Genomic DNA, 57,671 nt, shown 5'->3' with positions numbered 1-57,671 from the left:
CGAGACACAGGTCACGTTTGCGGAGACGTTCCGGAATTTGATCCAGAACCCGGCGTTTCTGGCTGTGACTTTCCTGCCGGGCATCCTGATGTATGCGTTGATCGGAATTTACGGTAACGCTTATCTGAAATACATCGTGGAACGGCTGGTCATGACGGTGCTGGTCATTTTCGGCGTCGCCTTCCTGGTCTTCACCATCCTGTACATATCGCCGATGGAACCGGCCGCCAATATTCTCGGGGAAACCGCGACCGCCGAGCAGATCGCCGCCTTCAAAAAGCTGTACGGATTGGATCAGCCTTATCTGGTTCAGCTCTGGGATACACTAAGAGGCATCCTGACTTTCGATCTCGGCAAGTCGTTTGCGGGCAACGAGGAAGTTACGACGGCCATCGCCACAAAATTTCCCGTGACGCTGACACTGACGGTTATATCCACGATCGTCGCGGTGCTGATCGCCCTGCCGATCGGCATTATATCGGCGACGCGGCCGAATTCGTTTTTCGATTATACGTTTATGTTCATCGCGCTGCTCGGCTTGTCGATCCCGAATTTTTGGCAAGGCTTGATCTTCATCCTGAACTTTTCGATCAAGCTGCAATGGCTTCCCGCTACCTATAATCCGGAGAACGGGCTATCGATGATCATGCCGGTTATCGTTCTGGGCACGGGGTTAACGGCGGCGGTCGCGCGGATGACCCGGTCTTCCACGCTTGAGGTCATTCACGAGGATTACATTACGACCGCCAAAGCCAAGGGGCTATCCCGCAAGCGCGTCCTGTGGAGGCACGCGGTAGGCAACGCGCTGATCCCGATCATTACGGTCATCGGACTTCAGTTCGGCGGAATGCTCGGCGGATCGGCCGTTACCGAGAAGGTGTTCAACATTAACGGCATCGGGAGCTACATCGTGGACAAGCAGTTCATCCCGGACATTCCCGCGATTATGGGAGGCGTCGTCTACACCGCCATCGCAATCTCTATCGTCAATGTCGTGATTGATATTTTGTACGCCTTTTTCGATCCAAGAATCCGTTCAAAAATGAAACAATACTAGCAGGTGGCAGCCGTGAATACCATTCAACCAAACAAACATGAAGTCCACTTCCGGCTGGCCTCTTGCCCGGAATACAGTCAAGCCGGCTTCTCCGGCATCGTTTCTCTCGGAATCGCCTTGGTACTGCTGCTGAACAGCTACGACGGGTCCGGCGCGGTCTGGAGGCCGGCCGTCTTGGCTGCATGCGCCGCCTATCTGGTTTTTGGGCTGCTGCAGTTAGCGGTCAGGTTCCTGATCAAAAGAGACCTGCTTCGCAGCGGCGAGCTGCGGCGGGGCACGCGCCGTTTAGGCTACGTGCTGCTGTTAAGCTTGCTGACAGCCAATATCTTCGTCGGGACCGCGGCTTTCCAACTGATCAAACGCAAGAAAAGCGCCGCCTATACGTTGGCCTTTTATACGCTGCTAACGACCTTGTTCGTCTTTGCCGTCTCGGCCTTGAACGTATTCAAGCCTTACGTCGCCAATACGTTCCTGCAAGGCATGGCGCTGCTCATCGTGGCAGCCGTGCTCCAACTGGTCGCCTTGCTGCTGGTGGCGCACTATGCAGATGACAAGATTTTACCTAAGTGGATGTGGATCGTCTCCATCGTGCTGTTGGCGACCGCCGCAACAGGCAATCTGTTCGCCCTGTTCCTGGGCCTTCTGTTGATCGCCAAGCTGCGCGACAAGGAACAGCTGTCGGACTCGAAACTTCATCATGCCGTCGAGCGCCTTTCCAGAAGCTCCACCTCGATGCTCGGCCTGTTTTTTATTTGTTTCCTGCTTACCATCGCCGTGTGCAGCTATCTGACGTTCGATTACAGCATGGCGATCGAAAACAACTATGGGGCGATTTTGCAAGCTCCGAGTTTGGCTTACCCGCTCGGCACCGACAATTTCGGACGCGACCTGTTCTCCCGAATCGTATTCGGCGCGCGGATCTCGCTGTTCGTTGGCTTCTTGTCCACGCTGATCCCCGTCGTAGTCGGGGGGATTCTGGGTGCGATCTCCGGTTATTTCGGCCGGCAGACGGATAACGTGATCATGCGGGCGCTCGACATCCTGTACGCCATTCCGGGCATCCTGCTCGCGATTGCGATCATCGCGGCATTTGGCGCCAACACCATGAACCTCATTCTCGCGCTGAGCGTCGGAGCGATCCCCGCTTATGCCCGGACGATGAGGGCGAACGTCATGCTCGTTTCGACGCTCGAATACGTGCAGGCGGCGCGGGCTTTCGGCTCTGGCGATCTGCTGATTCTGTTCAAGCATATCATTCCCAACTCCATCTCCCCGATGATCGTCAAATCGACGTTAACCATCGGGAGCGCCGTCATCTCGACCAGCAGCTTAAGCTTTCTCGGTCTTGGCGTCGAGCCGCATATCCCGGAGTGGGGCAACATTCTCAAGGTCGGCAGCGCGTATCTGGAGTCGCATTCGTTTACGGCCATCTACCCGGGTCTGGCGATCATCGCGCTGGTCCTCTCCTTCAACTTCCTGGGAGACGGTCTCCGCGACGCTCTCGATCCGAAGCTGGAGTAAGGCTGACAGTCCTGGCAGACAACACATTCGGAATCCTCATCCATACTCCATCTCCTTTTCAGGTGCTTAAATCCTGAGGGCGATGAATAAATGTATGTGAGTTCATATTTTAAAACTATTTTTTCACCAGGAGGGACTTCCATTGAAGAAAAAGGGGAAATTGCTCATTCCGGCGATTCTCGGCGTATCGCTTATGCTGAGCGGGTGCACTTTAACAACCAAGGACGAACAGGCGCAATCCAAACCATCGTCCGAGCAGCCAGCGGGCGACAGCAGCCGCGCCGATATCGAGCTGCTCGCTATGAGCTCTGGCGAAGCGGACGTCAACATCATCCGCGATCAACTGACCAAGAATGGCTTCAACGTTAAGCTGAACCTTCAACCGGACTACGGCTCGTACAAGGCGCAGCAGGACGCAGGCAATTACGACATCTCCCTGTCGAGCTGGACCACCGTAACCGGCAACCCGGATTACGCCGTGCGCTCGCTGTTCAAAACGGGCGGCGACTACAGCATTGTGGCCGACAAGGAAATCGACGAGCTGATCGAGAAAGCTTCGACACAGACGCAAGGGGAGTACAAAGATACGTACAAACAGCTTGAGCAGAAGCTGGTGTTCGACAAGGCGTATATCGCTCCTCTGTACATCTCCGTCAAATCGCAAGCTTTTAATCAGGAAGTTCTGAAAAAGGATTCTGTACGGCTGTCGAAATCCCGCTCCCTTCCGTGGGAAGAGCTGGATTTCAAGGATGAGGGGAAACGCACGAAAGACCCGATCATCCTGCAATCGACGCTGCCGACCTTGACGTCGCTCGACCCGATCAAAGGAAACGACGGTTCGATCAACATCATCAACACTAACATGTACGTGCGTTTGCTCAACCTGACGGATGACGACAAGCTGACCGCCGAAGGCTCCCTGTCGTATAACTTCGCCATCGCCGAAGGCAATACCGACTATTACTTCATCCTGCGGGACGACATCAATTTCGCTCAAATCAAGGATAAGCTGGCTGTCAATACAGGCGAGCGCGTAGGCGCGGACGATGTCATCTTCTCCCTGCTGCGCGCGAAGGACAAAAATTCGGTGCCGAACCATCGAACGTACACGCTGCATGAACACATCAAGAACGTGGAGCTCGTGACCGACCCGGCTGTTCTGGAATCGATCAAGCAATCCGGCAGCTCCGAAACGGTAAAAAGCGGTCTGGAGAAAGGCCTGGGCGCCAAAATCTCCGCGCTGGTCTCGGACAAGAAACAAGCCAACAGCAAAGAAGGCAAATATCAAGTCGTGAAACTGACGACGACCAATCCGTTCCCGCAAGTGCTGAACTACCTGGCTCACCAATCGGCGGGCATCGTGTCCAAGAAGCAAGTCGAGAGTATCAACACGTATGATGTAGCCAAATTCGACGTCAACAAAGACACCCCGTACGGCGATCAAAACACGGTAACCGAAGGCGCAAAATATAACAACACCCTGTTCACGAGCGGTCCCTACATCTTGTCGTACAAGAACGATTACGAAGCGATTTTCCTCAAAAACCCGGCTTACATGGCGGGCACGAAGCACGAACCGAAGGTGAACAATATCAAGATCCGCTTTATCAAGGACGCCGACAGCTCGCTGTCCGCGCTGCGCAGCGGCGAAATTCACCTGTTCTACGGCGTGCTGGAGACAAAGTTCGACATCGTCAAAAGCGACAGCAAGCTTTCGCTGCAAACTATGCCGAGCAACGCCGTCTCGTACCTGCTGTTTAACACGAAGAACCGTGAAGTGGCGAAAAGCGCCGACCTGAGGAAAGCGGTGCTCTACTCCATCAATCAAGACGAGTTCCTTGCTTACTACAAAAACAATAAATTCAAAGCCGTATCGACGGTCAGCCCGATCGTCCAAACCGGCCTTGAGCTCAAAGCCGATGCCGGCAAAGCCAAAGAGTTCTTGAACGCTTACAAAGCTGGCAAAAAATAAGGATTTCAACGATAATGAAAAGAGACTGCCTCAACCGGGCGGTCTCTTTCTTCACAAACTTTCAAACGCCTATAACTAAGGAGCGATCATCGATGTCTTCTTCCGATAAAAATAAAACCAAGCTGTCGCAATGGGACGCCCTCATGCTGGAATCGTTAAACGCCTACGGTTGGTCCAAGGAGGAGCGGCTTCGCCGCATCCATGCAGGCGAGCTGCCTCAGGACGAGAGCAAATTCAAGTTCGACTACAAGCTGCTGACCGCGTCGGCCGCGAGCGATCCGGCCACCTTCCAAGAGGCCGTCTACAACGGCTACCAGATCAAGTTCAGCACGCTGCGGGGCATCTCCAGTTGGCTTCTGCTCGCCTTAGGCGAGGAAGCTGAGCTCAGCTTGGAGCCCGGACAAGAGTCGGTCTCCGCCGAGCTAACCGTGGAAGAGCATGAGCGCCTGGCTTCGACGCTGTCGTTCGGCTGGGTGATTCACGGCGAGCATACAGGAGCGACCGACGAGAAGTCAGCCTACCGTATCGAGCCACTGAACCGGATGTAACGAAATGTGCACGACGATTTGTTAGAGCAACGAGGCCGCCGATATCGTTTTCTCGGCAGCCTCGTTTTTTCGTGGATTTCGAACTCTCGCGTGGCAGGTTTGATGTAACGGACTTGTTTCAATTCTTAATAGATAGTCCAAAACTCGCTTTTAGGGTTCTGGTTTCACTGGCTCCCAATCAAGTTTCAATTCCTCATAGGTACGTTCAAAACCCGTAAAAGTATCGGCGCTACGCCATTGTCACTTATCCATAATGATGCGTCCCTGTTCCCATGCAGCTGGCGTTGTCGTCGACTCCCGGGCTTTTTTGCAGCATTGGAGATCGACGACAAACTGCATGCTTACATTATAAGTCTTTTCCAAGCTTTTACCAATCTCTGAGAGAGACTGGGAATAAGCTCTTCAGATGTTTACCCTATTTCGAAGTCTTTGGTTCCTCTCCATAACAGTATACCGTTTATCCGTAAACTCCTAAATCATGAAAAATGAAAATGACAGTAACCACTTTAGCCAAAAATCATAAGCAGCTTAACCAATTGATTTCAAAGCCGTAACCAACCGTTTCACCTCGCCCGAGGCGGTCTCGATCACCTCGTATATTTTCACCGTCAGATTGGTTTCCATTTGATCCGCTCCCGGGAGTCCGTCGACCGTCAGCTTTTGCCGGCCGGAAACCAGGCGGTTTGGTCCGACGAACGAATAGTACTGATACCCGATCGTTCTCCCCAGTCCGTCTTCAAGCTCGACTTTCATTTTGGAGAAGCTGGAGTCCGCGATCATTTGCGCGTCCTTCGAGACGTCCAGATTGAGGACAAGCTTGTACGTATACGCCATCGCGTTCGTAGGCGTCTGCGACACGTACGGGAACAACGTCCAGTCTTTGAGATGGACCGTATACGGGTAAAAAGACAGCTTGGACGAGTCCGACTTGTTCGATGGCTTGACGACCATCGACGCAATCGACGTTTGGTAAGGGGCGGCAGATTTGTCGTCCAACAGCCTCAGGCTAAAAATTTCCGCCGTTTCGGAAGTCGGGAACACGAAAACATAACTTACGGCGGAACCGGTTCCCGGCATCAGCTCTTTGAGCGTATAATTTTGTCTGCTGCCGGAGTATCTGCTGCCTTCTTTGCCGGATAGCTCCGCTCCAAAAGCCGGAATCGGAATCGGGCGCTCTCCTTTATTCGTTAATTTAAACTTGGCGATGGCCGTTTTATACCCGTCCCCGCTGTTCTCACCCACATACAGATCCGTGACGGACACCTCCAAGTTCGGGTCGATGTAGTTGTTCCACTTGTCAAAAGCAATCGGCGTATTCATCCGGTACTCCTGCGGAGTCGACTCGACTTCTCCCGCTCCCTGATTCGGGAACCGGATCGCTAATTTGCCTACGGGAAAATGAACAGCTCCGGCTGCCCCCTGCTCGCCCGGCGCAACGAATTGCTCGGAGGCTAACACGTTGAGGCTGTTGATCTCCCCGTTAAAATCCATATCCGTCAGAATCGCATAATAAATGAATCGCTTCTTGCCGGGCTCCAGAGCAATCGCTTCCTTCTCCACCCGGTTGCCGTGGTAAATCTGCTGCGCGGTTTTGGCATCCATCGAAAAGGCAGGGATCATTTCCCGCTGCTCCGAAGGATTCTCGACCAGCAGCTTGATCAACATTTCGATTCCTTGCGGTGTGTGATTCTTGGTATAGCCTACGGGAGTATACAGCAATTGCGAATCCAGAGTAGGAATCCGGAACGATTCCCCCCAGTTCTTGACCCCCGATGGATTCATCTCGGAATAGCTTCCGTTCCAGAGCATCGAAGCGACGGGAATCGAAGCAAGCACTTTTTCTTTCCTGGGATATACGTTGAGATCCACATCGACCAGCAGCAATTCTGTCGGTTGAACGGCGGTTTTGCGCTCAACGACTTTCATATAACTGAGCTCTTCTTTGGATTTGGGCTCGATGCTGCGCGGATTCGAACGGCTGGATTGCAGAATGTATTCAAGGCCGCCGGCGGTCTTCAACCGCAGTTCATGATCCGGAACGCGGACAATCGTATCGCTATCGTTATGGAGCCGGATGACCGCGCCCAATTGAACGCCGCTTGACGTTTTCTCGTTTAATACGCTTTTTACCTCGACCCGCAGCGATTTGGCGATAGCATAAGACTCTGCTTGGGCCGGTATCTGCTGTGCTTCAAGAGCCGAGACAAAACCGGGCTGATAGACGAGTGCAGCCGAGACGACGAATGCCACCATGAGTTTTTTCCAGTTCCTATTCATTGGCTTCCTCCCAATTCATATGTCGTTTCGAGTTCGGCGCGCCGCTTCTGACGACGATCCCGCCACTCGGCAAGCTTTAAGTACATCGTCGGAACAACGATTAACGTCAGCAGCGTGGAGAAGATGAGACCGGATATGATACATACGGCCATCGACCGCCACATGCTGCCTCCCATAATGGCCATAGGCAGCATTCCCCCGATCGCCACTGCGGACGTGAGCAGAATCGGCCGCAGCCTTGCCCGGCCTGACTCGGCGATGGCATCGTACAGGGCTACCCCTTCCTTACGGGCGTCTTCGATAAATTCAATCAGCACGATGCCGTTACGAACGACGATGCCGGATAAGCTGATTAGCCCCATCAGCGCCATGAATCCGATCGGCGCGCCGGTTACGAACAGACCGATCAAAGCGCCGCCCAGAGCCAAATAGACCGTCGACAAAATCAAAACCGGCGTGGACAGCGAATAGAACTGCATGGCAATGACAGTATAGATCAGCAGCATAACGATAATGGATAATTTGCCAATTGAGATAAAGGCCGCATTGCGCTCTTGATCTTCGCCCCCGTATTCGATCTTATAGCCGTCCGGCAAGTGAATATCCTTGATCGCTTTGGTCAGATCATTCTGAATGTCCGAAGCCAGACGCCCGTCGGCATAGGATTTGACCGTGATTGTTTTGGTCAAATTGCGGTGCTGAATCGCATTAACCATCTGGTTGCGTTCAAAGTTGACGAACTCCTTCACCGGATACAGCATCCCGGTTTGCGAAGGCACCAAAACGTCCTCAAGTGCCTCATAACGGGAGACATTCTCATCTTCGCTATACAAGGTAACATCGATCAGCTTATTGCCGATCTGGATATCCGTCGCTTTCACGCCTTCGGTAGCCAGACGCATCGAGGCGGACAAATCTTTTTCGGTCACGCCGTAAAACTGCGCCTTGTCTTTATCCAACTGTAGATCGGACGTTGGCATCGGCGCGCCTACATCATCCTTCACATTGACAGCACCCGGAATGCTTCTCAGCTTATCCTGAACTTGTTGGGATAGGGAAGTCAGCTCCAGTAAATCCGAACCACTGATCCGGACGGCTATGGGAGCTCCGACCGGAACCCCTTGCTCCAGTTCTCTTATGATGATCCCGGCATTCGGAAACATCTGGCCGAGCTGTTTGCGCCATTTAGGAACAAGCTCTTTCGTATGTGCTTTGGATTCGTCCAGACTGACGAATAATTGTCCGAGTCTTGTGCCGTACGATACGTTCTCCGAATAATAGAACCGGGGTGCCGTACGCCCCGTATAAGCAGAGACGGCGCGAACCCCTTCCTGCTGTTCGGCCCAGGCCGACAAGTTTTTCATCGTATCGACCGTCTGCTCGTAATAGCTGTCGACCGGCATTTCCACATCGACCAAAAACTCGGACCGCTCGGCGCTAGGAAAATATTCTACCCCAAGAAACGGCAGCAGCCCGTAGCTGGATGTGCCGATGATCAAGGCCGTCATCCCCGTTAGCACCGGTTTCTTCAGCAGACGGCGAATCTGCTTCTCATAAAAAACGCTTAAGCGCTCAAGAGCTCCTCCCAAAAGTCCGGGCGGCTTCCCGTAATCCGTAGACTTGTTCCGGCGCAGCTGGCGTTCGGTGGACCACTGGCGGTAAATCGGGACAATGGTCAGAGACATGATCATCGACGCCGCCAGAGTGAGACTGATTACCACCGGAATCGGCCGTACAAAATCACCGATGTTGCCTTCAAGGAAGAACAGCGGGAAGAATGCCGCCGCCGTAGCCAAGGTAGCGGTGAGAATGGAAATGCCCACTTCCCGGCTGCCTTTCAGCGCCGCATCGTAGGGCCGGTCGCCTAACTGAAGCCTGCGCTCGATGTTGTCATTGACCACGATGGCGTCGTCAACAAGAATCCCGAGCACGATCACAAGCGCTGCAATGGTGATTTGGTTCAAGTCAATCAAGGTCATCATCACAGGCAGAAACCCGATGGCAATGGAAATGGGAATCGCCAAAGAGACAACGACGGCCGTGTTCAGCCTCAGCCCCAGAGAACAAACCAGGATGACCACTACCATCCCGATGATCAGTTCTTTGCTCAATTGCGAAAACAGCTTATCGACGCTTTCCTTTTGCGTGAACAAGGATACCATGGCGACGTCGGACGGAAGCTGCGCTTTGAGGCCGGCCGTTTCCTCATCGATCCTCTGCTGCAGAGACGGAACGTCGACTCCCTTCTCGGCATTGATCACGATATCTACCGAAGGCTTGCCGTTATAGAACACCTGTTCATTGACCTTCTTCGTACCCATTTTCACTTCGGCCACATCTTTCAACTTCACCGAAGGTCCTTGCTCGGGCGACCGGAAGATGACCGTATCCGCAAGATCGCTTGCCGATTTCCACTCCCCCGTCAATTGAACGTAAATGCGCTGGTTGTCCTTTTTGACGTCGCCAATAGGAATCCGGTCGTGCGTATTGGTCAGCGACTGCAGCACAACACCCCAAGGAAGCCCAAAGCCCTCAAGCTTCTTCTTATCGAGGATCACTTTCATTTCCTTATCGGGCAAACCGGCAATCTGCACGTCGCTGACACCGGAGATCGTGCGGAGCTGTTCTTTCCAGTTATCCGCGACCGGCCGCAGCTTCTCCATATCTTCCGGACGATCGATGACCAGATGTACGATTTGAGCTGCCGTCTTGACCAGATCATCATCCACTTCCGATTGGTAGGCGTCGGCCGGCAGTTTGCTTCTTGCAGCTTGCACCTTTTGCCGTAAGGTGTCCCACGCTTTCTTGTAATCGACGTCAGGGACCAGCTCTACGGTAATGAGCGAGACATTGACCTCGGAGGTCGATTCGATCTTTTCGATATGCTGCATTTCTTTGATCGCTTCTTCTAGCGGCTTCGTCACGAGCTGCTCCACTTTTTCCGGGGATGCCCCGGGATAGATCGTTTTGACCAGTGCGACGGAGGTCGTGATTTCGGGATTTTCCCGCTTTTTCAAGGTCGCAAGGCTAAAAAAGCCCACGAACACAAGCATGATGAAAAACAGCAGCGTAATTTTTTTGTATTTCAGCGCTTTGGCAATCAAGCCATGTCATCCCCCTTCAACAGCCCAGCTATGTAACGTATGACTATTCGACTACTTTGACTTTCTCGTTGTGCTTTAACTGATGCTGTCCGGTAATGACCAGCGCTTCGTCCACATGCAGTCCGTTCAATATTTCCTGCTGATCCTTTTTGGTGCGGCCTGCCTTTACTTTACGTTTCTCCACCTGATCTCCGTTCGCGACAAAAACATACGCTTCCCCTTCTTCACGAACGATGCTGCTGACAGGAACGGCAATCGTTTCCTGCTGCCCGTCTTCGGCAAGAACCAGCTGCACGCGCATGCCGGATTTCAAACGTCCGTCCTCATTCGGAACTTCCAGCTCCAGCGTGTAGGTTTTCGTCTGGGTATTCGCCACATTGGCCAAGTAGCTGATTTTTCCCGTAAATTTATCTGGCGTATCCGAGATGTAGAAGGGCAGCTCTGTTTTTCCCTGCACGTGGGTCAGGCTCGTGTCGGTCAATTCGGCGCGAATCTTGATCGGGCTTTGCTGCTGAACCATGCCGATTTTCGTTCCGCGGGCCAAGACCATGCCTTCCAGAATGGGCATCTCGACAAGGACGCCGTTAGCCGGAGCTTTCACGTCATAGTAGGTCATGCTGCGCTCGACGTCTTGCAAGTTAATTTCATTGGCCTGGATCTGCAGCTGAAGCGCAGCGAAGGAATTGGTGTTTTCCAGCGTTTCGAGTTTTTTCTGCATGATCTCCAAGCCTCGCCGCAATTTGTTCAACACGGTTTCCATCTGCTCCATCTGTTTCTTGTCGGCAAGTCCTCGATCGTAATTGTTGCGGATCGTGTTGTATTCTTTCTCCGTGTCGGTTAATTCTTGCTTCGCCGTCTCGATATTGTAGACAAGCTCCGTCCTGCCGTCTTCGAAATCTTTTTTGGCTTTGGACAGCTGTTCCTGCAAGCTGCTTTGTTCATAAAGCAATTTTTGTTTTTGCCTTAAAATATCTTTCTTGTCCAGCTCCACAATCACATCATCTTTATTGACCTGCGCCCCTCGCTTCTTCACAACGTTCAAAACGTCACCGTCCGTCTTCAGCACGACATCCAACTGCTGCGAAGGAATGACCTCCGCGACCATTTCCTTGGTTCCTTCCCAGCGTTGTTTGGCCACTTTCATGGTTTTGACGGTTTTCAAGGCCGCCGGCTCAGCCGCTTGTACTACTGCGTCCGAAGGCGAAGAGCCCTGCGAGCAGCCCCCAAGCATCACGGTAACCATCAGGAACACGACGCCCAGCTTTTTAGTAAAGGTATTGCCCGGATTTTTGGGCCGAAAAAATTTCTCGATGAATCGCATAGTGTCACTCTCGCTTCCCCATCTCTGTACTATGAGTACTGTAATATTTTTTTGGGTACCCACGCTCTTTATTATACCGACATTTTCCATCCTGTAAAGCTCAAAATTACGGGCGGCCGACCTGCGCATAAAACAAAAAAAGCCGAATCGCCTCCCGACAACCCGTAAGGTTGCCGTTCTGCCGCTCAGCTTTCACGAATGGAAACGCTATATTTTTGCCTTAATTCTCTTTTGAAATTCCATGCAGGATGATGTCCACCATCGTCGAAAGAGATTCCTGCAGCGTAATCTGATTGGTAGCCAAATACGGCTGCTCGAAAATCGCTTCGAACGATGCCTGGAGAATTTGGATCAGCGTCGGAACGTGCGTCGGTCGAAAGACTCCGCTGCTGATGCCGTCTTCCACCAGCTTAGTGATGATCTCCCACTCTTCGTCGATGGCTTGATCCAGTTTGCTCCACTGTTCGGGATGGTAGCGCTGCAGTTCAGCAAACAAGCGTACATAGCTGTGTTGAAAATCCTCAGGAACAATCAAGAGAATGCCTTTCAGCTTTTCGGATATGGTCAAACTCGAGTCTTGGGTAATTTCCCAAAAACGTCTTTCCGTTTCTTCGTTTGTTTGATCAACCACGTAACCTACAAGCTCGTCCTTGGACGGAAAATGCTCGTACAGCGTGCTTTTGCTTACCCCTAAATATTTGGCCAAGTCGCTCATCGTAAACTTGATCCCTTTTTCATGAAACAGCGCGATAGCAGCTTTGGCAATCCGTTCTTTCATCCCATGTTCACCTCATGCCAAAAAAGTTCAGAGCCCATATTGCTAGAATACTTTTACGGTACTCCGGGTACAAAGCCTAGTTTAGCGTGTTAGGTCGTGGAGGTCAAATGGGGTTGGCTTATATGGTAGTTATATTACTTTAACTTGGTAGTTACATGACCACTTCCACTAAAAGTATTTGTTGTTTTTTACGGCAACCGCATCGGCGGCAACGGGTGAAGGCGGTGTCAGATTACTCACCAGCACGAATTACCATGGAATTCAAGGTTACTTCACGGTTCCGAGCGATGTTTTTGTATCCAACGACGGAAGTTATATCGCTTTTTATTTTGGCCTTGGCGATGTGTGCGAGGGAGGGATATCTTATACTCCGAGTGAAAAATGGAAAAAGTTTTTGAATTGCGGGAAGAAAAATTCTGCATCCAACAGGTACACCTTGCCTGTACAAAATGCAGGTACTTTGAAAGCCCCGACAAAGGTAAAAATGGTTCATACGACCGATGATCATCAAGACAAGAACAAATATAAAAACGCGGCATTTAGCAACGTGCAAGTCCAAACCTCCAATGGCGGGCCTTACACCACGTTTCCCACGAACATAACACCTGTTTTCCCGTTCCCTTCCGGTAAAGGGGACTACGAAATGATTAGAAGCAATCCTCTGGCAACAACGTTGAAGGCGGGAAAATAATTTGAAAATGGGCCATGCCTCGAAGGTATGACCCATTTCATGGTTTATACCAATCATTAGAATCTTAGGGCTTCCTCACGCGCTTGTTGCATAGCCTTTTCTTTTATCGCAGGTTCTTGCTCGGGATTCGCAGCCATCCCTTCAACAAATATCCCCTCAAAGCTAGGAACTCCAACAAATTCCATAATGACCTTCAGGTGTCGGTGACCCATTTCCAAGTCTGCATTATCCGAGCCTGGTGACAAGAAGCTTCCGCTTGCTTGAATATGCACGGCTTTTTTATCACTCAGCAAGCCAACCCGGCCGATATCCGGTAAATATTTGAAGGTCTTGCCTGCTATGCAAATGGAGTCGATGTATGACTTCATAACCGGTGGATACGATAAGTTCCAAATCGGAGTAACAAATACGTATTTGTCTGCGGCAACAAATTGGTCGACCAACTCACCGATACGGCCTACTTTCATTTTCTCCGGTTCGGTCAATTCTTCAAAGGCGACCCCCTCCTTCAGCTTTCCCCAACCGCTAAAAACGTCTTTATCAAGCTGCGGTATATCCATGTTGTACAGATCAAGATGGATCACTTCATCATGCGGATTTGCGGATCGATACGCATGTACGAACTCTTTACCTACTAACATACTGTAAGATTTTTTATCATCATGCGGATTTGCTGTAATATATAACACGGTTGCCATAAGGGAAATCCCCACTTTCACTTGTTTTTTTAGTTGCAATTATTTGTCCGAAGAAACTGCAGCCACATCGAAGTGTCGGGCCGCTTCAGTAAAGATCTCATCCGCTTGTAAAGCTTGGGACGCATCGGGTACGATCATAACAGGACTGTCCATTCTTCATTTCATGTGCAGCACTCCTTTGATTTGGATTAGAACCGTTTTTTGGCTCGTTACTATGCTGACGGATCGACCCTTGGGAAGTGTGACAACATTTTTTTCGAGAAAAGAAAGAAATCAACAAAATTATCGGCGTCTTGTCGCATTGTTCCGGTTTCATTCGTCAGTACTTATAGAGGCTTTTATTTTGGGCGAGGAGATTGAGCGATGAACGAACAAGTCGGGTTGGCAAATACGTTCGAAGCCCACCGGAATCACCTTCAAGCCGTGGCTTATCGGTTGCTGGGATCATTGAGTGAAGCGGAGGATGCAGTACAGGAGGCTTGGTTGCGTCTTAGTCGCGCGGATGGAAGAGGCATCGAGAACATGGGAGGATGGTTGACCACCGTTGTTTCGCGTATATGCCTGGATATGTTACGATCGCGAAAATCCAGGCGCGAAGAATCGATAGAAACTCACTTGCCCGATACTTTCACAAGCCAAGAGAATATCATCGACCCCGAACAAGAAGCCGTATTGGCCGATTCTGTTGGAATTGCCCTGCTCGTCGTGCTCGGTAATTTGAATCCTGCGGAACGCATCACGTTCGTGCTGCACGATATCTTCTCCATGCCCTTCACCGAGATTGCTCCGATTGTAGGAAAGTCGGAGAGCGCGACAAGACAACTTGCGAGCCGGGCACGCCGCCGAATTCGCGGGGCGAAAGCCATGCCGAAAGCCGACTGGGATCACCAACGCGACGTTGTTCAAGCTTTTCTCGCGGCGGCTCACTCCGGTGATTTCGATGCTCTTGTCAGTGCGCTTGATCCGGACGTTATCCTTCGCGACGATCGTCAAACCGGATCTTCGAGAGTAACGCAAGGAGCGGCCACACTAGCGAAACAAGTTTCGGGACGTGCTCAGAAAGCAGCACAACTAGCCCTCGTGAACGGACAAGCAGGAATTATAGCGGCTCCACGAGGCCGTTTGCTCTATGTACTCCAATTTACAGTGAATCATGGGAAAATTACCGAAGTCGACCTGATCTCCGATCCCGAACGCGTAAGCCAGCTTGATCTGGCCGTGTTGGGCGATTGAGCACAGTTGTGCCCTGTATTACGGATCTTCAGACCGATCACTTCACCCGTACTCGGGTTAATATCTGCATAACCATTATAGAAGTAGCTGCATACGCCCCATACAATACACCATTTGCTCGATACGTCCTTGTTATCTATCGTGTAAGGTTTTTTAAAAATAAACCTGTAGCTAACACTATTATTTTCTGGCGAATGTCTATCCACCAGAACTGCTTCCGATTGATGATAAGGCAAGGAAGGGTAAAACCTTCCCGTAGCCTCATTCGGATACCGGTCTTGCATAGTTGTCGGCTTGGCCAGATTAGCGTTATATTGCTCTTTCCCCATGATTTTTAAAGAAGCTGAGGGCAGATAACCGTGCAAGGCTCCTTGAAGATAAAAATTATTGCGTTGATCCAAGCCAGCTCTAACGACAAAAACGATACTAAGTCCAAAAAATATCGTTCCTATAACGGCTTTGAGCTTAAATCGCTTTATCTGTATAAATATACTTGAGGCACATAACACAATAACGATAAAAGCCGCAGAATAAAAAATGAGCTCATCGTTTACGTTTCGAAGAATGTAGATAAAGGCTATAAGACAGCCAACGATAGAAAGGTTCAGATAGGTTAAGAAAGATCTTTTCTTCATGGTTTCCCTACCTTTATGTGTGGGGATTTTTTTATTATCAGTAATATTATGGTACCATTATGAAAGAAGGAAAGGAAGTGATGAACGTGAGCAGAAGAGCGGCTGGGGTTATTCTTTTAGCTATTTCTGCTTTTCTTACAGGAGTCAAATACTTAACTGCATCGATCTATTCAACATCATCACCCAGCGCTGGTTATGGCGCAGATTCTTTTAAACGATGGTTAGAGTATGTTGGGGGAAATTTAACCACTTTCAGTATAATCGCTCTAATTGCCGGAATCATTTATCTGATTCTTGCTGAGATTTATGATTTCGACAAAAGATGAACTACAAATGAGAATAGCTGTCTTTAAGCGGGAACTCGTCCGAGAAGGTGCGGCAGAAGATACTGAAAAGAGGGATGATTCCATGGCCGTTAACAAAACAGAATTCTTCAGGCTATATAAGGCTTTGCGGCCTTTTGTTCGGGCAGGGAATAAAGAAACGACCATCTTTGTAATTATTTCATTTATACTAGAAAATGGTTATGAATCGGATGCAGACCCTGATGAGTTATTTGATATTGCGGTTCGTGTGGCTACAAAAGCTATGAACCGTCAACAGCTGGAACTATGGCTGGAGCAAACCTGCAACCGAGTCTAATGCTATTTTTTGGGGACAAATTTAATGAGATAACCTATCAATCTTTTGCCGGCATGTCGCACCGTCATCCGATGTCGAACGACTGAGACAAGCTTTCCACTCGACCGGGTTTATAGTATGCTAGCTATATAAGGGAGGAGAGGGAAACTATGGTGAAACAACTGATCATCGGGGACGCCATGCATGAGCTGGCCTCTACGCGCCGCATCCTGGAGCGCTTGCCCGAGGAGCATATGACGTGGAAGCCGCACGTGAAATCGATGACGTTGGGCGGGCTGGCCACGCATCTGATCAACCTGCTGAACTGGCAAGTCGCGATTTTTCTTTACCCGGAATTCGATCTTTCGACCGTTCCGCTTCGGCGGGAGTCTTTGGAAAGACGCGAAGACGTGCTGGAGGAATTCGACACGAACGTCGTCAAGCTTGAAAAGCTGTTGGCCGAATGCGACGAGAACACACTCGGCGAGGAATGGACCTTGCGGAACGGCGACCATATCATCCTGCGCCAACCGCGGGCGATCGCGCTTCGCACCTTCGGATTAAGCCACATGGTCCACCACAGGGCGCAGCTCGGGGTTTATTTGCGGCTTCTCGATATTCCGGTGCCGGGCCTCTACGGTCCCTCTGCCGACGACGAAGGCAAATGAACTAAGACGCGCCAAAAAACAGTCGCAGGGCATTGGCATGGCCGCCGTACTCTGCGACTGTTTTTTCGGGATACCAGAACATCAGCTTTGTCCACCACCGGCACAAGAAATGCAAACGAAGTCACGGTCCCTGCTCTCCCTTCAGCCCTTGGTTTAGATGATCGATCATCTTCTGGGAAAACTTCAGCACCGCCTGCAGCTCCGTTTCCGAAAACGAGTCCAAAATGCTTAAAAATCGGCGATCGATCTTTGCGTGCATCGCTTCGTGCGCATCGAAAACGTGTCTGCCCTTGGACGTAAGACTGAAGTACACTTCTTTTTTGTTGTCGTTCAGCCGGCTTCGCTTGATGTATCCTTCCGCATGCAGCTTGGTGCTGATTTTTGTAATACTCGCTTTCGACAAACTCATCCTTTCGGCAATGGACGTATTGTTAATCGGCTCGTGTTTGCCGATGCACTCGATGACGTGAATGCCGGTCAAATTGTTCGGAAACGCGGCAAGACCCTGCAACCGCGCCTGATCGGCGAACTCGTCCAACTCGGTTTCGACCGTTTGCTCGATCAAATGAGAAAAATGGAGAAACTGGCCGTAAATCAATCGCTTAAGTCCCTCGGAAGAATCCATTGCGCATCCCTTTCCTTCGAAGTTTTCCATTTTGATAGGTACTCAAAAATCTCAATCGGTCATCATCGATCACAGCAAACAGTCGAGAACGGCCGCAACTCTTCTTTCTTATCCGGCGCGCCGAGCCTTCGGCAATACTCACGGTCTAACACCCATTCGTACCTCGCGAAATGATTCTTGCGCTCCGTCGTCGACCTATCAGGACAGCTCTAAAATTGTTAACTTATAAACAAAAGTAACACAGACGACAGCAACAATCAATAGCGGTACGTCAGTCCGACATCGTATCCAATACGGGGACGGCCGAACCCACACCTCGCCCCGTATAACCGATTTTTGTCACAAATGCTCTCATCTCTATTCCTTCGTCTCCAATGAGGTTGATTGTTACACGAAATGAAAAAATTGACAGGACACGCTCTATCCATTTATTATTTACTTGTAAACAATCCTACACACATTATAGCATTCACGCCGCCAATTGTATGGATAAGCATCGTTTGAATATATGATTATCAAGGAGTGGTGGTAATGGAATTGTTCAATCCAAAAACTGTGATCGACACGGTCGAAGCCCTTGAGGCGGTCGTGGGCGAGATTCCGCTTCTGATGACGTTAAAGGCAATCGACCATCTTGACGAAGGCGCGATACGTTGGATTGCTGCATCGCCACTTTTATTCGCCGGGTTCGGCGAGGGCGAACAGATCGGAATCACCCTAGGCGGTGGCGATTCCGGCTTTGTGACCGCCGATACGCACGAGCTTCGGGTGCCGGCCGCGATGCTCGACGACCCTACGCTAGCTCGACCCGGCACGGGCTTTGGTTCGCTGTTCCTGCTTCCTGACACCGGGGAGACGATGCGCGTCAATGGTCGGGTCGTCGATGTAATCGACGGTGAGATTCGCATTCGCGTTGAGGAGTGCTTTGGTCATTGCGCAAAGGCGCTGATCCGCTCCAATTTCTGGACGGCCACACCCGACGAAAGCTCGCCGCAGGACAACGTTAACTTCGTTAGCGCCAGCCGCTTTATGGCACTGGCGACAATCGACGCAAACGGCCGCGCCGACCTGAGCCCGAAGGGTGATCCAGCCGACAAAATGGCGCGTGTTGAAAAAGGCCGCGTTTGGTTCGCCGATCGGCCGGGAAATCACCGCACGGACAGCTTCCATAACATCATCGTACAGCCGCATGTCACGGCATTGTTTTTGATCCCAGGGTCGACGTATGTTGCCCGCGTCTCGGGAACCGCCCGGATGACGACGGACGAGGCAATACGCGCAAACTTCGTCGTTCAGGGCAAGACACCGGCGCTGGCTATCGCCATCGAAAGCAACAATATCGAGTTGAGCAGGAGTCCCGCTCTCTTGCGTGCCAAGCTCTGGCCGGTGCCAGAGCCTACTCACGGTATCCAACCCACAAAGATATTCCTCGAACATATGAAGTTGAACAAGAACAAGAGTTTAGAAGCGAAACTCGCGAGCGAAGCCCTGTCGAAGCCCGGGTTTCAGGATCAGCTGGAGAAGGATCTGAAGAAGGAATACAAGGACAACCTCTACTAATCCGGCGGCTATCGGTTTGGGCCTTTCATTCGGGATATTTTCTCTTGCGCTTCCATGATGTTATAATGCATACGACAACGATGCGGAAAGGCCGTGATTGGCTTGTGTTTAATCTTGTTCGCTTACCGGATGCATCCCGTTTATCAACTCGTCATGGCCGCGAACCGCGATGAGTTTTACGCACGTCCGACGGCGCCGATTCATTATTGGACGGACCACCCTCATGTGCTGGCCGGACGGGATTTGCTCCGGAACGGGACGTGGATGGGTGTGACGAACAGCGGCCGATTCGCCGCTTTGACGAATTATCGCGATCCTGCGGAGCAAACCGAAGGTAAGCACTCCCGCGGACAGTTGGTCTCCGGCTACTTAGTCGGGAACGAATCGCCTCAGGCTTACGCGGAACGCTCCGCCCGGGAACGGACAGCATATCCGGGATATAACTTGTTGATTGGCGATCCCAACGAGCTGTACTATTATTCGAACATAGGTCATGAGATTCAAAAGCTCCAGCCCGGTGTTTACGGCGTAAGCAACCATCTGCTGGATACCGATTGGCCGAAGGTAACGAAAGGGAAGAAAGAGCTGGAAGCGCAGCTCGAGGACGTTCGGGAGGGCCGGGTCGATGCGTTGTTTGAACTGCTTGAGGACGCGGAGCCGGCATCTGACGATGCGCTGCCTGCCACCGGCGTACCGCTGCAATGGGAGCGTCTCCTCTCTCCGATCTACATTCGGAGCGATCATTATGGTACGAGAAGCTCTACGATTTTATTGATGACGGATAACAAGCTTCACTATGTCGAACGAACACGTTCCGGCGAACGCATCCAAGACCGCAGACATTCGATTACGTTCTAATCTGCAGAAAGCCTCTCGAGACGATCTCGAGAGGCTTTTTTTGCTTGCATTGTTCGGCGCTGTTGAGTGGAATGTGCTCGCTATGCTGGCCAAATAAAACAACGGAGTTTCAATTCCTCATAGGTAGTTCAAAACGCCCCGCACGCCGTCGCTATGGCCGCTCTCCTAGCCTGTTTCAATTCCTCATAGGTACGTTCAAAACCACAAACTTGGCGAATATGCGGGGACATAGCCCATGGAGTTTCAATTCCTCATAGGTACATTCAAAACCCATAAAAATCCCGCTAATAAGCCATTTCTACATATTCCCGAATTACGTATCGGGTCCAGCAAACACCGTAATCCCTTTTGCCACGCAGCTATCCTTGTCGTCGATCCCCCGGCTTTTTTGCATCATTGGGGGTCGACGACAAACAGCGTAGTTAAATTATAAGCCTTTGTCCACCTTTTTCCAACCCATAGTCACCCTAATTTAATGTGCAATCATTGCAAAAATGCCTCGCACTTCTACCTTACCACAAGCTTTGAATACTTCGTATCTTTTTTGATACTTGAACAATACCAAAAATAGGAGTAAAATCATGACCAAAGTCATATTATGACCGTAGTCATTTTTTTTCAAAAGGCGGTGACCCTCCCCGATGCTTAGAGCATCCCGAAAGCAAGAGCTGAAAGAACGCATTTTCACACAGTCCATAAAGCTGTTTAAAGAAAAGGGCTTCGACAACGTAACGGTCGAGGAAATTACCCAAGCCTGCGGGATTGCAAAAGGAACGTTCTATAACTATTTTCCGAAGAAAGAAGCCGTGCTGCTCCATCTTGCCGTATCGCAGCTCGAATCCGTCCATGAAAGCATCCAACACAACAAAAACATGCCGGATCTGAAGCAACAACTGCTGCACCTCTTCAGCAACTTGTTTCATCAATACGCCGAACAACCGGACATGGTCAGACTGGTCGTGTCAGAAATGATGCGTGCCGACATGTTCATCGATGCCGAGATGAGAATCATGGAAAGGTTCAGGCAGGCACTCGCTGCACTACTTGATGATGCAAAAAACAAAGGACAGCTCACAACGCAAGCGGTCAGCGAAGATATCGCGGCGGTGTTGACCGGCGTTTACTTTAACTCGCTAATGATCTGGCTTTCGGCAGGCACAGATACGCTACAAATCGAGACGCTATTCCAGCGACATTTCGATATCGTGTGGGAAGGCATCCGTTCGGGAGGAGTTGTAAAACAATGATTTCCATCATCGTTATCTCCGCCCTGCTGCTTATCGGCATCAGCGGTCTCCACGTTTATTGGGCCTTCGGCGGCACTTGGGGTTCGGGCGTCGTGATACCGGAAACCAAAGCACAGCGGCCCGCTTTCGTACCGGGTAAGGCTGGGACACTTGCCGTCGCTTTTCTGTTGATTGCGGCATCCTTGCTGCTATTGATGGAAGCGGGACTCATTAAAGCATTTTCCGGCTTTTTTGTCGTTACTTGGGGCTGCTGGGTATGCGCTATCGTATTCGGACTGCGAACCATCGGCGACTTCCGGTACATTGGCTTAACGAAACGGTTACGAGGAACGCGCTTCGCCACCTTGGATAGTTATTTGTTTACGCCTCTATGTTTGTGGCTTTGTCTTGCTTTTATATTGGCGATCCGAATAGGAGGGTGAATGCTGGGGTGAGGAAGGGCTTTGTGCGTTCGGGATTCATCCGGCCAGCGCCAGAATCACGATTGCGCAGAAGGTGCTCGGTCGATTGGAATTTGCCCAGCGTGGCCGAGAACAAACGCCGCTCTCTGGTCTACCGAAAATTTGGGGACGATAATCAATTCATAATCCAACTGCTTGTACGTTTTAAACAAAACGTGATACGTGGCCAGCGCCTCTTCAAAATCCTGTACTCTTTCGCTGTCCGTTTGGTAGATTTCTTCCCAAGGCGGCAAAATAAACACTTGCTTGTTGTATCTGTACTTCTGAACTGCGGATTCTGCCTCTCTGAGATGGGAGCATGGATTAAATAAGAGTAAGCCAACGTATCAGGGATGCCTCTGTCAAAAAACATCGTGTGCCCCGATCGTTTGGACAATGCTGTATGGTAGCTTTCGATCGATCTATCCAGCATGAGGTCGCGATACTTGATTGCATTTTTCCAAGGCAAGGCATCCCCGTCGGAAGACATCTCCGCTTGAATGATTTCTCTGGCAACTTCCGGAACGTACGGATAGCCGCTTCTCTGTAGTTCATTCAGCAGGGTAGTTTTACCTGCACCCGGCCCGCCGGTGATCACGATAAAATCTTTCCTGAACAATGCATGGTCCGTCATTTTTAGTTCTCCCGTCAAGCAAACTATAGTTCTTTTTGAAGAAAGATTTCATCATCTTTAACATAGCCACAACGTTCATAGGTTCTGATAGCCGGGTCGTTATCGCTGCCCGTTAAAATTTTGATATTCTTTACTCCGCGCTCTGCCAGCTTGTCTTCCAACAAGGCAATCATGGAGGTGGCAAGTCCCTTTCTCCGGGCTGCCTGCTCGATATACATTTCGGTGACTTCTCCTTGCCCTTCCCGATAGCAAAACGACTTGTAGCTTTGAGCGCAAGCAAAGCCCACGACTTTTCCGTCCATGATCGCTACAACAATCAACTCGCTGTTACGGTTCATGCTCTCAATAATTTCCGACGTAGGCAACAGCTCCCCGCCGTTAAAAGCTTTGTTCAATCTTGCAAGGTCTGCCGCATCATCGGCTGTAGCCATTCTTACTTCCGTCGTCATCCGCTCAGCTCCTTTTAACAATACCCAGCGTTACGGACTCCCGTTACAATTCCTCATAGGTACGTTCTAATCAAAAACTACATCTTACGCACCTACGGGTACGCAGGTGGAGTTTCAATTCCTCATAGGTAGTTCAAAACCGGCAAAATCCCGCAAGTGGCTGTGATGCTGAACAAGTTTCAAATCCTCATAGGTAAGTTCAAAACGATGGCTAATGTATATTACACGCTTGGCAATTGGAGTTTCAATTCCTAATAGGTACGTTCGAAACCCATAAAAACCCCGACGCTACGCCATTCCCTTATATCCCATAAATTCGTATCCCCAACAGGCAATTCCACAATCCCTTCTGCAGCGCAGCTATCGTTGTCGTCGACCCACGGGCTTTTTTGCAGCATTGGGGGTCGAAAAAGCATAGTTAAATTATAAGGCTTTGTCCACCTTTTTCCAACCCCATGATCTCCCGTCCGAGTGCTTCTGGGTACGCCAAGTATAGAAAATAACCGAGTCCTCATCGTCTTCGATTATTTTGTTCAGCTTTTTCAGGATTGTCTTCGTATTTTCCCCTTCCAGCACGGAGCGTTGGACCCAGTTTAAATATTTCCGACATATCTTTAGCACCCGGACCTAAATGAAGCTATCGGTCGACTCAAACAACGAACGAAGCCCAACTTGTGAATCATAAGCATCCGTCCCACGAAGAATGGGAAATACGGTATTTCAGAAATTGTTCTTCACCTACCAATCTCAATGCCTTTTTCTGCGGCATGTTCAACACGTAATAGTTAAACAAAATCATAAATTGCTTCGGTCTTCAAATGATAACTTTCTCTTATATTCTTTATCCGAATATCGCTCATATATGGCTTCTGCATTGTAGGCCTTGAACTTGTTCTGTAAATACGAATACGACTTTGGTAAAAGCTTTTGTTCTTCTTCATTTGGATTCCATGGTACCTACCTATGAGGAATTGAAACAACTACTATCATTTCACATAATTTGTTAAACATAACTGTTTCGAACCTACCCACAAGGACTCCAACCTTGCTTCCGCCCCCTCCCACCCCCAAACAAAAAACGCCGCGGCTCAGGGTAAACCTGACAACCGCGGCGCTTCCGTTACACTCCCGCTTTTTCCGCGGTTGATTTCATTCGCTGCGCGCTTTCATAAAGGATGCGCTCTTCGTCGAGCGTCAGCACTTCCCGCTGCTTCATCACCAGTTTTCCGTCGATGATGACGTCCTCAACATCCCTGCTTGTCACCGATTCGACGATCATGTTGATCAAGCTGTGGGACGGCGAGATATGCGGCTGATCGATATCAATTAAAATAAGGTCCGCTTTCTTGCCGATCTCGACCGTCCCGATCTCATGCCCTAGCAGCATGGCTTTCGCGCTGCCGATCGTGGCCATCTTGATCAATTCCTTGGCTGGCAGCACGACCGGGTCAAATACCGGAAGGCCCCAAGACATGTGGATGCCCGAGCGGAATACCCGCATTTCGTCGAAAAGACTCAGATTCGAAGAGGACGACCCGTCGCTTCCCATGCCGAGGTTCATGCACATTTGCATCATTCTCGGCGTTTTCGGAATGCCGTGACTGCTGAAGTTAACCCGCGGGCAGTGCACGATGTTGACGTTCCGCTCCTTTAGCAGGTCTATCTCGCCTTCGGAATAGACAACGTTGTGCGCCGTCAGCAGGTTCGGGCCCAGCGCGCCGAGGGAATCCAAATATTCGGCCGGTCTTTTCTTGTACTTCTCCAGACAGTACCGCACCTCGTCGCGGTGCTCCGCCAAATGGGCGTGCAGGCCCGTGTTATATTGTCTCGCCTTCTCGGCCGCGGCCTGGATCAGCTCGGGCGAGCAGGACATCACCTGCCGGATGCCGAACCAAATCTGGATTCTCCCGTCGCCCGCGCCGTGATACGTCTTGTACAGCCATTCGTTGCTGTCGATAATGTCTTGCATCGGCTGCTTCATCGAGTCCGGGAGAAAGTCCCCGATATCGATGGCGGAACGCGTGATCGCGGCCCGCATGCCGGATTGGACGGCAGCCTCCGCCGCTTGATGCATATGCACACCGCCGGCGTCCGCAAAGGCCGTCGTCCCCGACTTGATCATTTCGAGGCAGCTCAGCTCCGCGCTGACTCTGACGTCCTGCTCGTCCAGATTTCCTTCGAACGGAACGAGGATGCGCGACCAGATCATCGGCAGCTCGTCCATCGTCCGCCCCTTCAAAAGCTGCTGACACGTATGCGTATGCGCATCGACCAAGCCGGGCATGCACAGCTTTCCTTTTCCGTCCAGAAGGTGCACCGGCTCGTATTTCGCTTTCAGTTCGTCATAGGCGCCGATCTCGATGATCCGCGAGCCGTGAATCGCAATGGACTGCCCTTCCGCAATCTCGAAATCGGGAGTCATCAAGGCGGTATGTTTGATCAAAATATCGCATTTCATAAGCAGGCTCCCCTCACATTCTCTATTTGTCCCCCATATAAGAACATCGTTCTCCTACCCATGCAAAAAAAATTTTAGCCGTTCCCCTGCCGAACGTACGTACACGTACCATAGCGGTACGCCCGATTAACCCCCGCGGCGGCGCTGTCACTTGTGCCCCATCATCGCACCTACCCATGGCGAAGCCCTACCCGTCCCGCTTCAGACGACATGCGCAAAGAAGTCCTTCATGAACCGTTCCGCGTCGACTTGCACGCATACGAGTGTCGTGGGCTCCATTGTCCGGTACAAATCCTCCGTCGTCCGGCCGAGCGCGTTGTCATCCAGATCAACCTTAATATTCATCGGCACGGTGCGGACCAGATCGGGATAGACCGCGACGCCGACGGCGAGAGGATCATGGAGCGCGCAGCCTTTCAGATAAGGATGAAGCTTGCTGTAAGCATCCAGATAAAACTCGGTAAATTGCGCGAAAAAGGTGCTTGCCGGCGTCCCTTTTTCCCGCCATTGCTGCGCGTCCGCTCTTGTGAGCAGCGTTTTTCTCGTCACATCCAGCCCCACCAGCGTGATCGGCATTCCTGATCCCAGCACGATGCTGGCCGACTCCGGATCAATGATAATGTTGGCTTCGGCGAATTTGGTCACGTTGCCCGGGGTCATGACGGCTCCGCCCATGATGACGACTTTGCCGACCATTCCGGCAATTTCGGGCGCTTTCGTGAGCGCGGCGGCCAGATTCGTCAGCGGCGCGGTGGCGACGATCGTCAAGTCTTTCTTATGCTCATAAATTTGCTCGATGAGGAAATCTACCGCATGCTGCGAAGACGGAACCGGACCTTCGACCGGACCTAACGTCTCGCCGAGCCCGTCGTTGCCGTGAATTTTGCCGTTGTATTCCCGGGTGCGCTGCAGCGGTTTTTCCGAGCCTCGGAACACAGGAATCCCGGTTGCCCCCAGCACTTCGAGAATTTTGCGCGAATTGCGGCACGAATAATCCACCGGGGCCATTCCATAAGTCGTCGTGACGCCTAGCAGTTCCACCGTCGGCAGCGAAACGGCATAAGCAATCGCCAAAGCGTCGTCAATCCCCGTATCCACATCCAGAATCATTTTTTGCATGGTACTCTCTCCCTTCTATTCTTTCATCCTATACGGCTTCTTTCTCCACGATCGTTTCGCTCGCCAGCCTTTGTCGCTCCTTCCGTCCGTAGAACACCTCGAACAGCACCATACCCGCCACCAGCATCAGCGAGAACAGCAGGCATACGTTGCTGTACAGGTGAACATGCTTCAAGCCTTCCGGTACGGGCAGCAGCTTGAAGTCCAGCGTGTCCTGGGAAATGAGAATGCCGACCAGCGCGACGAACAGGGACAAAATAATTTTGGTGATCAAATTGTAAACGCTCATACTGATTCCTACTCTATCGTCAGGCAGCAGACCTGTAAACGAAGTGTAAAACCCGGAGTAAATGATCGTGTAACCGATACCAAACAAGGCCAGCGCAATCCACATATAAATGATATTCATCCCAAGGAAAATACCGAACATGAGCATACCTGCCAAGACAATGCTTGTTCCCACATAAAATGCTTTTAATTTCCCGATTTTATTCGTGATTTTCCCTGCAAGCATGCCCGAAATAAAGGCCCCAAAGTTCGCGGGAACGAACATGAGCCCGATCACTTCGATCCCCGCGGCGTACACGTCGCGAATGAAGAACGGGAAAATAAAGAAAAAGGCGGACTGTACACAATAGATCAAAATCGACACCAGCAGCAAAGGGGTGTACGTTTTAATGCGGAACACCGACAGATCGAGGATCGGATCTTTACGTTTCTTGGAGTACAGGATAAAGAAAGCAAGGATTACAAGTCCGATCAGGCCGATGAGCATATCCTTTCTCGTCACCGCCAAAATGAGAACGGTGGAAAGCACGGTCAAAATGATCGCGCCGATGATGTCGAGCTTGCCTTTTTTTCCGGTTTCGTTAGGAAGATACTTTAGGAATACGGGAAGCGTAATCAGAACCACGAGCGGAAGCAGGAACGAGAACGTCCACGAAAAATATTTCGCAACGTAGCCGCCGATAATATGTCCGATCCCGGCCGATAGCTGGTACATGGCGGTACCGTAGCCGAGGTAGAGGGGCTGTTGTTCTTTCGGAGCATATCTCCGCACGAGCACGATGAAGCAGCCGGGAATGACCGCCGCCCCCATGCATTGAATGGCTCTGGCCAGAACGACCAGCACAAACGAGGACTGAACGATAAAGCCCAGAAGCGAACCGACCACAAAGGTAACGACGCCAAAGACGAACAGCTTGCGGAACGAGATGCTGTCGGAGAGCGCCGCATAGATGGCTCCGCCGACGCCCAGAATGAGCCCGCCGATCGTGACAACCCAACTGACGGTCCCCGGCGTGATCGCGAAATCTTCCGCGATTTTCGGCGTGACCAGCGAAAAAACGTTTTCATTAAACACCTGCATGAAGAGTAAAAAGATGACCCAAGGCATCGCGATGAGGATGACCTTGGAGTTCACGCTGCTGTTATCCGGTTGTCTGTCTTGACCCATGTTCTTTCACTCCCCCATAAAGTTTAAAAAACGTCTATCCGTGCCGCCGCGCCATCGCTATACCGGGCATATGACATAGGATCACCTCCTTGTCTTGGTTTCAGTCAAGAAAACGCTATCATATTTCGTTGTCAAACGGGTAAAATTATAGTTCTCATATGCGGAACAACGTTCTTCCAAATGTCTAAAAAAAATTAACGTGCGCCAAGTCTCTTGGATATTGAGTCCGCTGCGGCCTGGCACTGCCGGAGTAAGCTGTCTGCAATATCGTTCATCCGGAACTCCAATCCGGAAATGGACAACCCGGCTACAACTTCCCCGGAATGATCCATGATCGGAACGGCAATCCCCATGCCTCCCAGCGAGAAGTCGTTGGACGAGATGCAATAGCCTTGTTTTCTGATCGTCTGCAGCTGCTGCCGAAGCTCGTCCGGGTCACTGACCGTATAGTCCGTAAACTTTTGCAAACCTTTAGCTATGGTTTTGTTAACATTGTCTTCGGGTAGATAAGCTAGTAATATTTTGGTGGTGGCTCCTGCATGCAGCGGAACCCTCTTGCCTAAGGGAGACGTGTACCGTACGCTTTGCGTGCTTTCGACCTTCTCGACGCAAATGCCCTCCAGACCGTCAACGATCATGAGCATGACCGTCTCTTTGGTGTTCTCGCACAGCTCTTCCATGACCGGCTTTGCAACCGTTCGCAAATTCATCTGATTTCCGACGACGACGCCCAATTCGAACAGCTTAATCCCGAGCATATACTTTTGGCTCTGCGGATTTTGGGTGACGAAGCCGCGGTTCTCCAACGTGACCAGCATGCGGTGAACGACGCTTTTGTACAGGCCCAGATGCTCGCTAAGCTCGGTCACTCCCCATTCGGGCTTCTCGATCGTGAAGCATTCCAGCATTCTCAGAATCCGGTCCCCGGTCTCCAGAACAGCCGTTTTCTTCGTATTGTTTTCCATGGGCAGCTAACCTTTCGTTCCGTAAATAAGAACAACGTTCTTATTTTATTGATTTTTTCTTTCATTATAGATTTTTTAGCCGGGGAAAGCAATAAGGCGATCAAAAGATGTATCGTTTTGAATGAAGGCTACAGGAGTCCAAAGAAAAATGATCTCTTTGCTAGTGAAGGTATCGCGGCATGAAAAAAACAAAGTGGTCTAGAGGGATTCATTCCCTTTAAACCACTTTGTCAACACTCCCTCTATCGAGGGTTTCTTCATTTCTATTGGACACCTTAAATCCTATTTATTTCTTCTTCAACGCCTGTACATCATCTTTAAAAGCTTTACTATACTGCTCGAATAATCCCGTATTAAACTTATAACTCTTGTCTTTGGCTTGGGGCTTATTTTCCTTAAGCTGTTTGTACAAGTTATCGGTTTCACCCGATAGTTTAGTCCATACTTGCTTCACATTATCATACTTCGCATCCAATCCCTTTATATAAGCATCATATTCCGCTTTCTTCTCCATCGCTTTACCAAGTCGGTCAATCGTGAAATCTATGTCTAACTCCTTGCCTGTACTGCTAGTACCGTCACTTTTGTACCAACTGATGTCTACGAATCCTTCGTTCCAAATCGTCCCGGTTATAAAGTTGCTAATCTCAGCCAGTTTTGACTCCACTGTAGGCTCTTCCTTTTTAGCAGAAGCATCCGCCTTATTAGCAGGGTTCGCAATCGATTTCTGAATGGCCTCAGCCAGCTTTTCCTCATCGGTTTTTTCTTTTGCACATCCGGAACTGACGAACAGCATTACAACGGCCATTCCAATCAAAAAAACACTTTTGTTGCGATTAAACATCTCAATACTCCCCTCTTTTACACATGTTGCTTTCCTTTTATATGGCTGCTTCCTTATATATCGGATTCTTTAACAAAATTTTGAAGGGAATTTCCGAAGGAATAAGTTCGTAAAAACCTCCCATTCACTTCTATCGAATATAAACAAAACCCCTTCAGCCTAAATGAAGGAGTTTTTAGATACTAACGTTACACCTGTTTTCTCTTCTAAAATAAGCCATCCAAGCAACGTACCAACCACGGGTTGAAAGAAGAAAAACAACCCTTCGGTTAAGGCGTAAAGCATTTGTAATCCGCGAAAAACTTCGGTTAAACCCGTCTTTTCACCCAAATGTTGAAAACCATGGACACTAGCGTCAATGCAATAAAAAGAATTCCGCCCTTTAAGCTCCCCTCTATACCTGCCGCAGCAATAAATCTCCCGCCAACCGCCGAACCGATGGACACGCCGAGATTGATGAAAGAGATGTACAAGGCATTCACAAATTCAGGAGCTTCCGAAGCTTCCGACGTAAGCAGCGTCTGGGTTACGATGAGTCCGCTCGTATGGGCGGCACCCCACAGAAGCATGACGGCAGTTACGAGAACGAGGGAGGTTACCCCCGAATCCAGCAGGAAATAAGCGATCGCAAGCACGAACGGCTGGACGAGCGTCGTTCGCAGCCTGTTCATTCCCAGCAGCTTCCCCGCGAGCAGATTGCCGGCTACGCCACCGACTCCAAAAACGACAAGCATGATACTGAGGATGCGTTCCTGCAGCCCCATTACTTGTCCTAGGAATTCCGCAGAATAGCTGTAGACGGCAAACATCGCGGCAAAAAGAAAAGTCGCGGCGCCAATACTTAACCATATGCGCAAAATGCTGAGCTGCTCCCTGTACTTAACTCTAGGCGCTGCGGATGTTTTGGGAAGGATGACCGCGATCCCGGCGGCAGCAATGCCATTAACAATGGCGCAAAAAAGAAAAGACGCCTCATATGAAAATTGATCCGCTATATACGTTGTTAAAGGAACTCCCAGCACCATTCCCATGCTGGTGCCGATAAAAGCTTTTGCGGAAGCGTTAGCTCTTTGTTCCTCCGGATACAGGGAAGCGACTGCGACAAAGGCAAAATGAAAAAAACACGGGATGAAACAATGCCGGAATCACGCGAAGCGCCAGCAAAACGTAGAAATGATCGGTAAATGCCGACAATGCGCTGCACCCTGCGAAAATAAGCAAGCACAGGACCAGAACCTGTTTGCGATTACGGTTGGAAAGAATCAGGACCATGAAAGGGCCGAACAGCGCAATGACAAAGGCGAAGGCGCCAACGAGCATGCCGGCCTGGGCCGTGCCGACGTGGAATCGTTCCATGATGGCGGGCAAAATGCCGACAGCGCCGAACTCGATGGTATACAAGCCGAATAACCCGAGTGCGATAAACCATATCGGCGTTGCCCGGACTGTATTCATTTCCGGACCCCGGCATAGACGGCTTCACAGAGCTCTTCAGTGAATAGGCCGGACATGCCTTCCAACGCCGTATTGGTAAACGCCGCAACGCTGAGTCCGAGCGCCGGGTCGACAAACCACGAATGCCCGTACGTGCCGCCCATACGCCACGTTCCCGGTGATTCCGGCGTGCTTGCAGCAGCGGCGTCCTTTAGCAGCGTAAAGCCAGGCCGAAGCCTCGCCCAGGCCAATAAGCCATCGGCAGCTCACCGATCTGATTGGTGGTCATCTCGCGGACGAGACGCTCCGGCAGCAGCGGGGCTCCGCCCTTCAGCAAGGCTTCCAGCAGCAGCATAAAATCGCCGGCACTGCCGACCATGCCAGCTCCGCCGGTAAGTCAATCCCGCCGTATGCGTCAACAGCTGCCGAATCGTAATCTCCGCGCAATCGCCATTGTTCAGACGCGGCCGAAACGTCGGCATCCAGCGGTGGACAGAATCCTCCAGTTGAAGGCGGCCTTGCGCTACAAGTACAAGGGCAGCCGTCGACACGATAGGCTTGGATACCGACGCGAGCCGGAACAACGCATCTTCCTGCATGGGTCGGTCCCGCTCACGATCGGCCAAACCGGCAGCGCGGCTGTAGACGGGCTCTCCGTCCAACGCCACTTTCACAACAGCACCGACCAGCCTTTTTTCGGCTATGGTTCGGTCGATGACTTCATCAATACGTTCCTTCAATGTAGGCAATGCTATTCATCCTCTCCTGTGTTGATTACTTTACTATCGTTAGTTTATTATATAAATATAGTGACTTGATTTACATAAGGCAATCATGTTATTTCATGCCTTGGACGAAGGAAATCATGGGAGTTTTAAGGGAAATCCTTAAATATAAAAGGTAGGGAACACGATGGACCACGTAGATAAGCAAATTCTTTTCCATCTTCAAGGTCAGGCGAGAATTTCGATGACGGAGCTGGGTAAGCAAGTAGGCTTGTCGCAGCCTGCGGTAACGGAAAGAGTAAAGCGTATGGAGGAAAAAGGGATCATCGAGGAATATCGGACGATGGTGTCACCGGAAAAAATCGGTAAGCACGCTGCCGCGTACATTCTGTTCCGTACGAGGGATTGTCATGCTTTTCTCGACTTTTGCCGCTCCTCGCCCGAAGTCGTCGAATGCCACCGCACAAGCGGAGAACATAACTACTTATTGAAAGTGATGGCCGATTCCACGCGCGCGCTTGAGGAGTTTGGAAACAAGTGCGATAAATACGGGACGTATACGATCCTCATCGTGATGTCATCGCCTATCGGTCCCAGACATCTTATTCCTTCGCTTGAGTGAAATGTAAAAAGGAACCCGATTTCAGATCGGATTCCCATGTGTAGAAAACCAAGCAGGGCGTCATACGGATCGCCTTCCATTCCCGGAACCTTGGCGAAGGCAGGCTCCGTTTTGATGCCTTGCTCTTTCAGTGCGCGGACTGATCTCCTAGCCATTACTGCAAATATGCCGAATTAATATAGAAGAACTCAAACTTGCTGTCGCTGAAATTGGCGAACGAAGCCTTCAATTTGTCGTTCGTATGGGCGCTGTATTGCATCGTTACGGTATCGTTAGCTACGACAAACATTACATGCGAGTAATCCAAAGCGCTGATAAATCCGCCGGCCGGCGTGGTAGCTTTCGTGGTTTTGTAGAAATATTTTTTGGTGCGGACCATGTAATCTTCCAAGCCGTTGCTAATATTGCGGCCTGTGTTCACCCAGGCAATCGACTCGGGCTTCCATGTGCTGTCCGTCGGAATCCCACCGGCATACATCGCTTGGGAAACATAGTTCGCGCAATCTACCCCGCCGCTCTCCGTATGAAACTTGTAGTTTTTATTCCACTTGCTTGTATCGTAGTAAGGCGAGCTAGTCACCGTAGACGTGTACCTGTTCGCATAATCTCTTGCCGCAATCCGGTTGTACGTAAAAGCGGCCTGAGGCTGGACTGCGCTTCGCACCGTGTAAGCCCGATTGGTCGTAACCGCTTCCATCAAATCCTTCTGCCCATGCTTCATCATCGTTTCCTCGGTTTCAGGAATGAAATGGGTCGCCGGAATCCAATCCATATAATTCAAAAATTCAAGCTTCGCGCTTTGGTTATCGATGACGCCGTTGACGACTTTGGCTGTGAGCCGGAACGAGTCGTTCTGCTCCGTTGCCGTGCCGATATATTCGCCGAGGTCTTTGAGCCGGTCGCTGATGACTTGCTCGGTTTCCATCGCGCTGATCGCGTTGGCTTGCTTTAATGCTGCGGATTGACTCTTCATTCCTTTAACGTAAGGAATTTCGTCGACCGACTTGGCTTTTAACGTTTTGCTTAAAGAAATATCGACTCTTGCCGTCAGAACATTGTCTTTCACCGAGTACTCGGAGATGTCGCTGTCGATGGTATTCAGCGTGTAGTAAGGCTTATAAGCTTGCCCGACAAAATCGACAACGAATTTTTGGGCGTCTTCCCGGACTTTCGCATCGCCCGCCTTCAGGGTCGTGTCATCGGCGAAAGCGACGGCCGAAGTTAAAGCAAACAACATGATCGCGCTTGCAGCTATTTTTTTACCGAACATCATTCATTCCTCCTCGGTTTGGATTGTCATCGGTGTGCGATCTGATCCCGCGCACAAGGCAACTATATAATAAAGGTCCCGCCCACAGAGGATTAGGAATGATCCTGCAAAAAAACGGCGTTATGACGCACGGAAGATGTCGAAAATTCGCTGGATTAAGAAATATTTGGAAATAAAAGGAGGATTTTTGCAGTTTTCCACCTAAATATTAGAGTGGATTTCATTCCATTTTTTAGGAGGGTTCTCGAATGAAGGCTCGTCATGTACTAGGTATTTTATCTTTGGCGGCACTGTTCGCGGTCAGCGTGCCATGGGCAAGCTATGCGGAGGAAGCGGCAAAGAACGGCGGCAGCCCAATAAGGCATGGAGCTCCAGCAATTGGACGCGGAAGCCAAGCTGACTAACGAACAGGCTTACGTCGTGCCCGACACCTTATTGGCAGCATTCGAAGAAGCATCGAAGCAGTATAAGGTCCCCCGCGATTTGCTCATAGCCATCGGCTGGACCGAATCGCGGCTAAGCAACCATGAAGGCCTTCCCAGTTTTGAAAACGGTTACGGAATGATGAACCTCGTTTCCAATCCGGTCAAGCAAACGCTGGAGAAAGCGTCACAGCTTTCCGGACTCGACGTCAATTTGCTGAAATCCGACGATAAGTCGAACATTATGGGAGCGGCCGCGCTTCTTGCCGATTTTCAAAAAACGGCCAACCCCGAATTCCGGGAATCGCCTAATCTGTCGGACTGGTCCAATGCCGTCAAAATGTATCTGGGCTCGGAAAATGACGAGCTGAACGTCTCTTATCTTCAGCAAGTGCTGGGCACTTCCAAGCTGTTTATTCCCTCGGGGAATAAGGTAACGATTAAAAACGAAATCGTCATTTCCGCGCTTGCCGGAAAGCCGGTGGTAAAGCCGATTTGGAAAGCGGCGCATCCTACCAATTATGCAACCGGAAACCGCGGCCGCGGAACCATTACGCATCTGGCGATCCACGTCATGCAGGGCACTTACGCCGGCTCCATCAGCTGGGCGCAGCAAAAGCATGACGGGCCTTCGGCCGCGCACTATTACGTAAGAAGCTCGGACGGAGAAATTACCCAGATGGTCAAAGATAAAGATATTGCCTATCACGCCCGCAGCGCGAATTCCTACACCATCGGGATCGAGCATGAAGGCTACGTTAGCGATCCGAAAAAATGGTTTACCTCGACCATGTACAACCAGTCGGCCAAGCTGGCGGCTCTCATGTGCTACACCTATGGAATTCCGGTCGATCGGAGTCACATCAAAGGGCATAGCGAGTACCCGAATCAGACCCATACCGACCCGGGGTCCGGTTGGGATTGGACGACCTATATGCGTTACGTGAAGGCCTGGTACGCCGAATACCAAAAATGAAACTAACATAGCACGATGGCTTCCGAGGAATAAAAGGCCGCCAAGCGCGATGCGCCGGCGGCCTTGTTTTCTTCCTATATTACAGCTTGTTGAACGTGTCGGTGAGCACCGGTACGATTTGCGATTTGCGGGAAACGACGCCTTTCAGCACGGCTTTGTTGTCGTCCAGCTTCACGTTGTACGCCTGCTCCACGGCATGCGCGGCGCGGCCGAGGGCCAAGCCGATCGAATCGTTGTTCAGGATGTCCGTCACGACGAAGAGGAACAGGTCCAGGTTTTTCTCCGCGATGATGCCGGAGAGCGCCGCTTCCAGCTCCGCTTGGCGGGACAGCACGTCGTTTGTGTCGACGGCGTTCACTTGGGCGATTTCCACTTTGTAGCTGCCCATTTGGAACTCTTTGGCGTCGAGCGTGATCAGTTGGGCGATCGTTTTGTCGCTCAGATCGGCGCCGGCTTTGAGCATCTCCAGACCGTAGGTATCGGCGTTCACGCTGGCGATTTCGGCCAGCTCGCGGGCAGCGGCTACGTCTTCCTCCGTGCAGGTAGGCGACTTGAACAGGAGTGAGTCGGAAATGATCGCGGACAGCATGAGACCGGCGATTTCTTTCGGAATGGCGACCCCGTTTTCTTTGTACAGCTTTTTCAGAATCGTCGCCGTGCAGCCGACCGGCTCGGCACGGTAGTAGAGCGGGCCGCTTGTCTCGAAGTTGGCGATGCGGTGGTGGTCGATGACCTCCAGCACGCGAACCTGATCGATGTCGGACGCGCTTTGCTGACGTTCGTTGTGGTCGACCAGAATGACGTTTTTCGCTTCATTCGCTACCGTCTCGACGAGGCGCGGCGCTTCCGCTTTGAAGTAGTCGAGCGCGTATTGGGTTTCCCCATTCACGCTGCCCAAGCGGACAGGCTCGACATTTTGGCCTAGCTGAGTTTTCAAATGCGCATACGCAATGGCGGAACAGATCGTATCGGTGTCTGGGTTCTTATGTCCGAAAATAAGTACTTTATCCATCCTTATTCTCCTTACTTGTTTTGTTTTGGCGAGAAAAGTATACCGTACATCCACATTCACAATCAAGATTTCCCACACAGATTATATCGCAAAACTAGCATTATTCCTATCCCTTTAATAGAATTTTTCTAAGGAGCTGCCTGCCGCAGCGCCGTCAGCCGCCCGGCTACGGCGTCCAGCCGGTCCTTGATTAAGATGGCGTCCGCATACGCGACAGGGATGCCGGCGAAGCCGTAATACACGCCCGCCAGCCCGCCGGCGATGGCGCCGATCGTGTCGCTGTCGCCGCCGAGATTGGCGGCCCGCTGCACGACGTCGGCGAAGCCGTCGCCCTGCTGCAAGCAGTGAAGCGCCCAGCGCAGCGTATCGACGACGAAGCCGGTCGGCTCGCAGTCCGGCGCTTCGACCAGCGCGGAAGCGTACGGCGTGCCCTGCGTTTCCGCCGCCATCGCCGGGCGCAGCTCTTCGCCGTTCAGCAGCCGCAGCGCGATGCGGTTGTACAAGCCGCACGCTTCGTTGCACAGCTCGTCACAATGCGTCATCTTCGACTGCATCCGCGACATGCGGTCTACCCGGTCCGGATCGGCATAGGCGAGCGCCACCGGCAGGCAGCGCATCAACGAGCCGTTGCCCCCGCTGCGGCCCAGATCCTGGTCGGCCAGGAAGGCCGCCTCGAACCAATGGCCGTCATACCGCGCGAACGCCCGGCGGATAATATTGCCGATATCCTTCGGATCGGAACGGTACCACGCCAGGAAGCGTTCCCCGATGCTCGCCATCGGGTCATCCGGGCGGTCGAGAATGCCCTCCGCCACGCAAAGCGTCATCATTGTGTCGTCCGTCACTTCCCCCGGTTCGAGATCCCATACGCCGCCACCGATAATGTCGGTCAAATAGCCGTACTTGCGGCGAATTTCCCCGGCGCTCATGAATTCGGTCGTCCCGCCGAGCGCATCGCCGACGGCAACGCCGTACAGCCCGCCCTTGATGCGGTCCGCCATACTTTTTCTCCCATCGCTCATCCCGATTTCCCCCTCTCTATAGTTCAGCCCACGGTGCGCCGAGGCTCGTATACTTGCGGTAGCGGCTCAGCACCCGCTTCACCTGTGCGATCCGTTCCTCCAGGCTGCCGTGCAGCGGGATGTAAGGCACGCGCCGCGCCGCCAGATCGGCGGCAATCTGCTTCTTGAACACGCGGCGCTGTACGTCGCCCGAACGGTCCCACGTGTCGTCGTACGGAATGTCGTCGCCGCACATGAAGACGAGATCGTAACGCGAAGCCGCCTGCGCCGCCAAGTCCCGAAGCCGCGGCAGCGCCATCCCGTGGTAATAGTGCGCGAACATGAACGTCGTGATCGCATTCGTATCGACGAACAGATACCCGTTCGCCTCCGGCAGCAGCTTTTCCTCCCTGGCCAGATGCCCCTCGGCAATCTCCACCAGCTGGTCCGGCGTCAGCCGCCGGTCCGTCTGATGCTGCGCCCAATACTCGCGCCCGTACTCCGGCATCCAGACCGTCCCGAACTCGCGGGCCAGCGCTTCGCACACAGTCGTTTTGCCGGTCGAAGGCGCGCCGAGGAAGACGACGGTCGTCACCAGGTCCCGGTAGACCAGCGGATGGACGAACGCGCGGTTCGCCAACGTGTCCCGCCGCACCGCCGTTCCCGATACCGGAAACGCCTCCCGGTTCGGGTCGACCTGCCGGTTCACGGCGTTCAGCGCTTCGCTCATATGCTCGCCGTACGGCTCGCTGGAATAAAAGTGCGTCACTCTTCGGCCCCCAAGCAGGCCGATCATATAATCCTCCTGCGCCTTCTTGATCTCCGGCGTATAGCCCGTTTCCGTCGGCCCGTCCCAAGCCTCGATCACCTCGACCTCGGGATACAGAGCGCGAATCCAGTCCGCCCGCACGATCAGCGGAATGTCCGTCGTTTCGGGACAATCGTAGATGACGGCGATCACGTGATCGGTCTCCGCAAGGGCCGTTTCGATCATATATTGGTGCCCCCGGTGCAGGGGCGCGAATTTGCCGAGCGTCAGCCCGACCGTTAACCGCTTGTCGCTCATAAGCTCACCCCCATGCGGCCCGCCCGCTGCGCCGCCCGGTATTCGCTGCGCCACTGGATAAGTCCGCTTGTCGCGATCCCAAGGAAAATAACGTACAGCGCAGCCAAGACGTACAGCTCTTTATACGCATACATCCCGATCGACAGCACGTCGACCACAATCCAGAAGTGCCAGTTTTCCAGCACCTTGTTCGACAGCAGCAACTGCGCGATAATGCTCAGCGTCGCAATGAACGCGTCCACATAAGGGATCGACGCATCCGTGAAACGGGCAAGCACGTAGCCCCAGCCTGCCGTCACGACGACGAGCAGCAGCGCCAGCCCTAAGCCGAGCTGCGGCGTCATCCGCCGCGTCGGCCGCACCTTCGCCTGACCGCGTTTGGTCAGCCAAACGATCCAGCCTTGAATGCTCAAGACGAAAAACACGACCTGCAGCGTCATATCAGCGTACAGCTTCGCATCGTAGAACATGACGAAAAAGCACGCTACGTTCACCAGCCCGACGGGAAAGCACCAAATGTTTTGCCGCGCCGTCAGCCATACGCTGAGCAGTCCGCTTGTAGTGGCCGCGATCTCCAGCGGCGTCGACGACGTGAAATAAGCGACCAGCAGCATGCAGGCGAGCAGCCCGACCATCGTATACCATCGATCCATAAATCTCATCCTCCCGATGTAGTTCTTTGTTGACAAATTCAATACTTTCAAAACGACTATATTGAAACTTAAAAAAATTAGCTGTACAACGACAGCTTCGGCAGATTGCCGGTAAAACGGTACAACTGTGCGGCGCGCTGCGAGTAACGGTTCGATTTCTTCGGCTCCCCGTTCGCGTCGCGAATCTCCTCCAATACTCCGCTGCGGCTCTGGGTCGACTTCATTTTGCGGATGAAATTCGCTTCCTCGAAGTCCGGCACCACCGTCCGGATGACCTGATACAGCTCGCCGAGCGTGAATTCGTCCGGCAGAAATTCTCCGGCAATCGGGGTGACCAGCATACTCTGTCTAACCCGCTCCAGCGCATCCGAGAGAATCCGCTTGTGGTCGAAGGCCAGCTCCAGCCGGGTCAGCGCCTCGGACACCGGGAACAGCGCCACCTCCGCCGCATCGTCAGCTGCGGCCCGCGCGGCTAAATATTTCTCATGCACCAGCGCGAAAAAAGCATGGGAGATAATCCATCCCCTTGGGTCCCGGCCCGGATCGCTGTAGACGTTGAAATATTCCATGTGAACGCCGTCCACGCCGGTCTCCTCCTGCAGCTCGCGCCTCGCGGTCTCGTACATCGACTCCGTCTCCCGGGAGAAGCCTCCGGGCAGCGCCCACATGCCTTCGTACGGCCATACCTTCCGCTTGATGAGCAGCACCTGCAGCTCCCGCTTCGGCAGCGATTTCGTCGCCGTCGGCTGCGGCTCGGACGTAATGGTGAAGATGACGATATCCGCAGGCGCCCCGTCCGGCGTCCGGTATTTGCTTGCCGTATAGTTCGAACCGTTTTCCATAGTCATGCCGCGGCTCCTCCTTTTATTTTCTGTTTCGATAATATCATTATGACATTTTTGATTCATTTGTCAAGACCGAACAAAAAAAACTGCCGCTCGCAAAGGAACGGCAGGAACCAAATCGGTAATCCGGTTATTCGATTGATCGCGATCCGTCAGGTCAAATCCATCGTCGGCAGCTCGCTCAAAGCCGTCTTCGTCATGTCTTGAACGTGCTGGCCGTTGGCGCGAACCAAAGTGTAATATTCGTAGTTTCGGATCACCGCGAAGTCGTCTTCCATCACGCCGGGATAGGCGCGGTTCACCGAGTAAACCTGGCTCCGGTAAGCCTGCAAAGCCCGCCCCTTGTGCAGACGATAGTCGCTGATATCGACCCGCGCCGTAATCGGGCACGTATCCTTCGGTCCCGAGTCCTGGCAGTGGTCATAATAATGAGGGATCGAGGTGTAATAAAAAGATGGCCGCCGCCCCTCCGGGTACTCCGCTTCCGCCAGCGCGACCGCCTTCTCCGTCGCTTGGGAAATCGCGATATGATCGGGATGCCCCGTTACCCCGTCCGGCGGGAACGTAAGAACCGCATCCGGCTTCAGCTCCGCAATGGTCGAGCGAATCCGCTCCGCCAGCGCTTCCGGATCGATCGACTTTAACTCGCCGTCCCGGTAACGGTACAGAATCAGCTCGGCAACGCCGAGTACGGAGCACGCGCTGCGCAGCTCCTCTTCCCGGTGCCGGGCCAGCTCTTCGCGGGTGGCGAATTGAAACTCGCCCGACTTCCCCTTGCATCCCGAGGTGGCACACGCCAGAACAACCTCGTGGCCGGTGCTGCTAAGCTTGGCGATCGTCCCTCCGGCTGCAAAGGATTCGTCGTCGGGATGGGCGAAAACGAATAACCATCTTTTCTTCATTCCCCTTCAGCCCCCTGTTGTTCGTATCGTACTACGCCTCTGTAGACATCTTCGTTTGCAAATAAGACAGCCCCATGGCCGTTACGCCGTAAATCGGCTCCTTCCGGGCCTCGTCCAGTTGAACCTGCGGAGCGTATGCTTTGATCTTATTCATCAGCAGCTCCCGGACGTGCCCTTCGTTCTGCAGCACGCCGCCCTGCAGTATCATTGTAAACGGTTTGTTTAGGAACGACAAGTGCCGTACCACCGCAGCGACGCCGATGAACAGCTCGTGGGCGGCCGCCTCGAGAATCCGCTGCGCTTCCCGGTCCCCGGCCGAAGCCGCTTGGCCGACCACACGGGACAGCTCGCTCAATTTCTCGACGGAGTAGTCCGGACCGTACATCCAGTTGAACAAGTCCTCTTCCTGGTCCATGCCCAAATGCGGCAGCACCCATTCCCCAAGCCGGGTGCCCGCCTCCCTGCCGTCATAGGCCTTGAGAATCGCCATGACCGCCTGCTTGCCGATCCAGTAGCCGCTGCCTTCGTCTCCGACGCGGTGGCCCCAGCCTCCCGCTCTGGCCGTCTGTCCCTCCTCGTTGATCCCGAAGATGATGGAGCCCGTGCCGGCAATGGCCAGAATCCCCGGCTGGCCGCCCGTGGCGCCGAGCAAGGCGGCGTAGCCGTCGTTTTCCACGATCAGATGTTGGACCCGAATCGGCAGCCGCTCCAGTACCTCCTGCACCAGTCCGGTAATCACGCGCCGGTCGTATTCCGTATCCAGCCCCGCCAGGGCGAACACGGCGCACTCCACTTCGATTTCCGCCTGCGGCAGGCCGTTATCGTCCTTTTGTCGCAAGTCCGAAATCGCTGCTTCAATACCGAACACCAGTTCTTGGATCACACCATCTTTCCCGATGCCCTGGTAATTGGACGAACCTCCCTTTCCTTGCCCGAGTACGTTGCCCTGCCGGTCCATGAAGACGACAAGGCATTTCGTCCCTCCGCCGTCAATCGCCAGCAGAGGGATGCTGCGTTTTGCCATCAGGAACCACTCCACTCCGTCATGACTTGGTCCAGATGCTCCATCGCCCGCTGAATTTTGCCTTGCGCTTGCCCCAGCCAATTCAGATGGGCTTGATGCTGAACCATTCGGAGGTCGACCATGCGGTTGATTTCCTTCGGACTCGGTCCTCCCGGCAGCGAGCGGATTTCCACAAAATGCACAGGATCGAGCGCCTGGCTCAGCGTTTCTCCGGTAAGCGACGTATCCCGCCCGATGTGGCGGCGCGCGCTTTCGTTGACGATGGACAGCGTAATTTCGTTGGCCGCCAGACCTTGGGCCAAGGACAGCTTAACGACATCGCTGACAATATGATGGGCTTTTCTGAACGACAAGCCGTCCGTCCGCACCAGCGTGTCCGCCAGCTCGGTCACCGTGGCGAAGCTTCCCTTCGTCCGTTCGCGCAGCACCTCTTTGTTCACTTCCATCGTACCGACGACGGCGGCGAACAACCGGTACATTTTGTCCATAATATCTAGGCTTCTCCAGGCATAAGGCTGCATATCGTCCTCGGTGTCCACAATGTCGCCGAACGGCGTATTGTGAATCATCGACAGCACCGTGTTCGTATTGCCTACGCAGCTCGACAGCAACGCGCGCATGTGCTCGAACGAGACGGGATTGCGCTTCTGCGGCATGATCGAGCTGATCTGCACGTATGGAGCCGCCACCTTCAGCGCGCCGAACTCCTGCGTGCACCACAGCAGCATGTCTTGCACGACCCGGCCCAGGTTGATCGCCGCCAATTGCACGGCCGTCGCCACTTCGCCCAAGTAATCGGCCCCGCCGATCGCGTCGTACGAATTGTCGATCAGCTCGTCGAAGGCAAGCAGCTCCATCATATGCTCCCGGCTGATCGCAAAGCCCGACGTCGTCAGCGCCGCCGCCCCCATGCTGCTCCGGTTGCAGTTTGCATAAGACGCCATGATCCGGCGGATATCCCGATTGAGCGAATCGACGACCGCCATAAAATAATGCGCAAGCGTCGTCGGCTGAGCCTGCTGCGTATGCGTGTAGCCGATCATCAGCGTATCGGCGTGGTCTCTGGCGAACAGCAGCAACTGTTCATTGAGCTTCAGCGCGGAAGTCAGCGTCACGATCAGCTTCTCCCGCAGCACCATCCGGTAGATGGAAATCCCCATGTCGTTGCGGCTCCGCGCCAGATGCAAATTGCCGGCGATATCGCCCGCATGCTCCAGCATTTGATGCTCGACCTGAAAGAACAAATCCTCGAACTGCCCTGTGTAGCTCGCTTGGCGGAGCTCCTCCGGGTCGATCGACCGGATCGCTTTGGCGATCTGCTTCGCTTCATCCGTGGTCACCAGCTTTTGCTTCTCCAACATGATCAGATGAGCCTTGTTGATGGCCATCATCGGGCCCAGCAAATGAGTCTTGGCTTCGTTAAAAGCCGGCTCCAGCACAACCTCCGTATACGTTTTTCCGGGAAACGTCGTCCCTTCGGTCTCCATCCATTGTTCGCGATATCCCATAGCGTTACTTGGCCTCCCCATTGTTTCCTGTTCTCATATCCAGCCATTCTTTAATGAGCAAGTTCATATTGCGGCTTGCTTCTTCTACGATACTCTGTCCCGCCTCCAAGGAGCACTGCCGGATCCGGCCCGTATAGCCGTCCCAGCCTTGGGGGGTTCCTTCCACCAAGACGTAAGGCAAAGGAGATAAAGGAGGACATGAATCTAATTCCAAGTCCGATTCCTGCACGATCACCATGTCCGGGCGAAACGCCTTCACGGCCGACATCTCGTACGGACCGCCGTGCCCTCTTCCCGCCATCCCTTGGAACAGCCCTAACCGCTGCGTAAAATCAACGGTCGCCATCTGCCACCAGTTGATCAGTAGAAAGCTGGCGTCGGGGTAGCTGCCGGTCACCGCCTCGGCGACGGTCCGGGAAGGGCCCATATTGGCGTCGTGGGCGTTCAGCAGCACGATATTGCGGATGCCGAGCCGGCAGATCCCTTCCACCACATCGGTGAGATAGTCGATAAAAATCGAGGGCCGGACCGATATCGTTCCGGGATAATGCTGCGTTTTGCCCGGGCAGGCCGAGTACGGTACCGTCGGATAGATCAAAGGATGCAGCGAGGCATCGATCCGTTCGGCGAAGCCGTCCGCCAAGATCGTATCGGTCCCGAGTGGGGAATGCGGACCGTGGTATTCCACCGAACCCAGAGGGACGACGGCGAATTGCGCGCGCTCCGTCACTTGACCGATCTCCCGCCCGTGAACTCCGATTACATTCATATGCTCCTTAAACCTCCGCTTCTTCATCGTATGGGGGAGGACCCCGAAGGGTCCCCGCCCACTGCTGTAATGTTTGCTTCGCGACGACAATAACGTGCGATTATTGCTTCTGACTAATCATATTCACAAACATGCGGATCGAGCCCGGAACCAAAGCCGGAATCTCGCGGTACCACACTAACGAGCTGTAAGTATATACCCCTTTGCCGTAATGCGCCGTGAGGAATGTGCCGGTAAACTCCTTCTCGCCCGGGTCCCCGTTCGAGATGAGCGCCGTATACTCCTTGCCCCATTCCGACGGATTGTAAGCGGAGCGGTCTTGAATCCAGTTGCTCCAATCCTGATCCGTAATCTTGTTCGGCGAATTGAACATCGGATGATCCGGAGCAAGCATCGTGACTTTGGAATTCTCGTCCGTTACACGCCACTGGATGAGCGGAGCGCCGATTTTGATCGGGTACGGAGCAAGCTCCGGCGACCATTTGTCTTCCGGCTTATGATATTGGACGACGAGATTGCCGCCATTTTGAACGTAGCTCAGCAAGCGCTGGTTGCTCGGAATCAATTCCGGACGGAACGCGTAAGCGCGAATGCCCAGCACGATCGTGTCATATTGGGAAAGATCCCCGTATTGGATATCCTTCGCTTCCAGCTTCACGACATCGACGCCCACTTGACGCAAGTATTGATCGATGTTGTCGAAGCCGCTGGAAACGTAGCCTACCTTCAATTTGTCCGGAACCTTCAGGTCGAAGGCCTGGATTTTGAGCTCGGCCGGCTGCACCATGTACGTCTTGCCGATATGCGGATACTCGATGACCTGCGCGCCCTGCGTGCTCTGCACTTCGCCGTTCTTCGCGACGGCCGTCACGGTGAATTTACCCGGAACGACGTTCGAAGCGGCCTTGACCGTGAACGCGACGGACTTCGTTTCGCCTTTTGTCGCAAAGCTCAGCTCTTCGGCTGCCGGCTCCGCCGTCCAGCCTTCCGGCACGTTCAGCGACACCGTAGCTTTGGAAGCGCCCGGCGTATAGTTGCGCACGGTGACCTTCACCGGAATCGGCTCTTGCGATTTGAGCGTATTCAGAATCGTTGCGCTCGGGCTGAGCGACATCGAATACGGAGGCAGCACGGCTACGGCGTTCTGTGGCGTAACCTTCAGCGTCGTTGCCGTATCGTACGCCTGGTATTCGACCTTCGCGTTGAACACCGAAGGATCGTAAGGCTTGAACAGCGGTGCGTCCGCCGGAATCGTCACCTCGAAGGTCGCCGATGCCGTCTCGTTGTAGCCTAATTGATCGAAGCTCGTCGCTCCGGCCGGCTTCGCCGTCCAGCCTGCAGGCACGTTCAGGCTCAAGTTGATTTGGTTCAATTTCACGGAACCGCCGTTGAAGGCCGACACGGTGACCTTCGTCGTCTGACCGGCAACCAGCTCGCTTGCGGCCGGCTTAACCTTCGCCACGACGGACGCCGATTCCATGCTCGCTTTATTCAACTGCTCTTCTTTGACATGAAGACGGTGGAGCAGATCCTCCTTGGTCGCCGCCTCCAAGCCGGATGCTTTGACGTCGGCCAGCGCCGTTTGGACGTCCGCCTTCATTTCATGGACTTCCTTCAGCACCTTGGCAAAGCTCGGGTAAGCGGCAACGACTTCATCCGCATCCTTTTGCAGATCGCGCAGGTGCTTGACGATCTTGTTGTCTTTGCCCTTCGCGTCGATTTCTTTTGCCAAATCCTCGAAGGTAAAGGCGATGCCGTCGAAGAAGTCTTTTTCTTTGTCCGCCGATTTCACCGTGCTCAGATCCAGCTTGTAGTAATTGCTGAACAAATCGCCCTGTACGGGACCTTCGTCATATACCTTCCCCATGCCCTGGCTCTTATGCATGAAGCGGGATTCTTCCCCGAGCTGGAGATAAGACGCCCCGTAGATTTCGTTGTAATCCCCGATTGGCGCATTCACGGTGTAATCCTTGGAATTGGCTGGCAGATACAGCTTCTTGATCTGCCAAGGCTGAAGCCCTTGTTTCAGATGTTCAGGGAAAATCTCCGGATTCGCCGCATCTTTGAACGCCCGAACGGTGAGGACGTTGATCGTTCTGTGATGCCCGTGCGTGGAGGCTTCATTCAAAAACGAAGGAATGATCACATCCGGACGCAGCTCGCGAATTTTGCGGATCAATCGTTCGTAAGCGACCGAGTCGCCCCATTTCTCCAGCGTTTCCTCTACGCTCTTGGAAAAGCCGAAATCGTAGATCGGATCGTCCAACTGCTCGCCCAGCATGCCCAACGTCACATTGGTGATTTTGGACGCTTCCTGCAGCTCGCGGGTCCGAATGATGCCGAGGGCTTGCCCCAGCTCGCTCCCGATTTCGTTCTGTCCCCCTTCTCCCCGGACAGCGATCACGCTGGAGGTGTTAACCCCTCTACCCAGGGAAAGATACGCCAAGGTCGCGCTGTGTTCATCGTCCGGGTGAGCCCCTGTGTTCATCGCGCTGGCAATCGTGGTCAGCGGTTTAATCGACTTCCACAAGTCGACGACGCCCCGGTCCGCATATGCGGGCTGAGCTTGAGCAGGCAGCAGCATGCCGCCCGCCAGTACGGCGCTCATGACAATGGAACAAAACTTTGAGGTCGACTTACCCTTGATCATCTAACTCCTCCTCTGATGGTGGAATGTTCCTCAGCCGGAAATGGCCATTTTCCCGCTGTATATCATAACGTGGATGATGAACTTTGAAGTCCGATGAATCATAGACGCTGCGTGAGTGGTGAGTATCCGGGGACAAAGGCGACCGCTTGCGCTTCTCCAGAACGATTCCGCTCCCTCCGCTTCTTATTCACCGGACTTTCAAGTGTTCCCCACGAGATGACCGTCATTTACACGGCCGTGCTGTCGCCCGTCATTTTGCGCGAAACGAACAGCACGATGATGATCAAAGTAATTTGCAGCACGCCGTATGCGCACGCCGTACCGAATTCAAACGAATACATCCGCTGGAAAATCTCCACGGAAAGCGGCGTGCTTCTCGCGGTGAAGAGCAGAATGGAGGAAACGAATTCCCCGATGCCCTGCACGAACGCGAGCAGCGTGCCCGCCAGTATCCCGCTCAGCGCCATCGGAAAGACGACCCGCCTGAAGCTGTACCACCAGGTGGCGCCCAGGTTGCGCGCCGCCTCCTCGACCGAGGCGTCCATCTGGACCAGCGTCGCCGACGTGGAGCGAAACACAAGCGGCAAATGGCGGACAAAATACGCCAAAGGCAAGATCCAGAAGCTGCCGATCAGCACCTGATTGAAGCTGAATATGGTCGGCTCGCTGAAGGCAGCGATCAGGTTGACCGCGACGACCGTTCCCGGCAGCGCCCACGGAAGCATGATCAGCACGTCCAGCAGCGTTTTGCCTTTGAACTTCAAGCGGACCATCGCATAGGCGGCCGCCACGCCGAATATAATGTTGCCGATCGTCGCCACGAAGCTCATCTGGAAGCTGTTCGCAATCGGCCGCCACGTTTTGCTGTCCGTAAACAGCTTCACATAGTGCTTCGCCGTATATTCCGGAGGAAGAATCTGCGTCGTCCACGTGCCGTCCGTCGAGAACGAGATCAAGACCAGCACGAGAATCGGAAGCAGCAGGATGATGACGCCGATGATCGACAGGATCATCGCGATATATTTGCCCACGACGCTTTTCACTTCCGTGCGGTGCACGCTGACGCCTTTGCTCATGTTCTGGTAATTGCGCAGCCCTTGGTACCAGCGCATCACGAGCAGGAACAGAATGGACACAACCGACAGGATCGTCGACTGCGCCGCAGCCATATCCAGATTGCCGTTCGTCCGGGACAAATAAATCTGCATCGTCATCGTCCGCTCGATCCCGAAGATAAGCGGAGCCGTATAGGACGCCATCGCGATCATGAAAACGAGCAGCGAAGAAGCGACCAGCGCCGGCGTCAGCATCGGCAGAATGACGCGCCGCCATATATAGAGCCGTCCTGCACCGAGACTCGCCGCCGCCTCTTCCAGCGACGGATCGAGACCGCGGATCGCCGAGGAAGCCGTCATGTAAAAGTACGTGTACATCGTGAACGTATGCACCACAAGCACACCCCAAATGCCCTTTAAGGAAAACGGCACCTGATCGAGATGAAGCAGCGCTTTGAGCGCCCTTGGGATAATGCCGCTTTCGCCGTACAGGAACGTAAACGACAGCACGCCGACAAGAGGCGGCAGAGCCATCGGCACGAGCACGAGGACGGCCAAAATTTTCCGGCCGGGGAACTCGTAGCGCTCCAGCAGGAACGCCATGGCGACGCCGACGATCGCGCAGGTGATGACGCTTAAGACGGAAATATAAATGCTGGTCCAGAGCGCCTCCAAGTTGGACGTATGCTCCAGGCTGAAAAACTTGGCATAGTTTTTCAGCGACATCTGATCCTCTACCTGGATACTTTGCACGAACGTCTGGAACAACGGGTACACGACATAAGCCAGGAGCACCAAAAACAGAGGCGCGACCAGGACATAGACGAAATAAGGCGAGTGCGTGAAGGAGCCCAGCTTGGATGAACTTGTTCCCGGTTTAGATCTCATCGATTCATCCCCTCGCTATCCCAAGAAATAGATGCTTTCTTTTGGAATGAACAGGGAGATCTCTTCCCCGCGTCCGCGCACCCGGTGCCCTTGATTGACGAACATCGCTTTCAATTGCTGGCCCGCCACCTGCGATACGTAGTTCACGCTGACTCCCGTAAATTCGGAGATGACCACGTTTCCTTTGACCACATTGTCCTGCTGCTCCCCTTGCAGCGCTTCGCGGACCGCTTCCGGACGGATGGACATCGTCACGCTCTTGCCCGCTTCCAGCTTGCAGTCCGGCGAAGCGTTGGCGGTCAAGCCTCTCAGGCTAAGGCCCGGAGCGAAACGTACAACCGCTTCGTTGCCCTCGAGTCGTTCCACGGTTCCCTCCCACAGATTGGACTCCCCGATAAAGGAAGCGACAAACCGGTTGACCGGGCGGTTATATATTTCTTCTGGACTTCCGATCTGCTGGACGACCCCGCCCTGCATGACCATAATCCGGTCGGACATCGCCATCGCCTCGGCCTGATCGTGCGTGACGTAGATCGTCGTAATTCCCAGCTCCAGTTGAAGTCTCTTGATTTCGATTCTCGTTTCTTCTCTGAGCTTCGCATCGAGATTCGATAACGGCTCATCCAAGAGCAAAATTTGCGGCTCGATGACCAGCGCGCGAGCCAAGGCAACCCGCTGCTGCTGACCGCCGGACAGTTGATCGATTCGGCGGTTGCCGTAGCCTTCCAAGTGAACCTGCTTCTGTGCGCGTTCGACGCGCTGAACGATTTCGGATTTCGGAACCTTTCTTACTTGCAGACCGAACGCGATATTCTCAAACACCGTCATGTGCGGAAACAAAGCATAGTTTTGGAACACCATTCCCGTGTTTCTTTTGTTTGGGGGAAGGTTCGTGACATCCTGATCGCCGAATACGATACGGCCTTCGCTCGGATAGTAAAACCCTGCGATCATCCGCAGCGTCGTTGTTTTGCCGCAGCCGCTCGGCCCGAGAAAGGTGAAGAACTCCCCCGGTTGAATCCGAATATTGACATCTGTAACTCCCTTGACATTTCCGAATTGTTTGCTTACGTGATCCAGTATGACCTCTATCAAGCAGGTTTCCTCCTTTGGTAAAATGATCAGGCGGAGGAGTTCCTCCGCCCGAATGCATTATTTGGAACCTTTCCCTTTGATGTTCTCATCCCAATGCTGCATCCATTCTTTCTCTTTTTGCGCCATGACGGCCCAATCGATATTCAACGGTTTCAGCTCCAGCCCTTTTAACCATGCCGGAAGCGTATCTTTGTTGATGTCTGTACGCGTCGGAATTTGGTACAGCTTCTCTGCCAGCTCGACGCGCAGCTTGGAATCGAAGAGGAACTCGTAAAATTTCTTCGCCGCTTCCATGTTTTTCGCGCCTTTGACCACCCCGACGCCGTCAACGAGAATCGGCGCTCCGCTCGCAGGGTAAATGAAGTCGAACGGCTGCTTTTGCAGCTCCTTCTGGATCATGATATCCTGCAGGTTCCACAGCGACAGCGTGCCTTCCTCGCGCGCCAGCTTCAGGTACAGGTTGGTCGGATCTTGGGCGTATTCCTTCGTGTTGGCGTCAAGCTTTTTCAGCCAGTCGTATCCTTTTTTCGGATCGTTCGCGTCTTGACGGTAAATCAGGGAAGAATAAATCGTTCTCATCGTTCCGGAAGCGAGCACGCCGCGAATGATGATTTTGCCCTTATACTTGGCATCGAGCAGGTCGTCCCAATCTTTGGGAGCGTCTTCTTTTTTCAGCGCTTTGGAGTTGTACATGATGACTTCCGGCAGCAGCATTTCGCCGTACCAGCGGTCTTGGCTGTCTTTGTACATCGCCGGGATTTTGTCGGCGAAGCTCGGCTTGACGCTTTCGAGCAGCCCTTCGTTCGCCGCCGTCATCAGCGCCGATTGCGTGCCGCCCCACCAGAAATCCGCTTGCGGGTTCGCCTTCTCCCCGCGCACGCGCTCCAGCACCTGCTGCGCCCCCATGGTAAGAACCTCGACGTCCATCCCCGGGTTTTGCTCTTTAAATTTGGGGATAATTTCTTCGACGACGTTTTTGTCCCTGGCCGTATAAATGACCAGCTTCTGCTTCTCACCAGGCTTCGAGGCGTCGGATGACTTGTCTCCCGGCTTTTGACCGCCGTCGGAAGCGCTTCCTCCGCAGGCCGTAACCGTCAGCATCGCCATGCTGAGCACGGCCCCCGTTAACCAAGTCGTTGCTTTTTTCTTTGTCATGTTTTGACCTCCTGTGCTTTATGCGAAATTGTAAGCGTCTTCACTTGAGTCAAACGGCATCGGAAGCGATTACCGCTACCGCTGCAGCTTGGAAGTGGACGGAAAAGCCTCCAGCGCGCAATGAATGGCTCCGATAAGTCCCGCCTGATCGCCGAGCGAGGCCATCTCGATTCGGGGAACGGAAGGAACCCAGTCGGTTAACCATTGTTGTATTTTATGAACCCCTTCGTCCCCGATATGCAGCATTTCTCCGCTGAGGATCAGAAGCGCCGGGTCCATCACGCTCGTTAGATTGGCGATGCCGTAGGTCCAGTGCCGGCAGATGTCGTCGAGAAGCATCTGCGCCGCTTCGACCCCGCTTTTCGCTTGATCGACGATTTGCTTTACGATGCTCGTTTCCTCGTCTATCGAAGGGAGGACGGCTTTGGCCTTCTCGCGAATGGCCCGCACGGAATAGTTGCGCTCGAATACGCCGTATTCTCCCTTGGTCTGGTTTCCGACCGGACCGATCACCATATAGCCGATTTCCCCGCTCGCCTCTTTGGCTCCGCGGTATAACTGCCCGTCGATCATAATGCCTGCGCCGATCCCTGTTCCTGCATACATATACACCAGATTGGAATGCCCGACGCCGATGCCCTTGTGAAATTCGCCGAGCGTCATCAAGTTAACGTCATTCTCGATGACCACAGGCAGCCCCAAGGCCGCTTCGATCTCCTTCCGCACGGGCAGCCCCATCCATCCCGTACTGGGGGCGTAGCTGACCGTACCTTCGCTTCGCTGGGTAATCCCCGGCAAGCCGAGCCCCATGCCAAGCAGCCTTGCTTTATCGAATCCGCTTTCATTCAGCAGCGCCGCAAGCCCTTGCTCGATGCTCTGAATGGCCGTCTCTCCGTTCATCGGATGCGGCAGGCACGTTGTACGCTGAACCAGCAGCTCCCCCTTCAGGTTGGCGATGGCCAGCTGCAGGGTACTGCCTTCGAATACCGCGCCGATGACGCCGTAAGCTTGAAAGTTATATTCCAGAAGGATGGGCTTCCTGCCGCCCTTCGATTCTCCGAACCCGACTTCGCTGATCAAGCCTTCCAGGATCATCTCGTCCACCAAGGCCGATACGCACGGACGGCTGAGCTCCGTTAATTTCGCCAAATCGGCTCTCGATACCCGGGGGTTTTCTCTCAATTGATGAAGAATGCCTTCGCGATTAATGTGCTTCACCAGCTTGGCGTTTCCCGTTTGGCCTCTGCCAATCAATATGCTGTCCCCCCTTTCCGATTAAGTTAGTTAAAATGACTAACAAAGTTTTCTTGTCATCATTTTATTGTATTCGCTTACAAATTGTCAACTACAAATTTCTACATCTTTCTACATCTTTTCGTCATTACAGAAGCCGTCGCGGTAACTGGTTTTTATTGCTCTGCGGGCGATTTTCCGGATTTTCGGAGAGACCGGCAGCACCGTATTGAGCCCCTCTCCCCCACCATTGCTGCAAGCCATGCAAACCTCACATAGGTAGTGCTACAAGGAAATTTTTTTCAAAAATTTTCAATTTGGTGTAAAACGCCACAGAAATCCTGAACATGATTCGTTATGATAGATATCGGTAAGCGATGATCTCGAATCTGTATCTGGGCACTTGGATTCGACGGAGCTAGTAGTGCAACCGGACCACCTTTCAGTTGGAAGGTGTTTTTTGCCGTTCCAACAGAAACTGATGGAGGTGGTAAAGAGGTAATGGCAAAGAAAAAGATCAGTACGCTGCTCGTTGCTCTATTGATCATGATGCAGTGGCTGTATGCATTCGGCTTAACGCCGCAAGTCAACGCAGCCCCGATTTCCAGCAACATTATCGATAGCGTAACGATGGCGGTGTACGACAAGTCCGGGAACGTGGTAACGGATGACGTTTACGAGCCGGGCTCGAAGGTGAAATTGGACTACACTTGGTCCCTGCCTAACGGCCACGGTTACAAGAACGGAGATACCTACACGTTCAAGCTTCCGGAGCAATTCAAGCTTTACAACGATATCCCTGACCAGCCGCTTATTTCAGGCGGCGAAGCGATTGGGAAATTCAAGGTCTACAAGGACAGCCACGAGGTTGTCATGACCTTGGAGGCGATCGAAAACCTGGCGGATGTCAAAGGGACTTTGACTTTCCAGACGGCGTTCGATATGCAGGTGATTAACGGCAGCACGACGCAGATTATTAAAATTCCGGTGAAAGGCGGCGAGCAGGTCTTTACGCTGCACTTTAAGCCGAATGTAACTTCGACCATCGGGAAAAGCGGCGTGCCGAAAGGCTACAATGCGAAAAGCATCGACTGGACGGTCGATGTGAACAAAGAGCTGGCCGCTGTGCAAAACGCGGTCGTAACCGATCCGATTCCAGCCGGGCTGGGTGTTCCGGTCACCGTCGCCGTATACGAGCTAAGCGTAAGCTTGGACGGCAAGGTCGTTCAGGGTGCGCCGGTGGACGTCAGCAAGTACAGCATGAGCACGAACGGTAATGTATTGAAGCTCAGCTTTAATGAAAGTCCGATTCGGACGGCATACCGTATTCAGTACACGACGCCGGTTACCAGCGAGGACCAGACTTCCTTCGTGAACAAGGCGACATTTGAAGGAAGCAACAAGCAGCCGGCCAGCGCTACGGCTACCGTTACGGTACAGCGCGGCACGGCTCTGGACAAAACGTCGACGAAATACGATCCCAATACGCAAACGATCGATTGGGAAATCAAGTACAATTACAACGAGAAGACGATCAGTCAGGCCAACGCTTTCTTGACGGATTTGTTCAACGATACGCAGGATTTGGTAGCGGGCTCCCTCCATGTCTATCAAGTGACGATCGACTCGAAGGGAAGCGAGATCCTCGGAGCTGAGCTGCCTGCAGCAAGCTACAAGGTAACCCCGGAGACTGCGACCAAAAGCAACGGCTTTAAACTGCAGTTCCTGCAGGACATCTCGTCCGCTTACAAAATCAAATATCAAACGAAAGCCAATCATCGCGTGTTCGACGGCACGAAGATCACGAACAAGGTAACTTCCGGCAGCGGAGACAGCGATACGGCTACGCGCGACATCAACCAGGTGATTATTACCAAGGGCGTCAAGGCCGTAGACTACAATGCCAAAACGGCAGCCTGGAGCATTACGCTAAACAAGGACAACGAGCCGATGACCAACGTGGTCGTGACGGACAGCTTCCCTAACAAGGGTATGCGTCTCATCCCGGGATCGCTGACTGTTCATGAAGGCAACAAGCCGATGGACGCGGCGGATTACACCGTGGACGCTTCCGTAGCGGCGGATCAAGGCTTTAAAATTACGTTTAACCGGGCGTTGTACGGACAGGTGACGATTTCTTACACCACCGAGTTCAACATGGATTGGCTCAGCAATAACGCGTCCAATTTCCTGAACAAAGCTTCGGTCGCATGGGTCGACAGCAATTCCAAGGCGCAGACGAAGACGGCATCCGCCACGTTCGATCCAAGGAACGAAGTGAAAAACAACGGGTTTAAGAACGGTACCTATGACGCTACCCTGAAACAAATTACGTGGACGGTCGGCGTGAACTACAACGGCAAGACGCTTGCCGGGGCAGTCGTTCAAGATACGCTCGAGTCCGGCCAGAAGCTGATCGACAATTCGCTTTCCGTATACAACATGAACATCGCGGCCAACGGCAATCCGTCGCAGGGAACCGTTGTCGACAGCACGTATTACAACTATACGGTCGGTAAGGACAATAAGCTGACCGTGACTTTCCTGAAGCCTATTTCGGCTCCATACTACATTGTCTTTAAGACAAGTCTTGAAGGAAAGCTGATTGACAATAAAGTAAACAACACGGCAAACGTATTCGATGGAACAACACCGGTATCGAAAAATTTGACGGCTTCCGTCAATATTCCTAACGGCGGCGAATACTTGAACAAGAGCGGCGTACAAAACGGCGACAAAATCAATTGGACGATTCTCATTAACCGCGGACAATCCACGGTAACCAATGCAAAAATCGTCGATACGCCATCCGAGAACCAGCTTTTGCTGCCAGGTACGTTCAAATTGTTTACGACCAAAGTAGACGCGGGCGGTACGGTTTCCAAGGGAGCTGAACTGGTCAAGGACGCAGATTATTCGCTGGTACTCAAGACGGACGACGACGGGAAGCAAAGCTTCGAATTAAGCTTCCTGAAAACACTGTCTACCGCAGCGATTTTGGAATATCAATCTTTAATCGTTGCGAAAGATCAGGATAAGGTCTCCAACAAAATCGAATTTACAGGCACGAATGAAATTAAGGTAACCAAGGATACATCCACCAGCATCGTCGTTGGAGTCAGCAGCGGCTCCGGTACGATCGGCGGGGTCAGAGGCTCGCTTACCGTCGTGAAAGTGGACGCAGCGGACAATAAGACTCGTCTTGGCGGGGCAACCTTCGAGCTTTACCGGAAATCCGGCTCGGATAAGGTTCTTGTCGGCACGCTGACAACCGATGCAAGCGGAACAGCCATCTTCAAAAAATTGCTCGCAGGAGATTATTTCGTGAAGGAAACGGCGGCTCCGGACGGCTATGTGCTCGATGCCAAAGAGTATCCGGTTTCGATTAATAGCGCAGACGGCTTTCAATTAACCGTCGCCAACACCAAGTCTGCTACACCTCCGGTAATCAAAGGCTCGCTGACGGTGAAAAAGGTAGATTCGGCGCAAAACGAGCTGCTGCTCGGCGGCGCAACCTTCGAGCTGTATGAGAAGAAAGGCGCAAGCTTGACGCTGATCGGCACGAAAACGACGGATGCGAGCGGAACGATTTCCTTCGATAAGCTGCCCGTAGGAGACTACGTGGTGAAGGAAACATCGGCTCCGGACGGCTATGTGCTTGATTCGAAAGAGCGTCCGGTCTCGATCCAAAACACTGACAATGTGAAGCTGACCGTCACAAACGATAAGGTCACGCCTAAGCCGCCAATTCCGCCGATCATTCAAGGCTCGCTGACGGTGAAAAAGGTAGATTCGGCGCAAAACGAGCTGCTGCTCAGCGGCGCGACCTTCGAGCTGTACGAGAAAAAAGGCGCAAGCTTGACGCTCGTCAGCACGAAAACGACGGATGCGAGCGGAACAGTCGTATTCGATAAACTGCCCGCAGGAGATTACGTCGTGAAGGAAACGGCGGCTCCGACAGGCTATGTGCTCGATTCCAAAGAGCATCCGGTCTCGATTCAAACGATTGACAACGTGACGCTTACGATCACCAACAATAAGGTTACCACGACTAATCCGCCGACAACGCCGACAGTTCAAGGCTCGTTGACGGTGAAAAAGGTAGACTCGGCGCAAAACGAGCTGCTGCTCAGCGGCGCGACCTTCGAGCTCTATGAGAAGAAAGGCGACAGCTTGACGCTCATCGGCACGAAAACGACGGATGCGAGCGGAACAGTCGTGTTCGATAAGCTGCCTACAGGCGATTACGTCGTGAAGGAAACGGCGGCTCCGACAGGCTATGTGCTCGATTCCAAGGAGCATCCGATTTCGATTCAAACCCCGGACGGGCATACGTTAACGATAACTAACGCGAAATCGTCGTCTTCGTCCGATTCTTCGGATTCGTCAGGTTCGTCGGGTTCTACATCACCGACAACACCAACAACACCAACAACGCCGACGACAAACACATCGACAACAACGCCGAATAATCCGGCACCCGGGGGAGCTCAACCGGACGGTAATAAACCGAACGACCAGGAAACGATCGATAGCAATACCAAGGTTCCGCTTGGCCCGCCGACGGTTGACCGGCCGCAAAATGGGGATAAAACGACCCCGCCGGAACTTCCGAAAAATCCGGAAAAACCGGACGGTAACGAAACGATCGATCTTGTGAATCGGGAAGTGCCGCTGGGTAACCCGCCGAGCGACAAAACCAAAAAAGAAACACTGCCGAAAACGGGAGAATCCAGCCCTGTTTACATCCAACTGGCTGGTGCTGCCTTGATCCTTCTTGGATTTATGCTGCGTCGTAAATTTATCAAGAACACCTAATAAACTCATCCTAACGCGCGCCTCTTCCGGTGCGCGTTAGGCCGCTTGATAGGACGAAGGAGGGAGCTTGGATGATCAAAAGAACGCTGCCGATCCTGTGTATTTTTCTGGGAATCGCGATTTTTCTGTACCCTACGATCATGGATCGGTATGAGATCTACCGGCAGCAGCAAATGATGGATCAGTGGACGGAAACCTTGAAGCGTATCGATCAAGCGACCGAAACCGCAGTTCCAAAGCAGAATACGCTGAATCCCGTTCCGGTATCGGCAGTCGTTGCTCCCGATCCCGCTCCTGCAGTCGAAACGCCTGCGGACAGTCAGCCGCAGCCTTCGAATGCTGACCCGGACCCTTTGCAGGGAAAGCCCATCGAGGGAATTTTAATCATCGACAAGATTAAACTGAAGCTGCCGATTATAACGGACGCAACCGTAAACAATCTGAAGCTTTCCGTCGCAAGCATCGCAGGTATCGGAAAGGCCGGCGCCGTAGGGAATTATGCCATTGCCGGACATCGCAACTTCACGTACGGCAAAAATTTCAACCGGCTGGATGAGGTCGACAAAGGAGATATCGTCGAAGTCGATACGGGAAAACAGCAGTACCGGTATGAGGTCCAAGAGAAACAATACGTTCTTCCCGAGGACGTCTGGGTGTTGAAAGGCAACGGCAAAGACAAGGAAATTACGTTAATCACCTGTCATCCTATGGAAAACCCGACACACCGTCTCATTGTGAAAGGGAAATTGATAGAGAAACAATAGTATGG

General features: G+C 52.7%; 49 protein-coding genes, 4 pseudogenes and 1 riboswitch (1 of these 54 running past the window's edge). Of the genes and pseudogenes, 18 read left to right on the top strand and 35 right to left on the bottom strand.

The features are described 5' to 3' along the window. The 4 genes from QJ48_RS19705 to QJ48_RS19690 form a co-directional block, all read left to right on the top strand. Positions 1-1,057, top strand: the 3' portion of a protein-coding gene (locus QJ48_RS19705) for an ABC transporter permease (protein ID WP_237762985.1). It extends 320 nt beyond the left edge of the window; only the last 1,057 of its 1,377 coding nucleotides appear in the window; its start codon lies beyond the left edge, outside the window; its stop codon occupies positions 1,055-1,057. Between the two features lie 12 nt (positions 1,058-1,069). Then, the gene (locus tag QJ48_RS19700) at positions 1,070-2,578 is read left to right on the top strand and encodes an ABC transporter permease (RefSeq protein ID WP_054975227.1); all 1,509 of its coding nucleotides are present in this window, start codon (positions 1,070-1,072) and stop codon (positions 2,576-2,578) included. Between the two features lie 142 nt (positions 2,579-2,720). Further along, on the top strand, positions 2,721-4,550 hold the full coding sequence (locus tag QJ48_RS19695) for an ABC transporter substrate-binding protein (protein ID WP_054975226.1): 1,830 nt from the start codon (positions 2,721-2,723) through the stop codon (positions 4,548-4,550). A 92-nt stretch (positions 4,551-4,642) separates the two neighbouring features. After that, positions 4,643-5,098, top strand: a complete 456-nt coding sequence (locus tag QJ48_RS19690; protein WP_054975225.1) for a hypothetical protein — start codon at positions 4,643-4,645, stop codon at positions 5,096-5,098. Between the two features lie 528 nt (positions 5,099-5,626). On the opposite strand, the gene QJ48_RS19685 is transcribed toward QJ48_RS19690, so the two are convergent. From QJ48_RS19685 to QJ48_RS19670, 4 genes are all read right to left on the bottom strand, one after another. After that, positions 5,627-7,375, bottom strand: a complete 1,749-nt coding sequence (locus QJ48_RS19685; RefSeq protein ID WP_054975224.1) for a hypothetical protein — start codon at positions 7,373-7,375, stop codon at positions 5,627-5,629. Next, complete coding sequence (locus QJ48_RS19680) at positions 7,372-10,479, bottom strand: efflux RND transporter permease subunit (RefSeq protein ID WP_054975223.1); 3,108 nt, start codon at positions 10,477-10,479, stop codon at positions 7,372-7,374. The genes QJ48_RS19685 and QJ48_RS19680 overlap by 4 nt, the downstream gene beginning before the upstream one ends. A gap of 43 nt (positions 10,480-10,522) precedes the next feature. Then, positions 10,523-11,800, bottom strand: a complete 1,278-nt coding sequence (locus QJ48_RS19675) for an efflux RND transporter periplasmic adaptor subunit (RefSeq protein WP_054975222.1) — start codon at positions 11,798-11,800, stop codon at positions 10,523-10,525. A gap of 220 nt (positions 11,801-12,020) precedes the next feature. Then, positions 12,021-12,578 (bottom strand): TetR/AcrR family transcriptional regulator, encoded by a 558-nt coding sequence (locus tag QJ48_RS19670; protein ID WP_054975221.1) that lies wholly within the window; start codon positions 12,576-12,578, stop codon positions 12,021-12,023. 181 nt (positions 12,579-12,759) lie between these two features. Between QJ48_RS19670 and QJ48_RS19665 the strand changes: the two genes are divergently transcribed. Continuing rightward, entirely contained in the window at positions 12,760-13,269 is a 510-nt protein-coding gene (locus tag QJ48_RS19665) for a hypothetical protein (RefSeq protein ID WP_237762982.1), read from the top strand. Positions 13,270-13,325: 56 nt separating this feature from the next. On the opposite strand, the gene QJ48_RS19660 is transcribed toward QJ48_RS19665, so the two are convergent. Beyond that, entirely contained in the window at positions 13,326-13,967 is a 642-nt protein-coding gene (locus tag QJ48_RS19660) for an NAD(P)H-dependent oxidoreductase (RefSeq protein ID WP_054975219.1), read from the bottom strand. A gap of 363 nt (positions 13,968-14,330) precedes the next feature. On the opposite strand from QJ48_RS19660, the gene QJ48_RS19655 reads away from it, so the two are divergent. Next, entirely contained in the window at positions 14,331-15,200 is an 870-nt protein-coding gene (locus tag QJ48_RS19655) for a sigma-70 family RNA polymerase sigma factor (RefSeq protein ID WP_054975218.1), read from the top strand. On the opposite strand, the gene QJ48_RS37000 is transcribed toward QJ48_RS19655, so the two are convergent. Next, positions 15,119-15,835, bottom strand: a complete 717-nt coding sequence (locus tag QJ48_RS37000; protein ID WP_157261691.1) for a hypothetical protein — start codon at positions 15,833-15,835, stop codon at positions 15,119-15,121. The two genes, QJ48_RS19655 and QJ48_RS37000, sit on opposite strands and share 82 nt — an antisense overlap. 80 nt (positions 15,836-15,915) lie before the next feature. Between QJ48_RS37000 and QJ48_RS19650 the strand changes: the two genes are divergently transcribed. From QJ48_RS19650 to QJ48_RS19640, 3 genes are all read left to right on the top strand, one after another. Continuing rightward, positions 15,916-16,161, top strand: a complete 246-nt coding sequence (locus tag QJ48_RS19650; RefSeq protein WP_054975217.1) for a hypothetical protein — start codon at positions 15,916-15,918, stop codon at positions 16,159-16,161. A 7-nt stretch (positions 16,162-16,168) separates the two neighbouring features. After that, a complete protein-coding gene (locus QJ48_RS19645; RefSeq protein ID WP_054975216.1) occupies positions 16,169-16,477 on the top strand; it encodes a hypothetical protein in 309 nt (102 codons plus the stop codon). 149 nt (positions 16,478-16,626) lie between these two features. After that, positions 16,627-17,124, top strand: coding sequence for a DinB family protein (locus tag QJ48_RS19640; RefSeq protein WP_054975215.1), 498 nt, complete (start codon positions 16,627-16,629; stop codon positions 17,122-17,124). 121 nt (positions 17,125-17,245) lie between these two features. Here the strand turns inward: QJ48_RS19640 and QJ48_RS19635 are convergent, their stop codons facing one another. After that, positions 17,246-17,749, bottom strand: a complete 504-nt coding sequence (locus QJ48_RS19635) for a MarR family transcriptional regulator (protein ID WP_054975214.1) — start codon at positions 17,747-17,749, stop codon at positions 17,246-17,248. A gap of 531 nt (positions 17,750-18,280) precedes the next feature. Here QJ48_RS19635 and QJ48_RS19630 point away from each other — a divergent pair. The 4 genes from QJ48_RS19630 to QJ48_RS19615 all read left to right on the top strand — a co-directional run bounded on the left by QJ48_RS19630 (position 18,281) and on the right by QJ48_RS19615 (position 21,836). Next, positions 18,281-19,309: a pyridoxamine 5'-phosphate oxidase family protein gene (locus QJ48_RS19630; RefSeq protein WP_054975213.1), complete on the top strand. Its 1,029-nt coding sequence runs from the start codon at positions 18,281-18,283 to the stop codon at positions 19,307-19,309. A 93-nt stretch (positions 19,310-19,402) separates the two neighbouring features. Further along, positions 19,403-20,167: an NRDE family protein gene (locus tag QJ48_RS19625; protein WP_337589630.1), complete on the top strand. Its 765-nt coding sequence runs from the start codon at positions 19,403-19,405 to the stop codon at positions 20,165-20,167. 641 nt (positions 20,168-20,808) lie between these two features. Next, positions 20,809-21,414, top strand: coding sequence for a TetR/AcrR family transcriptional regulator (locus QJ48_RS19620; protein WP_054975212.1), 606 nt, complete (start codon positions 20,809-20,811; stop codon positions 21,412-21,414). Further along, entirely contained in the window at positions 21,411-21,836 is a 426-nt protein-coding gene (locus QJ48_RS19615; protein WP_054975211.1) for a DUF3995 domain-containing protein, read from the top strand. The genes QJ48_RS19620 and QJ48_RS19615 overlap by 4 nt, the downstream gene beginning before the upstream one ends. Positions 21,837-21,892: 56 nt before the next feature. Here QJ48_RS19615 and QJ48_RS19610 read toward each other — a convergent pair. From QJ48_RS19610 to QJ48_RS35365, 12 genes and pseudogenes are all read right to left on the bottom strand, one after another. After that, a pseudogene (locus QJ48_RS19610) lies at positions 21,893-22,488 on the bottom strand (AAA family ATPase). Between the two features lie 23 nt (positions 22,489-22,511). Then, complete coding sequence (locus QJ48_RS19605; protein WP_054975210.1) at positions 22,512-22,937, bottom strand: GNAT family N-acetyltransferase; 426 nt, start codon at positions 22,935-22,937, stop codon at positions 22,512-22,514. Between the two features lie 423 nt (positions 22,938-23,360). After that, entirely contained in the window at positions 23,361-23,513 is a 153-nt protein-coding gene (locus QJ48_RS36050) for a CRISPR-associated endonuclease Cas2 (protein WP_337589629.1), read from the bottom strand. A 544-nt stretch (positions 23,514-24,057) separates the two neighbouring features. Further along, entirely contained in the window at positions 24,058-25,395 is a 1,338-nt protein-coding gene (locus tag QJ48_RS19600) for an amidohydrolase family protein (protein ID WP_054975209.1), read from the bottom strand. A 201-nt stretch (positions 25,396-25,596) separates the two neighbouring features. Continuing rightward, complete coding sequence (locus QJ48_RS19595) at positions 25,597-26,514, bottom strand: nucleoside hydrolase (protein WP_054975208.1); 918 nt, start codon at positions 26,512-26,514, stop codon at positions 25,597-25,599. Between the two features lie 28 nt (positions 26,515-26,542). Beyond that, positions 26,543-27,970, bottom strand: a complete 1,428-nt coding sequence (locus QJ48_RS19590) for an MFS transporter (RefSeq protein WP_054975207.1) — start codon at positions 27,968-27,970, stop codon at positions 26,543-26,545. A gap of 194 nt (positions 27,971-28,164) precedes the next feature. Continuing rightward, positions 28,165-28,935 carry an IclR family transcriptional regulator gene (locus tag QJ48_RS19585; protein WP_054975206.1) on the bottom strand — a complete coding sequence of 257 codons (771 nt, stop codon included), beginning with the start codon at positions 28,933-28,935 and terminating at the stop codon, positions 28,165-28,167. Between the two features lie 286 nt (positions 28,936-29,221). Continuing rightward, on the bottom strand, positions 29,222-29,779 hold the full coding sequence (locus tag QJ48_RS19580; RefSeq protein WP_054975205.1) for a hypothetical protein: 558 nt from the start codon (positions 29,777-29,779) through the stop codon (positions 29,222-29,224). A gap of 159 nt (positions 29,780-29,938) precedes the next feature. Next, positions 29,939-30,076: pseudogene (locus QJ48_RS38825) on the bottom strand (EamA family transporter); the annotation flags it as partial. Positions 30,077-30,087: 11 nt separating this feature from the next. Next, on the bottom strand, positions 30,088-30,867 hold the full coding sequence (locus QJ48_RS19575) for an MFS transporter (protein ID WP_272948140.1): 780 nt from the start codon (positions 30,865-30,867) through the stop codon (positions 30,088-30,090). After that, a complete protein-coding gene (locus tag QJ48_RS39210) occupies positions 30,842-31,180 on the bottom strand; it encodes an MFS transporter (RefSeq protein WP_272948138.1) in 339 nt (112 codons plus the stop codon). Before QJ48_RS39210 ends, QJ48_RS19575 begins: the two co-directional genes overlap by 26 nt. Before the next feature lie 50 nt (positions 31,181-31,230). Further along, positions 31,231-31,962: pseudogene (locus QJ48_RS35365) on the bottom strand (serine hydrolase domain-containing protein). Between the two features lie 163 nt (positions 31,963-32,125). Here QJ48_RS35365 and QJ48_RS19570 point away from each other — a divergent pair. Next, positions 32,126-32,560, top strand: coding sequence for an Lrp/AsnC family transcriptional regulator (locus QJ48_RS19570; protein WP_010498435.1), 435 nt, complete (start codon positions 32,126-32,128; stop codon positions 32,558-32,560). A gap of 62 nt (positions 32,561-32,622) precedes the next feature. Here the strand turns inward: QJ48_RS19570 and QJ48_RS39205 are convergent. Both QJ48_RS39205 and QJ48_RS19565 read right to left on the bottom strand, forming a co-directional pair. Further along, a pseudogene (locus QJ48_RS39205) lies at positions 32,623-32,715 on the bottom strand (DUF4269 domain-containing protein); the annotation flags it as partial. Beyond that, positions 32,715-33,833 (bottom strand): amidase domain-containing protein, encoded by a 1,119-nt coding sequence (locus QJ48_RS19565; protein ID WP_237762981.1) that lies wholly within the window; start codon positions 33,831-33,833, stop codon positions 32,715-32,717. The gene QJ48_RS19565 and the pseudogene QJ48_RS39205, both read right to left, overlap by 1 nt. Positions 33,834-34,078: 245 nt before the next feature. Here QJ48_RS19565 and QJ48_RS37550 point away from each other — a divergent pair, with 245 nt between their 5' ends. Both QJ48_RS37550 and QJ48_RS19560 read left to right on the top strand, forming a co-directional pair. After that, a complete protein-coding gene (locus tag QJ48_RS37550; protein ID WP_162238524.1) occupies positions 34,079-34,234 on the top strand; it encodes a hypothetical protein in 156 nt (51 codons plus the stop codon). Then, on the top strand, positions 34,194-35,228 hold the full coding sequence (locus QJ48_RS19560) for an N-acetylmuramoyl-L-alanine amidase (protein ID WP_054975203.1): 1,035 nt from the start codon (positions 34,194-34,196) through the stop codon (positions 35,226-35,228). The genes QJ48_RS37550 and QJ48_RS19560 overlap by 41 nt, the downstream gene beginning before the upstream one ends. A gap of 79 nt (positions 35,229-35,307) precedes the next feature. On the opposite strand, the gene QJ48_RS19555 is transcribed toward QJ48_RS19560, so the two are convergent. From QJ48_RS19555 to QJ48_RS19490, 14 genes are all read right to left on the bottom strand, one after another. After that, positions 35,308-36,240 carry a manganese-dependent inorganic pyrophosphatase gene (locus QJ48_RS19555; RefSeq protein ID WP_054975202.1) on the bottom strand — a complete coding sequence of 311 codons (933 nt, stop codon included), beginning with the start codon at positions 36,238-36,240 and terminating at the stop codon, positions 35,308-35,310. A 128-nt stretch (positions 36,241-36,368) separates the two neighbouring features. Then, positions 36,369-37,262, bottom strand: coding sequence for an ADP-ribosylglycohydrolase family protein (locus tag QJ48_RS19550; protein ID WP_054975201.1), 894 nt, complete (start codon positions 37,260-37,262; stop codon positions 36,369-36,371). A 16-nt stretch (positions 37,263-37,278) separates the two neighbouring features. After that, complete coding sequence (locus QJ48_RS19545) at positions 37,279-38,307, bottom strand: AAA family ATPase (RefSeq protein ID WP_054975200.1); 1,029 nt, start codon at positions 38,305-38,307, stop codon at positions 37,279-37,281. Continuing rightward, a complete protein-coding gene (gene pnuC / locus QJ48_RS19540; protein ID WP_054975199.1) occupies positions 38,304-38,960 on the bottom strand; it encodes a nicotinamide riboside transporter PnuC in 657 nt (218 codons plus the stop codon). Before pnuC ends, QJ48_RS19545 begins: the two co-directional genes overlap by 4 nt. A 77-nt stretch (positions 38,961-39,037) precedes the next feature. Beyond that, positions 39,038-39,808 carry an NUDIX domain-containing protein gene (locus QJ48_RS19535; protein WP_025848336.1) on the bottom strand — a complete coding sequence of 257 codons (771 nt, stop codon included), beginning with the start codon at positions 39,806-39,808 and terminating at the stop codon, positions 39,038-39,040. 149 nt (positions 39,809-39,957) lie between these two features. Beyond that, positions 39,958-40,707 (bottom strand): PIG-L deacetylase family protein, encoded by a 750-nt coding sequence (locus QJ48_RS19530; protein WP_054975198.1) that lies wholly within the window; start codon positions 40,705-40,707, stop codon positions 39,958-39,960. A gap of 31 nt (positions 40,708-40,738) precedes the next feature. Continuing rightward, complete coding sequence (locus tag QJ48_RS19525; protein WP_054975197.1) at positions 40,739-41,731, bottom strand: N-acetylglucosamine kinase; 993 nt, start codon at positions 41,729-41,731, stop codon at positions 40,739-40,741. Next, a complete protein-coding gene (argH, locus tag QJ48_RS19520) occupies positions 41,731-43,239 on the bottom strand; it encodes an argininosuccinate lyase (protein WP_054975196.1) in 1,509 nt (502 codons plus the stop codon). The genes QJ48_RS19525 and argH overlap by 1 nt, the downstream gene beginning before the upstream one ends. A 4-nt stretch (positions 43,240-43,243) precedes the next feature. Beyond that, positions 43,244-44,008, bottom strand: a complete 765-nt coding sequence (locus tag QJ48_RS19515; RefSeq protein ID WP_054975195.1) for a creatininase family protein — start codon at positions 44,006-44,008, stop codon at positions 43,244-43,246. A gap of 100 nt (positions 44,009-44,108) precedes the next feature. After that, positions 44,109-46,658 (bottom strand): NEW3 domain-containing protein, encoded by a 2,550-nt coding sequence (locus QJ48_RS19510; protein ID WP_054975194.1) that lies wholly within the window; start codon positions 46,656-46,658, stop codon positions 44,109-44,111. 227 nt (positions 46,659-46,885) lie between these two features. Next, complete coding sequence (locus QJ48_RS19505) at positions 46,886-48,601, bottom strand: iron ABC transporter permease (protein ID WP_054975193.1); 1,716 nt, start codon at positions 48,599-48,601, stop codon at positions 46,886-46,888. A 15-nt stretch (positions 48,602-48,616) separates the two neighbouring features. After that, positions 48,617-49,696 carry an ABC transporter ATP-binding protein gene (locus QJ48_RS19500; RefSeq protein WP_054975192.1) on the bottom strand — a complete coding sequence of 360 codons (1,080 nt, stop codon included), beginning with the start codon at positions 49,694-49,696 and terminating at the stop codon, positions 48,617-48,619. Between the two features lie 57 nt (positions 49,697-49,753). After that, on the bottom strand, positions 49,754-50,851 hold the full coding sequence (locus tag QJ48_RS19495; protein WP_054975191.1) for an extracellular solute-binding protein: 1,098 nt from the start codon (positions 50,849-50,851) through the stop codon (positions 49,754-49,756). Between the two features lie 75 nt (positions 50,852-50,926). Further along, positions 50,927-52,105, bottom strand: coding sequence for an ROK family transcriptional regulator (locus tag QJ48_RS19490; RefSeq protein ID WP_054975190.1), 1,179 nt, complete (start codon positions 52,103-52,105; stop codon positions 50,927-50,929). Positions 52,106-52,445: 340 nt separating this feature from the next. Beyond that, positions 52,446-52,529: riboswitch (cyclic di-GMP riboswitch) on the top strand. Positions 52,530-52,585: 56 nt separating this feature from the next. On the opposite strand from QJ48_RS19490, the gene QJ48_RS19485 reads away from it, so the two are divergent. Together QJ48_RS19485 and QJ48_RS19480 are read left to right on the top strand one after the other, a co-directional pair. Beyond that, positions 52,586-56,902, top strand: coding sequence for a SpaA isopeptide-forming pilin-related protein (locus QJ48_RS19485; RefSeq protein WP_054975189.1), 4,317 nt, complete (start codon positions 52,586-52,588; stop codon positions 56,900-56,902). Positions 56,903-56,973: 71 nt separating this feature from the next. After that, a complete protein-coding gene (locus QJ48_RS19480) occupies positions 56,974-57,666 on the top strand; it encodes a class D sortase (RefSeq protein WP_054975188.1) in 693 nt (230 codons plus the stop codon). Positions 57,667-57,671 lie beyond the last annotated feature (5 nt).

Source organism: Paenibacillus sp. A3, from assembly GCF_001399685.1.
Lineage (GTDB): Bacteria > Bacillota > Bacilli > Paenibacillales > NBRC-103111 > Paenibacillus_G.
Note: the sequence above shows the minus strand (reverse complement) of the source record. Positions and strands in the feature narration are given on the sequence as shown.

Excerpts from the sequence above, each read along its gene's own strand:
- QJ48_RS19690 (WP_054975225.1), top strand. The coding sequence starts at position 4,643 with ATGTCTTCTTCCGATAAAAATAAAACCAAGCTGTCGCAATGGGACGCC.
- QJ48_RS19685 (WP_054975224.1), bottom strand. The coding sequence starts at position 7,375 with ATGAATAGGAACTGGAAAAAACTCATGGTGGCATTCGTCGTCTCGGCT.
- QJ48_RS19675 (WP_054975222.1), bottom strand. The coding sequence starts at position 11,800 with ATGCGATTCATCGAGAAATTTTTTCGGCCCAAAAATCCGGGCAATACC.
- QJ48_RS19670 (WP_054975221.1), bottom strand. The coding sequence starts at position 12,578 with ATGAAAGAACGGATTGCCAAAGCTGCTATCGCGCTGTTTCATGAAAAA.
- QJ48_RS19660 (WP_054975219.1), bottom strand. The coding sequence starts at position 13,967 with ATGGCAACCGTGTTATATATTACAGCAAATCCGCATGATGATAAAAAA.
- QJ48_RS19655 (WP_054975218.1), top strand. The coding sequence starts at position 14,331 with ATGAACGAACAAGTCGGGTTGGCAAATACGTTCGAAGCCCACCGGAAT.
- QJ48_RS37000 (WP_157261691.1), bottom strand. The coding sequence starts at position 15,835 with ATGAAGAAAAGATCTTTCTTAACCTATCTGAACCTTTCTATCGTTGGC.
- QJ48_RS19650 (WP_054975217.1), top strand. The coding sequence starts at position 15,916 with ATGAACGTGAGCAGAAGAGCGGCTGGGGTTATTCTTTTAGCTATTTCT.
- QJ48_RS19645 (WP_054975216.1), top strand. The coding sequence starts at position 16,169 with ATGAGAATAGCTGTCTTTAAGCGGGAACTCGTCCGAGAAGGTGCGGCA.
- QJ48_RS19640 (WP_054975215.1), top strand. The coding sequence starts at position 16,627 with ATGGTGAAACAACTGATCATCGGGGACGCCATGCATGAGCTGGCCTCT.
- QJ48_RS19635 (WP_054975214.1), bottom strand. The coding sequence starts at position 17,749 with ATGGATTCTTCCGAGGGACTTAAGCGATTGATTTACGGCCAGTTTCTC.
- QJ48_RS19630 (WP_054975213.1), top strand. The coding sequence starts at position 18,281 with ATGGAATTGTTCAATCCAAAAACTGTGATCGACACGGTCGAAGCCCTT.
- QJ48_RS19620 (WP_054975212.1), top strand. The coding sequence starts at position 20,809 with ATGCTTAGAGCATCCCGAAAGCAAGAGCTGAAAGAACGCATTTTCACA.
- QJ48_RS19615 (WP_054975211.1), top strand. The coding sequence starts at position 21,411 with ATGATTTCCATCATCGTTATCTCCGCCCTGCTGCTTATCGGCATCAGC.
- QJ48_RS19605 (WP_054975210.1), bottom strand. The coding sequence starts at position 22,937 with ATGACGACGGAAGTAAGAATGGCTACAGCCGATGATGCGGCAGACCTT.
- QJ48_RS19600 (WP_054975209.1), bottom strand. The coding sequence starts at position 25,395 with ATGAAATGCGATATTTTGATCAAACATACCGCCTTGATGACTCCCGAT.
- QJ48_RS19595 (WP_054975208.1), bottom strand. The coding sequence starts at position 26,514 with ATGCAAAAAATGATTCTGGATGTGGATACGGGGATTGACGACGCTTTG.
- QJ48_RS19590 (WP_054975207.1), bottom strand. The coding sequence starts at position 27,970 with ATGGGTCAAGACAGACAACCGGATAACAGCAGCGTGAACTCCAAGGTC.
- QJ48_RS19585 (WP_054975206.1), bottom strand. The coding sequence starts at position 28,935 with ATGGAAAACAATACGAAGAAAACGGCTGTTCTGGAGACCGGGGACCGG.
- QJ48_RS19580 (WP_054975205.1), bottom strand. The coding sequence starts at position 29,779 with ATGTTTAATCGCAACAAAAGTGTTTTTTTGATTGGAATGGCCGTTGTA.
- QJ48_RS19570 (WP_010498435.1), top strand. The coding sequence starts at position 32,126 with ATGGACCACGTAGATAAGCAAATTCTTTTCCATCTTCAAGGTCAGGCG.
- QJ48_RS19565 (WP_237762981.1), bottom strand. The coding sequence starts at position 33,833 with ATGATGTTCGGTAAAAAAATAGCTGCAAGCGCGATCATGTTGTTTGCT.
- QJ48_RS37550 (WP_162238524.1), top strand. The coding sequence starts at position 34,079 with ATGAAGGCTCGTCATGTACTAGGTATTTTATCTTTGGCGGCACTGTTC.
- QJ48_RS19560 (WP_054975203.1), top strand. The coding sequence starts at position 34,194 with ATGGAGCTCCAGCAATTGGACGCGGAAGCCAAGCTGACTAACGAACAG.
- QJ48_RS19555 (WP_054975202.1), bottom strand. The coding sequence starts at position 36,240 with ATGGATAAAGTACTTATTTTCGGACATAAGAACCCAGACACCGATACG.
- QJ48_RS19550 (WP_054975201.1), bottom strand. The coding sequence starts at position 37,262 with ATGAGCGATGGGAGAAAAAGTATGGCGGACCGCATCAAGGGCGGGCTG.
- QJ48_RS19545 (WP_054975200.1), bottom strand. The coding sequence starts at position 38,307 with ATGAGCGACAAGCGGTTAACGGTCGGGCTGACGCTCGGCAAATTCGCG.
- pnuC (WP_054975199.1), bottom strand. The coding sequence starts at position 38,960 with ATGGATCGATGGTATACGATGGTCGGGCTGCTCGCCTGCATGCTGCTG.
- QJ48_RS19535 (WP_025848336.1), bottom strand. The coding sequence starts at position 39,808 with ATGACTATGGAAAACGGTTCGAACTATACGGCAAGCAAATACCGGACG.
- QJ48_RS19530 (WP_054975198.1), bottom strand. The coding sequence starts at position 40,707 with ATGAAGAAAAGATGGTTATTCGTTTTCGCCCATCCCGACGACGAATCC.
- QJ48_RS19525 (WP_054975197.1), bottom strand. The coding sequence starts at position 41,731 with ATGGCAAAACGCAGCATCCCTCTGCTGGCGATTGACGGCGGAGGGACG.
- argH (WP_054975196.1), bottom strand. The coding sequence starts at position 43,239 with ATGGGATATCGCGAACAATGGATGGAGACCGAAGGGACGACGTTTCCC.
- QJ48_RS19515 (WP_054975195.1), bottom strand. The coding sequence starts at position 44,008 with ATGAATGTAATCGGAGTTCACGGGCGGGAGATCGGTCAAGTGACGGAG.
- QJ48_RS19510 (WP_054975194.1), bottom strand. The coding sequence starts at position 46,658 with ATGATCAAGGGTAAGTCGACCTCAAAGTTTTGTTCCATTGTCATGAGC.
- QJ48_RS19505 (WP_054975193.1), bottom strand. The coding sequence starts at position 48,601 with ATGAGATCTAAACCGGGAACAAGTTCATCCAAGCTGGGCTCCTTCACG.
- QJ48_RS19495 (WP_054975191.1), bottom strand. The coding sequence starts at position 50,851 with ATGACAAAGAAAAAAGCAACGACTTGGTTAACGGGGGCCGTGCTCAGC.
- QJ48_RS19485 (WP_054975189.1), top strand. The coding sequence starts at position 52,586 with ATGGCAAAGAAAAAGATCAGTACGCTGCTCGTTGCTCTATTGATCATG.
- QJ48_RS19480 (WP_054975188.1), top strand. The coding sequence starts at position 56,974 with ATGATCAAAAGAACGCTGCCGATCCTGTGTATTTTTCTGGGAATCGCG.